This is a genomic window from Sporosarcina sp. GW1-11, assembly GCF_033088395.1.
In the GTDB taxonomy this organism is placed as follows: Bacteria; Bacillota; Bacilli; order Bacillales_A; family Planococcaceae; genus Sporosarcina.
In genome coordinates, this window is the sequence record NZ_JAPMIW010000004.1 from 1 (window position 1) to 57,671 (window position 57,671).

Here is a 57,671-nt window from a genome sequence, read left to right on the forward strand (position 1 = left end):
GTAATGAATGGGATGGGTGCGAATATTTATGTGATTTTGCCTGTCCATGACCAGGCGGAAATGAACAGCCCAGAGAAAGTAGATAAGCCTTGCGGTGACGCGGTTTCTGAAGTCGTTTTGCAGAAGGAAGCTTCTTTCTTTAAATCTAAAAACAGTACACAAAGACAAAAGACGTCTCATCTTGCAGATGAAAAGTTATCCACAACGTTATATTCGAAAATGAAGGACTTGCTTGCGTTAACTGGAGATACGTCGAAGGCAAGAGATCTATTTGCGATTTATCGTTCATTGTCGGGTCGTATGTTACGTTTTGAGATTCATCAAGGGAAAGAGAAGTTGTTTGAAGAATTGGCGTATCGTGCAGCGAAGATTAGTGTGATGGCGACGAAGACGAAGAAAATTCGTAATGTGGCGGGGTATTTTAGTGGTGTGTTGAGACAGTTAATTTCTGATGCATTGTTTGAAAATATTCATGAAGAGTATTCGGTGTCGGTGGATGATTTTTATTTACCGATTTATTAAGTTGAGAGATCACGCATGTTGAAAAATAAAGATAGTATGCAAGAAGCATATCGACGTTGTGCAAATTGATAACTTTCTCAAAGGATTCCCGAAAACTATTTTTAATTCAACTAAACTCCAATTCAACGTGCTATAGTATCTACATCATAAAATGAAGTGGAGTTGACTAGCTATGAAGAGAGTTTTCGCAATAATTTTAACACTTGCTTTATTAATATCTGCAGTACCACAAACAGAAGCCGCGTCTAAAGTATTTGCTGATGTTCCGAATAATCATCCGAACTATACGGCTATTATGTACTTGTTGGAGAATAAGGTGATTGAGCCGAGTGCACGTTTTGGTTTGAATGATAAGGTGACGCGTGAAGAAGTGGCGGTTATGGTAGCCAAGGCTACTGGGTTGAATGGAACGAAGACGAAGACGAAGTTTAAGGATGTGCCGGCAAGTAGATATTCTTCGGGCTATATTAATTCTGCGGTAAATGCGAAAATTATTAATGGCTATCCTGATGGAACGTTTAAACCGACGCAAAAGGTGACGAGAGGCCATATGGCTGCTTTTATTGCGAATGCTTTTAAATTGACGAAGGAGAAAGATATTCGATTTAAAGATGTTAAGAAGGGTTCGACTTCGTATCATGCGGTTCGTAAATTGGCATACGAAAATATAACGTCAGGTTATCCTGATGGTTCGTTCAGGCCGAATGAAACACTAACTCGTTCACATATTGCTGCATTTTTAGCTAGAGCGATGGATCCTGCGTTTAGACCTTCACAACCTGTTACAGTGACGAGAGGAATTCATTTTGGTATGAATCCTACACAAGTGAAAAGTATCGAATCTAAGTCTCCTGCAGTGCTAATTGTCGATGAAAAAGATGGAAATGCAACTATATTAATCTATAGCACAACGAAATATAATTACAGTACGGATTTAATTTATTACTTCGAAAATAATAAATTACAGTTTATTGGCTATGATTTTATGAGTGGTGAAGAGTTGTATCATGATTCAGATGAGTTATTTGCGATTTATAGTGAACTGAGTGAAAATGCGCAACGTGAATTTGGAACGGATTTTTATTATGAGTCGGATGGTGAGTATTCATTTAGTTCGGGATGGGATAAAACAGGCTATGTTGTATTGCTGACGGTACATGACGATGAGTTAAGTACAACTGCTAATTTACTATATTTACCGCATTCACTGTTGAAATAAAGTTGTTAAGAAAGAGGAATTGCAAAAGAGTAGTAGCTGATTTTATGAGCTACTACTCTTTTTATCTACAATAATTAAATAGATTTTACAGCTTTTTCAAGTATGCCGTTAAATTTATCGTCTGTCTGGTTTATATTCAAGCCTTGGCTTAATGCGCGGGAGAAACTAGCAATAAGTCCGTCGTTCGCTTTCAGTTTTACATTCGTGACATCTGTTGAATAGCTTCCAGAAAGCGCGACGACACGTACGACGCGGGGATGATCAATCCATTCTTTATATAGGTTCATTTCTGTTGGAATCGTCAATTTCAGCATGACATTTTCATTGTCTTGAAGCGGGTTAAGAGGCTTGTATAATTTCGCCTTCGTTCGAGTAGGACTCTTGTTGAACGCCATAAGCGAGTAAAGCTGTAGGTGTACTGCCCCCACTTTGGTCAAGAGCTACAATAAATCCTTCACCATTTTTTACTATGTCAAATTGCTTTTCATTCACATTCATTACTCCTCTTGTAATCGGTCTCTTCTGACATAGTAGCATGAATGTGATTTCATACGATAACAAAGTGAATAATCAAAAGGTCGCCTAATTTCGAATGAATTAGTTCTTATCTCACTGACATACTATTTTTATAAACTATAATTAGATACTTATAGTTAAAAAGTTATATTATATGATATAATTATTCATAGAATTCATCTAAACTTTATTATAGTAGTAAATATAAAGCGCGATCGCGAGGACGTCGCAGATTAGAGAGGAGTTGGAACATGAAGAAAATTTATGCAATCGTAGCGTTTTTACTAGCAATTCTTCTACTGCCAGTTGGCTCCTGGTTTATTGGAAAAAGCAACTCGCTACATGTTGCAATTATTAATAAAGTGGCAGTGGATGATTCGTATCAGGATCATTTAGGAATTACTTGGGTGCTGAACCACTTTAAAGTGAAAAAATCGACTCAACAAGTCTATGATCCGGCGCGTGATTTCTATGGTGCTTTTATAGGTGGAGATGACGATAATGACTTTTATCCATTGCCGAGCGATTATACGAAAACGGACGTTATCTATCTTGCGAATACAGTGAGGGATAATTCAAAGAATCTAGCGAATAATGTAAGCGGAGGTTTAGAAGAATTAGAATGGCAAAGAATTCATAGACGCTTAGAGATGAAAGAACCCTCTCTTTTCATAGCGGAAACGAATTCAATATCTTCACCAACAACGGAGAAAGTACGTACTCAAGTAACGAAGCAAGTAGGAGTTGAGTGGTCAGGTTGGAAAGGACGTTATTTTGATGTAGCAGATCCACTAACAAATAAGGAAATCCCTCAGTGGGTACGTGATAAGTTTCAAAATAAATGGACGTATAAAGGCGCAGGTTTTTTATTATTGAATGAAGCCAAAGGTTCTGTCGTGTTATTGGAAACAACTAAACACGTGTCTAATGCAGGAATAGATTTGACTTTTACAGAAGAAGGAAATAAAGTTTTCGGACTATCAGGCTCCCAACGATATGATTCTTGGTTCGATATGGTGACACCTGCTAAAGGCGCACAATCAATCGCTCGCTATGATTGGTCACTGACAGACGAAGGCGAGAAAGTTCTCAAGGACAAAGGAATTCCAACGCAATTTGATGCAGTCATTCGAAATACAAAAGGTGTTTCTGAAAATCTATATTTTGCAGGAAACTTTAATCGACTTAACGACCCGCCTAGTGTATATCAGATGAATGGAATTCAGCACCTATATAAACTAATCAAAGGCTCGTCTGATGAATCATTTTATTGGTCGACATATGTACCTATGATGAAAGCGGTTCTCGAACAATTCGGTGAAATTGAAGAAGCAGTAGCGATTGAAGAACCTATTCAAACTGGCATACAAATGAATTCCCGTATGAATGGGAGATATCTTGAAATTTTGCAAGATGGTGAATGGAAGCCGATGATTATTAAAGGCGTCAATATAGGGATGGGTAAGCCAGGTGCATTTCCTGGAGAAGCTGCTATTACAGAAGAGGAATACTATCGTTGGTTCCAACAAATCGGTGAGATGAATTCTAATACGATACGTGTCTACACATTGCATCCACCTGGTTTTTATCATGCATTAAAGAGGTATAATGAAGGGCATGATCAACCGCTCTATGTGATGCACGGAGTATGGATTAATGAAGAAAACCTGGAAGAGTCTTTGGATGCGTTTGAGGAAGAGAATTTGGAAGATTTCCGTAAAGAGATGAAACAACTTGTAGATGTCATCCATGGAAACGCAGATGTACCGCCACGTCCCGGTCACGCGTCTGGTGTTTATAATTCCGATATATCACAGTGGGTATCTGCTTGGATGATCGGTATTGAATGGTATCCGTTCATGGTAGAAAATACAAATAAAATTCATCCGGATCTTGGAGAGTATAAAGGTAAATATTTCGAGACAAAAGGTGCGCAAGCGTTCGAATATTGGCTAGCGGAACAGATGGATATTCTAGTCACGCATGAAGTGGAAAAGTATAATCAAATTCGACCAATGAGTTTCGTGAACTGGGTAACGACGGATCCCTTGACTCATCCGTCCGATGCAACGGGTCAAGAAGATATTGTTTCAGTTAATCCCAATTTGATATATACACTTGATGAAATGGAGAAGGCAGGACAGTTTGCTTCATATCACGTTTATCCGTATTACCCAGATTTCCTAAACTATGAAAAGGTGTATCGGGAATATATTGATTTTAGAGGGAAGAAGAATAACTACGCGGCTTATTTAAAAGATTTACATGAGGCGCATCGGATTCCAATCTTAATCGCTGAATTCGGTATTCCTGCCTCTCGCGGGAAAGCACATGAAAATCCTTCGGGTTGGAATCAAGGCTTCATGTCAGAAAAACAACAAGGGGAAGTGTTAACCCGTCTATTTGAAGATATTCTACATGAGCAGATGATGGGTGGACTTGTATTCTCTTGGCAGGATGAGTGGTTTAAGCGTACGTGGAATACGGCAGATTATGACAATTCTGATCGACGACCATATTGGTCGAATATCCAAACGAATGAGCAGAAATTTGGTTTAATGAGTTTCGAAGAGTTAAAAATTAAAATTGATGGAAAAAAAGATGAATGGCCAAAAACGCCGATGTACGAGAAGCAATCAGGTTTATTGGAAAAACTTTATGTCGATCATGACGAAACATATTTGTATGTTCGTCTAGATTATGATGAGAAAAGTCTTAGTGAAAATGATTTCCCGATTATTGTATTTGATACAATTCCCGGGATTGGTAATAAACAGATTGACCGAGTGAATGATATCCGTTTTACGAATGGTTTGGAGTTTGTTGCAAAGCTGACAGGAGAAAAATCTCGTATGCTCATCAACCCACATTATGATTTATTCCATTATGATTATGGAAAAGATGTAGGTTTCATTCCTGACTCTGCAAAGAAAGATATGACAGGCCAGTTCGTGCCGATGCATTATGCATTAAATAGAAGGTATTTAATAAAGAATGAAAATGTCATCATTCCTTTTAGTTCCTATGAAACAGGAAAGTTAAGAGAAGGTAATGGTAATCCGGATTCACCAGACTACGACTCTTTAACGGATTATCGTATGAAAGATGGTTTACTAGAGCTACGTATTCCATGGCTGCTACTGCAAGCAAAAGATCCTAGTATGAAAGAATTCACAGGTGATCTTGATAAAGGTGGTACCGGATCAAGCACTATCATTGAGGGAATTCAAATAGGTGCCTTACTTACTACGAAGGACGGGGAAGTGCTAGATTCATTTCCACAAGTAGAACAAAAGAAAATCGGTCCTTTGAAGAGTTATACATGGAATAATTGGCAGGAACCAATGTATGTGGAACGTTTGAAACAATCCTATTATTATTTGCAGAAGGCATTTGAAGATAATTAAATGAACGAAGACCACAGGTAAGCACCTTTATACGGGTGTCATTACCTGTGGTTTTTAAATACTGTAAACTGACTATAAAACTTTTCAGTTACCTCACAATCATTTCTAACTTACTTCACACTTAGCTGATAAGATAAGAATTATCAAAAAGGAACAGGGGGATTTTAAAGATGAAAAAGTTAGGATTATCTGTATTGATGATGGCAGCATTAGGGTTAGCAGCATGTGGAGCAGATGAAGAAAATGAACAGGCGGAACAGCCAGAGGAAGTGGAGGCGCCAGTTGCTGTAGTAGAATCACCAGAAGCAACTGAACCAACTGAAAAAACAGAACTTGAAGAAATGATGGCGAAGTTGGAAGAGCCTACGGAAGATACGAAGTGTGAAGTATGTGATATGGACGTCTATATGAAGGATCATGAAATGGGCATGTTTTCAGCTCAAGCGATTAAAGCAGATGGATCGAATGCGTTTTATGATGATATCGGTTGTCTGTTAAATGCAGAACTAATTAATGAAGAAGAAAATACGAAATTTGTTCGAGACTTCGATACAAAAGAATGGGTCAAAGTAGACGATGCAACGATCGTTAAGACAGATTTGAAATCACCAATGAATTGGGGGTATATCTCATATGTTGAATTAGCCGATGCGAAAGCTTATGTGGCGAAGCATGAAGGTGCAGCAATTACGGAATTGGCAGTAATTCAAAGTGAAGCAAAAGAACGTTACGAGCAGAAGCAAATGAAAATGAGCTCGGAAAGTAGCCATGATATGCACAGTGAGCATGACCATTAATCTAAAAGGGCAGACTAGGGGAAAACTCTAGTCTTTTTGCTATTTGAAGAGGTGATAAAGTGAAGAAACTCTTGTTTGTGGCTTTCTTTTGGTTCGCGCTTGCGATGCCGACAGAAGCTTCTACATTGCAGCAACAAATCGACGATGCTGCACCAGGTGCAACGATTACAGTAGAAGGTGAGCATACGGGGAATTTTATCATTACTAAGCCCTTGACGTTACTAGGTGAAAAAGGTGCGGTTATTCATGCGGAAGGGTCGAATCCAGCGCTAACGATTGAGCAAACACAAGATGTCGTAGTACGCGCACTTGCGTTTACCGCAAAACAGCGAGCGGTAGTCGTGAAAGATGCGGAACATATAGTTATTAAAGACGTGCGTGCAAAGGATATGAATATCGGTATTCAAGTGCATCGTACGAAACATGTGGAAATCGAAGGGGCAATTATTGAAGGACCCGAAGGACATTATGCGAAAAAAGGAAATGGACTGGCGCTATTTGAAAGTGAGGACTTGAAGATCCATCATAATTTTATCACCAATGTTCAGGATGGCTTGTATATTGAGGAGATCAAGGGAATCCATGTGTATGATAATACAGTATCGCATAGTCGCTATGGAACGCATTTTATGCATACCGATGATGGATTGATCGAAAATAATATGTTTGAACACAATGTGACTGGTTTGATGGTAATGATGGTGGATGGTTTTGAAGCGCGTCATAATGGTTTGCGCTATCATCATGCCCTTAATGGTAGCGGTATGTTGCTATATGATGTGAAAAATGCCAGTATTTCCGATAATCAGTTACTAGAAAATCGCGTCGGTTTAGTGATGCAGACTTGCGAAGCGATAGAAGTAGAAGGGAATTATTTTGAAGTGAATCAAACGGCTATCGAAGCGACGCGTATAGACGACGCAAGTATCGTTAGGAATAATACGTTCACAGGCAATATATTAACCGCGCGTTCGGATCAAAAAGGCTTGTCTTTACGAGCAAATACTTACGACGATTATGAGGGAATCGATGTCGATGAAGATGGCTATGGCGACACATCATATATGGCCTACTCAAGTTTCGGGCAATGGATGGTTCGACAACCCGCCTATCAATATTTCGTCGCGTCACCGAGTGTGGAATTATTAACAAAACTCGATAGCCAAACGAAAGTGGAACAGCAAGTACTAGTGGACGAAAAGCCAAGAATAATGACGCAAAGGCGTGAGACGTTACCGAGAAATTATAGACAAGTGATAGTCGGTGGGATGATCGTTTTTTTGATAGGTTTGCTATGGAAAAGGAGTGTGAGACAATGAAAAAGTGGTTGGTAGTAGGCGTATTGATGCTTGCGGGATGTGGCGAGAAAAGTTATGAGCCACATGCGATTAATGAAGAAACGGATATTTGTGATATATGCAATATGTCGATTGTCCATCAAGAATTCGCAGGACAAATTATCGAGAAAAATGGTGATTATGAGGTGTTTGATGATATTGGTTGCTTGGTTGAGAAATTAACGCGGAATGAGCAACGTGCAGAAGATATAGGTGCTGCATTCATTAAGGATGCTGATACGAATGAATGGATTAATGTATTTGAAGCAACCTATTTGTATGATAAAGAATTTTGGACACCGATGAATTATGGTGTGCTTGTTTTTGGAGATGCAGCAGACGCAAAAGCGTATCAAACAGAATCCGGTACAGGTGAATTATTTAGTTTTGCCGATTTACAAGACTTTAAATGGGGTATTCACCAATGATGTTGATCCAGCTAGAGTGGAAACAGATGCTCAGAAGTCGTTGGATGCAAATGGTCGGCTTACTCTTCACCTTTGTCTTCACGACGATTGTAGTTATTCAGCAAATTGCGTTGCCTGATGTGGAAGGATTTTCAAGGCAGACCGCTTCATTTTTAAATTTATTATTATTTTTATTGCCGTTATTTATTTTGGCGATTGGTAGTATGAGCGTGGCAGGGGATATGGAGTCGCGCTGGTTATCGCTTCTAAAAACATATCCGATTACGATTCGACAATACATACTAGGGAAATTCGCTGCTTTTGTATTAGCTTTTTTACTAATTGTCGTGTTGGCATTTGGTGTAGTACTCATGTTGGGTGGTTTTCTAGGTGGTGTCAGTTTGCCGCCAATATTCATTGTAATTACCGTGCTTAGCATCTTAATTTTTTCAGCGCTGGCGGTTTTGATTGGCGCGCTGGCAAAGACTCGTTTGTACGCGTTAGCTTTAGCACTTGTCGCCTGGTCATTTTTCTTATTGCTCGTGTCGTACGCATTGATGGCGCTAGGAACTGTCGTCGCAGGACATTTGCTACAAAAAATTACTGTTGTAGTGATTCATTTGAATCCAGTGGAGTGGCTACGCTTTGGTTATTTAGTATTTGCAGGACAGGCAAGTGTTCTCGGTCCATCTTTTTTTGAAATAGTGAAGTTTTATGAGTCCACTGCAGGTCATTTCGTTTATGTAGCAGGTACGCTTCTGTGGATCCTAGTACCGCTCACTCTAGCGGGGCTACTTCTAAATAGAAAGGGGAGAGTCGCATGATTTTGGAAGCGAAAGCACTTGCTAAACAATATAAAAATGGACGTGGCCTACATGAAGCGACCTTCACATTGCGTGAAGGTACAATCTTAGCGCTAGCCGGTGGAAATGGTGCAGGAAAAAGTACACTTATTCGTTTATTGACAGGGCAAGATAAAGTAACGGCAGGTGAATTGCTATGGCACGGGTCGAGCGAAGTGCGCTATATGCCAGATGATGTGGACTTTCCTTCAACATTAACAGCGGAAGAAATTTTACGATTGCTTGCCTCCCTAAAAAAAGTGGGTACAGAGCAACAACAACGCGTACTCGAGCGGGTGGGGCTATGGGACGTTCGTAAACAACGCGTGCAACAATTCTCAAAAGGTATGCGACAACGTCTAAACTTGGCGCAAAGTTTACTGGGGGAAGGCAAGTTACTAATTTTAGATGAACCGACAAACGGCCTCGATCCGTACTGGATTGCCGAGCTGAAAAAAATGATGACTGAAGAACGTAACAAAGGCTGTACTGTTCTTTTTTCAACGCATTTACTAAACTTTGCAGAACAATTGGCAGATGACGTCCTCATTTTACACGAAGGGACTGTGCTAGCAACTGGACCAATGGACGAAGTCTTACGAACAAACGGAGCCGCAGATCTTGAACAATTATGGCTAAAGAAAATAGCGGAATAAATAATTCGTAATGAAATGGGGATACTACATTATGTAGATCGAAACAAACGAAAGGAGGCTATACAATGGCTAAAAACTACCCCAAACCGAATGATCCCGCGGACAATAAAGAACGACTCAACAAAACGATCAGCAATATGGAGGCTGCTGAAGAAGCGATGAAGTTTGCGACAGGCGAGGAACGTAAAAAAATCAAACAGAGCAACGAGCGAAGAGAAGAAAGTATACAGGATTTAAAAGATGAAATTCACGAAGAAGACCAATCGAGGATTAATGGCTATATTTAAAGTGAAAAACCATCTTGCGTACACGCAAGATGGTTTTTTTACTCGTACTAAATTGGAAATTGCTAAAGAGTCATCGACTGTTAAAATTGAATGTTGCGTTTAGTAGGGTAATCAATCGCCGTTTAATTCAGCGAATACAATCCGACTCTTCATTCAGTAGGTGACAGTAAAAATTAGTTTTACCAATACTTAGCATAGCCTTAAATAAAATTGTATTATTTCAGACGTGCACCGCCGCCGACTTCCAATACTTCTCCTGTTATATAAGATGCGTATGAAGAAGTGAAGAATAGTACAGCTCCAGCTAGGTCTTCAGGTTTGCCGACGCGCTTTAAAGGGATTTCTTGTATTAAATGTGGATATCTCTCTTCTACATTTACTGCGTGGAAATTAGAATCTACTAGACCGGGAGAGACACCGTTAACACGGATATTATCAGCCGCTAATTCTTTAGCAAGTGCACGCGTCAATGCGTCCACGCCACCCTTTGCCGCTGTATAAGCACTTCCACCAATAATACCGCCATTGCGAATAACACTTGAACAAAGGTTAACGATTGAAGAATTTTCAGATAACTTTAAGAGTGGCAGCATTTCTTGTGTGACCAGGTAAACAGATTTCAAATTTACGTCACTATGCAAGTCCCACTCTTCATCCGAAATTTCTGCAAAAGGTTTCTTTATTAAAGAAGCCCCTACGTTGTTTACTAAAATATCCAGTTTACCATATGTTTTTTCAATATGTTCTTTCATTTTATGAACAGCATCTCTTTTAGAGACATCAGCAGCGACAAAACTAACATCCGTTCCTTGTCGCTTCAATTCTTCCGCGAATTCCAAAACATCAGGTGTTTCGACTAAATTGTTTAGAACGATCTTTGCCCCTAATTTAGCATATTCATTTGCTATTGCTTTTCCGATCCCACTTGCACTTCCTGTTACTAATACGACTTTATCTGTAAATGTATACATGTAACGACCTCCTATTTTGAAAAACAATTCCTTATATGAAATTTAGTTTAAGGTATAAAAATAGAGTTTGTCAACACAAGATTGAATTTTTACTCATTTTGATTTCACTTTCAATCTTTTAGAATCTACAATACTGACAACATACATCAATGAACTTCTATTGAAATATAAGGAGAGCCACAGTTTAGATATAAAGCGATACAAGTATTCGTAAAAATCATTTCATTTGAATTTTCAAAATAGGTATTGACGAAATGATTTTTGTTATGTATATTTCTAGTTAAGAGGTTGAAAACAATTTTCACAAGCGGAATATATTAGTTTTTAGAAGGTGTAAGAAATTTTGAAAACCTTTATGTAGAGGTACAATAATCTGCTGTTGCAAAAAAGACATGGACATGGCAGTAGTATATACCAGTTCAGGATTCGCAGTAGTTGTCTTTGAAGTACAAGCTATAGCGGTGGTCATGTTCAATTTATTGCGACAACGGATCATCGTGTGAAATGTGTTGTATTACAAGTACCTATCATTAGCGACACGCTAAGTTCGTTACGGAGGGTACCGCAAGTACACATTTCTACATTATTCAAGGTGTTCTCAAAAGATCGCATCGGACGAATGAAAGGTTATAAACCTTTCGTTAGAAAATTAGTATCTTTCAATAGTGAGGATCGACCCGTTTACAACTTAGATCAAGCGGTTACATGGTATTCTGAAGTGGGGGAGAGATTGCCCTACTAGAAAAATAGAGTAACTTTTCGTTCTGTTGAGTATACGAAATCGTATAATCCTAGTTTTTATTTTGCACTTGTTATACTGCTCTTAAATAGTAGGAACAACGATTATATAGACATCGACTCACTTAGCATTGCAGACTTTGCAAACGTATGCAAACGCTTTAGTGCCTGAAAAGTTGACGCTTCTTGATGTGGGGCATTTTGATCCATATATTAAATACTTTTCAACTTCGAGTAGTGAAGTAGCACAAAAATTTACCAAGCATTTAAAGGTAAATTCTAAAGACACTATTTCATAAAATATAAAAGGAGTGGACAAATTGATTAAAATACACCAAAAAGTGAATGTGACAGTTAGCCAGGACACAGATAACCCGTATTTGAAAGGTTTATTTGAACCAGTTGATACCGAATATATCGCAAATACAGACAGCTTGAAAGTTGTCGGAGAAATACCTAAAGACTTGAATGGTATGTATGTTAGAAACTCACATAACCAAGCACACGAACCACTAGGAACGTACCATCCATTTGATGGAGACGGCATGGTGCACTCCATTCGTTTTGAAAATGGAAAAGCTGAATATCGAAACCGTTTCATTGAAACAATTGGTTTCTTAGCTGAACAAGCTAAGGGTGGAAAATCATTATGGCCAGGTATGCTTGAGCCGCATTTGGAAACTTACCGCGGATGGGGCGCTATGGGCACGATGAAAGATAACGCAGGTGTGGATGTTATGGGGCATAACGGAAAAATCATTGCTTCGATGTCACAATGTGGAGAGCCATACCAATTAGACCCTTATACATTAGAAACTGTTGGAACAGCGAAGTGGGGCAGCAAGTTAATGCCTACTGGTATCTGTTCTCACTTTAAACTAGATGTAGACACGGGAGAATTAATGTTCTTTAACTTTAGTGAAAACTTCCCATTCATGAACTACGGTGTTGTCGATAAGAATGACCAGTTAGTTCACTATGAACCAATAGAATTGCCTGGACCAAGATGGCCACACGATATGGGGATTACGAAAAACTATACAATTCTTCATGATTTACCATACCATTTTGATCCGGAAGATTTAAAAGTGGGCGTGCGTAAGCTGAAGTTCTTCCCGAATCAGCCGAGCCGTTTCGGTGTTGTTCCAAGAAGAGGAAATAACTCACAAGTTAAGTGGTTTGAAGCTTCTCCTTGCTTTATCTTACACCTATCTAACTGTTATGAAGATGGTGACGAAGTGATCATGGATGGCTGTATCCAAGACAACCCTGGGAAACCAGCAGTAGGTGTTCAAGACGGTAATCCATACGATCGCATCCGTAAGCATTTGGACAAGCACCATACAAGAACACACATGTACAGATGGCGCTTCAATATGAAAACTGGTGAGACTAAAGAAGAAGTATTAGACGATGAAATTACAGAATTCCCGGTAGTTGCAAACCAAACAGTTGGTAAGCCATACCGCTATAGCTATAACGTATTGTTTAAAGCTGGAGATTGGCATATGATGGGCATTAAGAAGTTTGACTTGTTCACAGGCGGTCAGCAGCGTTATGAGTTTGGAGATAATCGCTTCGGTAGTGAACCAGTAATTGCACTTCGCAAAGATGCGAAGAGTGAAGATGATGGATACTTACTGACATTCGTCACAGATATGAATACACTTTCTTCTGAATGTATCATCTTGGATGCAAAAGACCTCGCTGCAGGCCCAGTAGCAATTGTTAGTCTACCGGCGCGTATTACAAACGGAACACACGCATGTTGGATTGAACAGGAACGTTTAGATGGTGAAACAGCTCATTCAAAATCCATAGCAAACGTTACACACTAAGTAATCGAAGACATCTATAAAACGAATGAAAGTCGGGTGAGGGAATGACTGCTTTACAATCTGAAAATACACTTTCGGTTCGTAATCCACGTACAGGTGAAAAAGACTTTACTATTGAAGCGATTACTGAACAAAAACTAGCGGAAGTTTGTACAAACATTCGTAAAGAACAAGTCGCTTGGAATGAACTAGGCGTTGATGGACGAATTAAAGTTCTCGAACAATGGAAACAAGTTTTGATTGAAAATAGAGAAGCGCTTTTGGACGCAGTTTCAATTGATACAGGACGTCGAAGAGAAAGTACGCGAGAAGTGGATAATATCGTGAAGTGGATCACTAAATGGAGCTTAGTTGCTGAGCAGCAACTAGCTCCCCTCACTACCGATACTTCACTACCTACTGTAAAATCGACAACAGATTATTCACCATATCCAGTGATCGGTATTATTAGTCCTTGGAACTTCCCACTATCCTTATCATTAATGGATGCAATTCCAGCACTATTAGCTGGTTGTGCAGTTGTTGTGAAGCCAAGTGAAGTCACACCGAGATTTATCGAACCGATGCTAGCGACAATTCAACAAGTTCCGGAGCTAGCTAAAGTTTTCACTTATGTAGTGGGAGCGGGCAACATTGGAGCTGCGATGATCCAGCATATCGACATGGTTTGTTTCACAGGTAGTACGGCTACAGGTAGAAAAGTAGGAATAGCAGCTGCTGAAAAATTCATTCCAGCATTTTTAGAGTTAGGTGGAAAAGACCCAGCGATTGTTACGGAAACAGCAGATTTGGAACGTGCGACTTCCGCTATTCTAGTAGGTTCTGTTCTCGGAGCTGGACATCAGTGCTATTCAATAGAAAGAATTTATGTAGCAGAGTCGATTTATCCTCAATTTGTTGAAATGTTAACTGAGAAAGCCAAACAGATTAACGTCAACTACCCTGAAATCGATAAAGGTGAAGTCGGCCCGTTGATTTTTGAAAAACAAGCTGACATCATTGCTGATCATATTGCAGATGCAAAAGAAAAAGGTGCGACAGTACAAACAGGTGGTAAAATCCAGAAGCTTGGCGGCGGACTTTGGTGTAAGCCGACAGTGATCTCAGATGTTGATCACTCCATGAAAATTATGAATGATGAAACATTTGGTCCTGTCATGCCAATCATGCCATTCAAAACGATTGAAGAAGCAATTGAGCTAGCGAATGAATCTCCTTATGGATTGAGTGGAGCAGTATTTGCCGGAACGAATGAAGAAGGCTTGGCGATTGCAAGAAAGCTAGACGCAGGCGGAATCAGTATTAACGATAGCGGATTAGCACCTTTCTTCATCGGGGATCGTGATGTGGCAGAAAAGAATGCCTTTAAATCATCTGGTTTGGGTGGATCAAGATTAGGTACAGACTCGATTAAACGATTCGTTCGGAAGAAAGCTCTTCTATGTAATCATTCAAATGAAGCTTCTGCATGGTGGTATACAAAGTAAGTAGAGGAAATGCAAGATTCACAACACCTTTAGATAGGTGTTGTGAATGTATTGCCTACTAGTTATATTCAAGTTTATTAGTAGAATGCTTTTACACAAAAATTGAATATCCAATTAATTTAAAATTACATACAAGAATAGGATGACAACGATGAAAAAGAACATAATCTTCATACTAGCAGCACTTATGCTGATCATCGCAGGTTGCTCTTCAGGCAAATCTACAGATGACGCTAAAGAATCGTCGGGAGGAAGTACTTCTGAGTATCCAAAAAAACCACTTGAATTAGTCGTACCATTTTCGCCAGGTGGTTCAACAGACGTATTTGCTCGTGCAGTTGCAAAAGAACTTCCCGCATATTTGCCGAATAAACAACAAGTTGCAGTAATTAACAAGCCCGGAGCGGGAACGACACTTGGTTTAACGGACGTAGCAAAATCTAAACCTGATGGGTATACAATTGGTTTTACAACAAGCTCTGGTCTTGATATTCAACCAGCTTACGGAAAAACTGCTTACAAACCCGAAGATTTCGCACCAATCATCAAAACTTATGAGTTAAACTCAGCAATCGTAGTAAAGAAAGATTCTCCATTAAATACGTATGAAGATTGGTTGGCATATGTTAAAGAAAATCCAGGTAAGTTCACGTATGGAACATCTGGTGGTACAGGTAGTGGTGGACATATCGCGATGGAAGATTTAAGTAAAGAATTGGGTGTTGAAACGAAGCACGTTCCATTTGAAGGTGTTGCAGACGTTATGAACGCAGTTATGAGTGGTCAAATCGAAGGTGGACAAATGCGTCCAGACACAGATGTGGGTGGAGACTTGAAGCCATTACTTTTCACAACAGATTCAAAAGGCGTAACTGATTTCTATAAAGACACACCGAATACAACAGAACTTGGTCTACATGCAAGAAGCGAATACTATGCAGGTTTCATAGCTCCTAAAGGTACACCGGAAGAAATTGTTACGATTTTACATGATGCGATTAAAGAAGTAATGGATCTACCACAAATCAAAGAATTGATGGAAAAACAGAACTTAGTAGTTTCTTACGGTAATCCGGAAGAATTCGCAACAACAATTAAAGATGCTGTAGAACGTAATACAGCAATCATGGAAGACTTGGGATTGATAAAGTAATCTTGAAAAAAAGTAACCATCACACCAGTCAGTATGTGATGGTTACTTCCTTTAGTAACTAGCTGTCTTATAAGGAGTGATCAAATGAGCAAGAAAAAATTAGATATTTCCATTCTCGTCGTAATCATCTTGATGGGGATTTATTATATCTTTACTGCTGTAAAAGCAAATGAAGGTACACCCGAGGGAGAACTCGGATCAGGATTTTTCCCTATCATTCTTGGAGTGGCCCTTATCGGTTTTTGTCTAGTTAGTATTTTGAAATGGCTTAAGAAAACAGATGAAATCATTCAATTCGATGGTATGAAAAAAATTCTACTAACGCTTGGGATCATTATTGTGTATTTTCTTGCATGGGAATATATCGGATACTTCTACATCTTAACGTTTTTCTTATTGTTCGTGTTATTCACATTTTACCGTTGGCCAATGGCAATGAAAAAATCTCGAATGATCACTGTCAATCTTCTTGTCTCACTAGCATTAATGGCATTTATTTATGTTTTGTTCAACAACTTAATGTATATCGACTTCTAAAATAAAGGTGGAATTACTATGGACATTTCAGTACTTATAGCCTGCGGGGTAGCCATCTTTGTTGGTCTTTTCGTTGGTATGCTTATGGGAGCGCTTCCAGGGCTAGGGTTAATGTTAGCGATTTCATTGCTTTTACCCCTTTCCTATAATATGGACGCGCTTAGCTCAATCCTTATGCTTCTTGCTGTTTATCAAGGAGCTGAGTATGGTGGTTCAATTTCCGCTATATTACTAGGGATCCCGGGTACGGCCATGGCCGCAGCGACCCAATTGGATGGACAACCGTATGCAAAAAATAAATCACCCGGTAAGGCATTGGCATTTTCACTAACAGCTTCAACGATTGGTGGACTTTTCGGTGGATTAGTTTTAATCTTCTTATCTAAACCATTGGCTGCATTTGCTTTGAAGTTAGGGGAACCAGAATACTTCATGCTAGGTGTCATTGGATTATTAGCGGTAGCAGCACTAGGATCATCCGATGCAATGAAAGCTTCTATCTCGATCGTTCTAGGCTTAATGGCGGCTACTATAGGAATTGATATGTTCACAGGGTTACCTCGTTTTACAGGGGATATGTTGGAACTTTCCGATGGCATGAACATTATTGCGCTAGTTGTAGCATTGTTCGCTTTCACTGAAATTTTCAAAATGATTTCAGGGAATCTAAATAAAAAGCGGGAACTACTAGCGAAAGATTTAAAAGTAAAGCTAACGTTCAAAGAATTTAGAGGCGTTTCTAAATCCATAGGAATTGGTGCGACAATTGGATCGGTCGTCGGGATTATCCCTGGACTTGGAGCTAACGCATCTAGCTGGTTTGCATATATGGCAGCTAAAAAAACAGCAAAAAACCCTGAAACATTTGGGAAAGGGAATCCAGATGGAATTGTGGCACCAGAAGCCGCGAACAATGCAACAGTTGGTGGCGCATTGCTTCCATTGTTAACACTCGGTATTCCAGGATCTGCTTCTATTGCGATCATTGCAGGAGCATTCATCATCCACGGAATTCAGCCTGGACCACAAGTATTAAAAAATAATCCAGAGTTGATCAACGCGATTTTTATAGGTTTCATGTTCACAACAATTGGTATGTATATCATGGGGAGATTCATGACAGGTATGTTTGCAAAAGTATTGGTTTTACGTGAATCATTCCTTGTTCCAGCAATTTTAGTGTTCTCACTTATTGGGGTATATACATCCCAGAATGCACACTTTGATTTATGGCTGGCATTAGGTCTTGGAGTTGTTGCATATATACTTCGCATGCTCGATTTCTCAGTAGCCTATTTCATTTTAGCATTTGTTTTATGTCCAATTATAGAAACAAGCTTACGTAGAATGGTCATCTTATCTCAAGGTGAAATCGGTTTCTACCTAAATCGTCCAATCTTTATGACATTAGCAATAATCTCTGTATTGATCCTGATCCAAAGCTTACGCAACACAATTATCGCCAATAAAAATAAAAAGGCGATGAAAGAGAATACAGCTAATTAAATACAATAGAAGAAATTCATTTTAACAAATCATGAGGAGTGAATGTGTTGGTACAGAAGTTAGTATTAATACCAGGATTAAATAACACAGCTGAAACGTGGGATGGCGTAAAGAAACACTTGCCATCTACAATTGAAGCAATAGCAGTGGATGTACCCGCATTACCAGTTATAAGTGATATTGCGGCTGAATTATTAAAAGAACTTCCTGAACAGTTTTATGTTTGTGGATTTTCATTTGGTGGCTATGTAGCATTAGAAATGCTTGCACAAGAACCAGAGCGTATTTTAGGAATCTCTTTAATGGGGTCATTAACAACAGCAGATAGTGATGTGCAAAAAGAAAATCGTGCGAAGTCTATAGAGCGTGCGGAAAATGGTGAATACTTCGAAATGACCGAAGCAAATGCACCGAAAACATTCCATCCAGACAGTCTAGAAAATGAAGAATTGCTTAAATTGCGCAAGAAAATCGTTGAAGATTACGGTGCAGAAACGTATATTCCGCATGTCAAAGCAATGATTAGTCGTCAGGATCGTACACAAGTGCTAAAAGATGCTGCGATTCCGAAGTTGTTGATTGCCGGAGAATCTGATAAAGTGATTACTGCTGAAAAGATCAAAGAGGTTGCGGATCAAGTGACGGATGCGGAGTACACTACAATCTCCCATACGGGTCACATGATACCACTCGAGCAACCGGTCGTATCAGCAGAAAAGCTAGCGAGCTGGATCGGAAAAGTAAGTCAGTAATTATGAAAAATAATGTAATGGGGGCACGATGACTATGTTGAAACCACTTGGAGATCGTATTGTGATCGAATTAATGGAAGTAGAAGAAAAGACAATTAGCGGGATCGTTTTACCCGATTCTGCACAAGAAAAGCCTCAGCAAGGTAAAGTCATTGCTGTTGGTAACGGCCGTGTTCTTGAAAACGGACAACGCAAAGAGGTAGAAGTTACAGAAGGCGATCAAATCATCTTCGCTAAATATGCAGGAACAGAAGTGAAGTTTGAAGGCAACGAATACTTGATCCTTAATGAAAACGATATTTTAGCGATTATTGGGTAACTAAATAGAAGTTAATTGGAGGGGACAGGAACGATGGCTAAAGAAATTAAGTTCAATGAAGATGCTCGAAACGCAATGTTGCGTGGTGTAGATACATTAGCAAATGCAGTAAAAGTAACACTTGGACCTAAAGGACGTAACGTAGTTTTAGAAAGAAAATTCGGCTCACCATTGATTACAAACGATGGAGTGACTATCGCAAAAGAAATCGAATTAGAAGACGCATTTGAAAATATGGGTGCAAAACTTGTAGCTGAAGTAGCTTCTAAAACAAATGAAATTGCTGGTGACGGTACAACGACTGCAACGGTTCTAGCTCAGGCAATGATTCGTGAAGGATTGAAAAACGTTACTGCTGGTGCAAATCCAGTAGGTATCCGTAAAGGAATCGAGAAGGCGGTTTCTGTGGCTGTAGAAGAACTACGAGTTATTTCTGACGTCATCGATAACAAGCAAGAGATTGCACAAGTAGCATCTATTTCTTCTGGCGACAGTGAAGTAGGCGACTTAATCGCAGAAGCAATGGAACGCGTAGGTAATGATGGTGTCATCACAATTGAAGAATCAAGAGGTTTCACAACAGAGCTTGAAGTAGTTGAGGGTATGCAGTTTGACCGCGGCTATGCTTCTGCGTATATGTCAACGGATATGGACAAGATGGAAGCGGTTCTAGAAAATCCTTATATTCTAATTACAGACAAGAAAATCACGACTCCACAAGATATCTTACCTGTGTTGGAACAAGTCGTTCAACAAGGTAAACCACTAGTGATCATTGCCGATGATATCGAAGGTGAAGCATTAGCTACATTAGTTGTAAATAAACTACGTGGTACATTTACTGCAGTAGCTGTAAAAGCACCTGGATTCGGTGACCGTCGTAAAGCAATGCTTGAAGATATCGCTATTTTAACTGGTGGTCAAGTCGTATCAGAAGATATTGGTTTGGATTTGAAAACTGCTACTATTACTCAATTGGGACGCGCAGCGAAAGTTGTTGTTACAAAAGATGGTACAACAATTGTTGAAGGCTTTGGAGAATCAGATGCGATCGCGAGTCGTGTAGGAGCTCTTCGTGCACAACTAGAAGATGCAACTTCAGAGTTTGATATTGAAAAGTTACAAGAACGCCTTGCGAAACTAGCTGGCGGTGTAGCAGTTATTAAAGTTGGGGCAGCTACTGAAACAGAACTGAATGAACTAAGATTGCGTATTGAAGATGCATTGAATGCTACACGTGCTGCTGTTGAAGAAGGAATCGTAGCAGGTGGAGGAACAGCGCTGGTCAACGTTTACAATAAAGTAGAAGCATGCTTAGAAGAGACAGAAGGCGATGTAGCAACAGGCGTGAGAATCGTTCTACGTTCATTGGAAGAGCCTGTACGTCAAATTGCCAACAACGCTGGTCTTGAAGGTTCAATCGTTGTCGATCGTCTAAAGCGTGAAGAACTTGGTATGGGCTTCAACGCTGCAGATAATAGCTGGGTGAACATGGTACAAGCAGGTATTATCGACCCGACAAAGGTGACTCGTTCTGCATTACAGAACGCAGCATCTGTTGCAGCGATGCTATTAACTACAGAAGCAGTAATAGCGGACGTAGGTGGCAAAGACCCTATGGAAGGCATGGATCTAGGTCACGGTCACATGCATTAATTTAAGAAAGAAAAATCCCCAACCTACATGGTTTCATGTGGGTTGGGAATTTTTGATTTGTAATTGAGCTCTGGATAAGCTGGTAGTTAGAGAATACAATAAGATTTAGAACAAAGATATGCTACCTGTTGCTCAAAGAACTAGCATGCTTGCTTAGAACGGACCCCCGCGCTCATAGAAGTAGCTGTCGCGCTCATAAAAGTAGCTGCCACGCTCATAGAAGTAGCTGCCGCGCTCATAGAAGTAGCTGTCGCGCTCATAGAAGCAGCTGTCGCGCTCATAGAAGCAGCTGTCGCGCTCATAGAAGCAGCTGTCGCGCTCATAGAAGCAGCTGTCGCGCTCATAGAAGTAGCTGTCGCGCTCATAGAAGTAGCTGTCGCGCTCATAGAAGTAGCTGTCGCGCTCATAGAAGTAGCTGTCGCGCTCATAGAGATAGCTCTCTCACGCTAATGAATTCACTCTTACGATATTCTCTCCTGAGAGAAGTTTAAATCCCGGAACACTTACTCACACACTAAACTCCAAACCTATTACTTTTCGAGTCGCTTTAATCCTGCACTTTAATAATAATTTTACCGATATTTCTATTCTCTTCCATATAGTCGTGGGCATCGTTAATTTTATCCAAGCCCCAAACAGAGTCGATTATTGGTTGTAGCTTACCGCTTTCGAATAAAGGCATTGCATAGTCACTGAATGCTTTTGTTAGCAAAATTTTATTCTCAAGAGGCTGCACGCGTAACATCGTCCCAATCAACTGAATCCGAGGAATCTTTAAATCCATTAAGTTAAGTTCTTGAACCACTCGTCCACCCAATACACCGACCAATATCAACTTTCCGTCTACCGCAAGTGATTGGATATTCTGTTCGAAATACGGAGCACCGATAAAGTCTAAAACCATGTTGACACCTTTTCCATCGGTAGCGTGTAGTACTTCCTCAACGAATGGACCTGCTTTATAATCAATGGCTTTGCTTGCACCTAGTTCCATGCAGAAAGCACGTTTCTCTTCCGTTCCAGCAGTGATAATCGAACGAGCGCCTGCTTCTCTAACTAACTGAATTGCAGCTGTTCCGACACCACTAGCGCCTGCATGGATCAATACATCATCGCCTGCTTGTAAATTACCTAACGTATATAAATTCAAGTAAGCCGTTAAAAATACTTCAGGAATCGCTGCACCTTGTTCGAATGAAAAGTTCTCTGGGATAGAAATCGCCATTGCTGCAGGAATGGTTACTTTTTCAGCATAGCCACCTGACGGTAAAATTGCACAGACGCGATCGCCTAATTTCCAATCTGTCACGCTTGAGCCAACTTCACTAACAACACCCGCCATTTCAATACCCATGATTGGAGATGTTCCTTCAGGTAGTGGATAGTTACCTTGTTTTTGCACAAGATCAGCCCGATTTAACGCAGTCGCTTTAATCTCAACTAATAACTCATCAGCCTTTGGAGTTGGTTCTGGAAATTTCTGTATCAGCAACTTTCCGTTCTCGGCTATTACTGCTCTCATCTGTTATCTCCTCACTTCTATGTTATTTTGTGAAATCAAATTCTCTATATGAAATTAATATAATAGAATCAATAGTGTGCGTCAATAAAAACAAGTAATACTATTAAGAATAGTAGGAATGAATAAAATACAAAGTTAAATTAAAATTTTCCGAAAGAAGTATTGACACCGCTTACAACTATCGTGTATTATCAATTTACACCTTGAAATAGAATTCCGCAAGTGGAATTCATCGCGTAATTGTGAAAGATAGTAGAAGGGGTGATAGTATTCAGTTCAGATGGTTAGTAAGGTTGACTAATAGTTAGTGTGTTATTCAAGAAAAACAGCTTTTAAACTGTTAATTTAGAAAAGAGGGTCAGAAGATGAAAAAGAATTTACTAGTAATACTTGCGGTACTTATGTTGGTTGTGGCAGGTTGTTCGTCAGGAAAATCAACTGGTGGAGAAAAGGAAGACAAAGATAATGGGAAAAAAGCAGAAGCGACTACAGATTTCCCTAAAAAACCAATTGAGTTCGTTGTACCTTTCAATCCAGGTGGCCCGACAGATGTATTTGCCCGTGCAATTGCGAAAGAGCTACCAGCTTACTTACCGAACAAGCAACAAGTAGCTGTGATTAACAAGCCAGGTGCAGGAACGACATTAGGTTTGACAGATGTTGCAACAGCTAAGCCAGATGGATACACGATTGGATTCACAACAAGTTCCGGTTTGGATATTCAACCACATTACGGCAAAACATCATACCAACTAGATAGCTTTGAACCTATCATTAAAACATATGTACTAAATTCAGCAATCGTTGTTAAAAAAGATTCAGAGTTGAACACATATGAAGATTGGTTAGCATATGTAAAAGAGAATCCAGGTAAATTTACTTATGGAACAACAGGCGGGACAGGCAGTGGTGGTCATATCGCAATGGAGAACCTAGGTAAGGAATTAGGCGTTACGATGAAGCACGTACCATTTGAAGGTGTAGCAGACGTTATGAACGCAGTTATGAGCGGCCAGATCGTCGCAGGACAATCAAGACCTGATACAGAAACAGGTGGCGATTTGAAGCCCCTGTTATTCGTTACAGACTCTAAAGGTGTAACTGATTACTACGATGATATACCTAATACAAAAGAGCTCGGTTTAAAAACTAGCACAGAGTTCTATTCAGGCTTTATAGCACCAGCAGGAACTCCTGAAGAAGTCGTAACGATTCTTCATGATGCGATTAAACAAGTTATGGAATTGGATTCAATAAAAGATTTGATGGTCACACAAAATCTAGTACCATCTTATGCGAATGGTGAAGACTTCAGAAAAACGATTCAAGAACATTCTGATGAAAACAAGAAGTCTATGGAAGAGTTAGGATTAATCAAGTAAGGATATGCGAAAAGTAAAAAAGCAGCGAGGGAAAAATCCTAGCTGCTTTTTTTGCTACCAGTGAAAAATCAGGGTCGAAATGGGAGGCTATATAATAGAAGGAACATGAATCATTCACTTGAATTTAAAGGGTGTCAGTATACGTTTAAATGGCTACGTGTACTAATTCAAACAACTAAACATGCCAAAACAAGATACTCCTCAGGAACGTAGTCCTGAGGAGTATCTTGTTATTTGTCAGCTGGGATCGGAATCAATTCGTGGTCACGTCTTCCATGTAATAGATAGTAAAGGAAAATGGAAATGATAATCATGGAGAATGCCGCTAAATAAATTCCGCGAAAGCCAAGATGTGGGATTAACAATCCATAAGTAAATGGACCCAATCCTAAACCTAACTCAAAAAGAATAAAGTATGTCGAAGTTGCGAGACCTAAACGATGCTTTGGGGTCACATTAATTGCGATCGTCTGGGCAATGGAGTTGAAACTTCCATAACCGAAACCTATTAGTATAGCGGCTAGGATAATCATATATCCATAGTGTGCTTGACTATAGACGAGCATACCTGCCGCAAATAACACAAGACAAGGATAGATGACAATATTCGCGCCTCGTTGATCCATCAAGCGACCTGTGAAGGGGCGTGAAATTAACACAACAGATGCATAAACTAGGAAGAAAAAGCTGCCTGCCTTTACTAGGCCAATCTCCTCCATATAGAAAGTAATAAAAGCCATAATCGAAGAATAAACGAAACCAAGTAACATTCCGACAATCGCAATAGGTAAAACTTTTTTTTCAATAAATTGCGAGATACTAAAACTTTTACTTTCTTTAGGTGCGATTTCCATTGCAGGTGCTTTGACAAGGAAATAGAGTCCTAAAATAATAATTGCCAATATAAAATTCAGGAGAAAGATTAAGAAGAAATTATTTGTCTGTGTAACGAACATAATTCCTAAAAACGGTCCGCTTGCTGTAGCCAATATTGTACTTAAACTGTAATAGCCAATTCCTTCACCACGACGAGATCGGGGAATGATTTGGGCGATGATTGTTCCTGAAGCAGTGCTTGCTATACCAAATGAGATACCGTGAAGCAGGCGGTTCATAAAGAACAGCGATAAGTTTGTAGCTAGCATATACCCCGCCGTTGTTATCAAAAAACTAAGTAAACCAATAAATAAAATTCTTTGGCTACCAACTTTATGAATGAACCGTCCTGAAACTAATCGTCCAAGTAGCGCACCGATGACAAATGTTCCCGATAATAGTCCAGCTATACTGGTGGACGTATTGAAGGTCTCAACGGAGAATACAGCAATAGTTGAAACGAGTAAGAAGAAAATTTGTGCAAGTATAAAGTTGATTATAAAAAGGACAATAAAGTTTTTCGTCCATAGTTTTTTAGATTGATCCATTGACTTCACTCTTTTCTTAAATACCGAAAATTTATCTATTCAGAAAAAGCATCTATGACTTGAAGGAGATACCTTCAAGTCATAGATGCATAGATTGTTATGCAATTGAAAAAGGACTGTCTTGAATAAGAATGGCTTCACTTGGACAGCCTTCGTATGCCTCTTCTAGATCGTCTTCCAGTTCTTCAGGAATGGGAACTTGTCCATTATTGTCCCCGAATTTTACAAATGAAATTCCATCTTGATGATAACCAAAAATTTCTTCTGCTACTGAGTTACAAGCACCGCAAGCGATGCAATTTTCTTGATCTACCATAGAATATTTAGCCATAGGAGCACTCCTTAATTATAAAGATTATACTGTAGTTTTTTCATTCTCTTTGTTTTCCATTAAACTAGTACTGTGCAACGCTTGAAGTTTAGCGGATGGATCGATATGTGTTTTGGCGTTAGAAACTGCGATTGGTGCTTCGCCGAAACCAGTAGCAATCAGCTTCACTTTACCTTCATACGTACAAATATCGCCAGCGGCATAGATGCCCTCAATATTCGTTTCCATTTTAGAATTGACAAGTATGCTATTCTTTTCAATCTCTAGACCCCATGATTTGATCGGACCTAGGGAAGAGGAAAATCCGTAATTGACGATGACATCATCTACAACAAACTGAATATCTTCTTCACCTTTTGTATGTTCGATAATGACTTCTTCAATCCGATCGCTACCGATGAAATCTTTAGGGTTAAAAGGTGTCAGTACTTCTACTTTAGAATTCATCATTTGAGTAACTGTGGACTCATGCGCACGGAACTTATCTCTACGGTGAACAATCGTTACTTTTTCAGCGATTGGCTCAAGCATCATAGCCCAATCGACCGCGGAGTCTCCACCACCGAATAAGCAAACTTTTTTATTGGCAAACTTCTGCAAGTCATCAATAAAGTAAGAAAGGTTTTTACCCTCGAATAGTCCTGCTTTTTCATGTGGAAGGCGCTTATAATCGAATGCACCGTTTCCAGCCGTAATAATAATCGTTTTTGTTAAGTATGAATCGCTTTCTGTGTGAACAAGGAACTCGCCGTTCGGCTGTTTCTCTACAACTTGAACGGTTTGCCCAAGATTAATTGTTTGTTCGAACATCGCCATTTGCTCCACTAGGTTATTGACGAGATCTTTCGCTTTGATCTTGGGGAACCCAGCAATATCGTAAATATATTTCTCTGGATAGAGAGCGGCGAGTTGGCCACCTAATTGTGGAAGGCTTTCAATAATGTTTACTGAAAGTTCTCTCATGCCTGCGTAGAATGCGGTGAACAATCCAACAGGACCGCCGCCAATCACTGTAATATCATATACCTTTTTTTCTTGAATCATTTAACTTTCATCCTTTCAAAAACAATAGTCTTTTACGCTTCTACGCTAATATTTAATTCCTCTAAACCGTTAGCCACCATACTGCGGATTGGCTTAAGTTGAGGATCAAGTTGTTTGATTGAGCTTAGGCTGTTGACGAATACTTCAATTGCAATATTCGCTTCCAAACGTGCCAAAGAAGAGCCTAGGCAGAAGTGAATTCCTTTCCCGAATGCTAAATGCTGATTTGGCTTACGATCGATAACGAAAGAATTCGGATCTTCGAAAACGTTTTCGTCGCGGTTGGCAGATGCTACCCAAATCTGAATTTCGTCGCCTTCCTTAATCGTTTGGTCACGCAATGTAAATGTTTCTTTTGCATAGCGCGTTGTACGATAGATAGAAGGATAGAGACGAAGGACTTCTTCAATCGAGCTACTAATCAGTGAATTATCATTTTTCAATTTCTCGAATAATCCTTGGTTTTCCAACATGCAACGAACGAAGTTGGAGATTAATCTTGCAGTTGTTCCGAAACCAGCTTGTAGTAGTATCCCTGCGAAATCTAAAATCTCTTCATCAGTTAAGTGCGTGCCATCGATTTCTGCTAGCGTCAACTCAGTGATTAAATCTTCTTTTGGTGATTCACGTCGTTCATTAATAATATTTAGTAAATAGGCATTTACTTTATCCATCGTTTCTTTGACGTGTGTAACAGATGAGTTATAAGCTTCATCTGAATCATCTGCAGGCGATGCAAGAAGATCAGCGGACCATGTTTTGAATAGCTCGCTATCTTTCTCTGGAACTCCAAGAAGGTTGACCAGCATATTGATCGTTAGAGAGTAAGCGTATTCGTTTACCACGTCAAGAGAGCCACGAGAAATTGCCTTTTGAATTAACTCGTTAGATAGTTCTTCGATACGAGGTCCAAGTTTAGCTAGAGCTCTTGGCGTGAATGCTTTACTCACTAGTTTTCTAAGTTTCGTATGTTCGGGTGGATCCATATTTAGAATGCTGCGTAATGGAGTAGGCGCATGGAATTTTCGGACGCTTGAAAAGTCTTTTGAGTTTCTAAAAATCGCATCAACATCTTCGTAAAGGAAAATATCCCAACACTCTCTACTTTCATCGTAACGTACAGGCGAGTTTTTTCGCATGTCTGCTAGCCAAGTATGTATGTTAAGGAAATCTTCCTCAGTACGTAGTTCTTTAATTGGAATTAGGTAAGTTACTTTCTTTTGGGAATATGGGCATCCGGTCATCTATTGTTCCTCCTCAAAAAATAAGTTAGTTTGTTTGACTAACTATAATTTACAACACGGTCTATATATAAGTCAATGGTAAATCTTCAGAAACTTAAAATAAAACAGCGCTTACATTTTCTTAGACGAAGAGAAGAAAAAGTTACTAAGAAAGATTGACAAGTCAGAAATCATTGATTAAGCTTGTATATATTCGATGCAATAAAAAAGTCGAATCATAAAGTAACATGATGATCGAATACGGTTTTATTGTGTTAAGAAGACAACCTCTTCTTATACCAACAATGCAACCAAGTGTTTGATAAGCAGATCTTGGACGATATTGTCGAGGTTTACTTATGAATGCTTGGTTTTTTACATTGAAGAAAGTGATCAGCAAGAAAAATACTAAACTATGAAAAGGCGGTTGAATGAATATGTATATTAATAATGAATGGATCGATACGAAAGAGACATTGGAAATTAAGAATCCAGCAAATGGAGAAGTAGTAGACACGGTAGGTTTAGTGGGTGCAGAAGAAACACAACAAGCGATTGACGCGGCTAAAGCTGCATTCCCAGTGTGGTCTGGTTTAACAGCAGAAGACAGAAGCGCATATTTGATGAAGATTGTTGAGAAGTTAGAAGAGAAGAAAGAGCATCTTGCAGAAGTTATTACGAAAGAGATGGGGAAATCTATCCATAACGCACGCTATGAAGTTGGAAGCACGATTTCATTCTTTAAATGGTATGCAGAGGAAGCACGCCGTATATACGGTGATGTGATGCCAATCGTAGGCGCAAACAAAAGAGGACATGTCATTAAACAACCTGTTGGTGTCGTAGCAGCAATCACTCCTTGGAACTTCCCATTATCGATGGGCGCTAGAAAACTAGCACCGGCGTTGGCTGTTGGATGTACTGTCGTATTGAAGCCATCTTCTGAAGCGCCACTATCGTCTTTAGAGTTATTCAAAATCTTTGATGAAGTTGGTTTGCCGGAAGGTGTTGTCAATTTAGTCATAGGTTCTTCTGAGCCGATTGCTAAAACATTAATGGATAGTAAAGATGTGAAGAAGATTTCATTTACAGGATCAACAGAAGTAGGTAAAAAATTGATTGGTCAATCTGCAGATACAGTAAAACGTGTATCAATGGAGTTAGGTGGACACGCACCATACATCGTATTCGAAGATGCAGACTTGGATCTTGCGGTTAAAGGGGTAATCGGTAGTAAATTTTCTTCATCAGGTCAGCAATGTGTGTGTACGAACCGTGTGTATATTCAAGACGCGATTTATGATGAGTTTTCAGAAAAATTGCAAGCGGCAGTGGAAAGTATGAAAGTAGGAAATGGTCTGGATGAATCGAACCAAATGGGTTCATTGATTAATGATAAAGCAATTGCAAGCGTCCACGACCAAGTAACAGATGCACTAGCAAAAGGCGCTGAATTACTCTGTGGCGGTGATCGTTTAACAGGTGAAGGATACGAGAATGGTAGCTTCTATGCACCAACAATTCTTGGTAACGTAACAGAAGATATGAAGATTACTCGTGAGGAAACATTTGGACCAGTAGCTCCTTTAATCCGCTTTACAACAGAAGAAGAAGCAATTGAAAAAGCGAATAATACTGAGTACGGACTCGCTTCATATTTCTATACAAAAGACCTTGGTCGTATGTACCGCGTTTCTGAGAAGTTGGAATATGGCATGGTCGGAGTGAATGATCCTGCACCATTCGCAATCCAAGCACCATTTGGCGGCGTTAAAGAAAGTGGACTTGGCCGTGAAAGTGGAAAGTACGGTGTAGAAGACTATTTAGATACGAAATCTGTTTCTGTTATGTTTTAACTAAAGCAGTACACGTATCGATTAGTAAGGAGGAAACCGTATGATTGATGCTCACGCACATTTCATTCCACCAGACGTCATGCAGTGGTTGAAAGACAATCAAAAGACTATTGATGCCAAATGGGAAGACCGTGGCGGAAAAGAACATCTCATTATCAATGGGAAATGGCCGTTTTCATTAAATGAGCCTTTTGTTAATAAAGAACTCTTTGAATCACAACAAGATCAAGCGAATGTTAGTCATTCGCTTGTATCACCATTACCGCAATTATTCTTGTATGATTTTCCTAGTGACATTACACTTGAACTAGCGACGGTTTATAATAATAGCTTGGCTGAACAAGTGAACCAAAATCATGAACGATATTCAGCTTTGGCAACGATTCCGATGAATGATCCTGAACAAGCGGCGATTGAGTTGGCACGCGCGATGAATTTAGGAATGAAAGGCGCAATTATTGGCGTAGGTTCATCTACTAAGCTATTGACAGATGAACGTTGCCAGCCGTTTTGGGAAGTAGCGGACCGTTTAGGTGCGATTCTATTTATTCATCCGTTATTGCATGGAGATGAACGAATGAATCAACGAAGAATGTCTACACTAAGTGGTGTTCTATGGGAGACGACGATTTGTGCTACCGATTTAGTGTTGAGCGGATTATTGGATCGCTATACACATGTAAAGATTTTGCTTGCACATGGTGGTGGATATTTTCCGTATCAAGTAGGTCGGTTGAATAGAGGATATGAAGTATGGGAGTCTATATCATCCGAATTGAACTCGCAACCAGGAGATTATGTCAACCGGTTTTGGTATGACTCTGTATTGTGGAGTGGCGATGCATTGGATTATTTAGTAAAGATTGTCGGCGAAGAACGTGTCGTTCCGGGATCTGATTTTCCATTCGAATTAAGCGAATGGCCGCCTAGACATCAAAATCTTACAGGTTGGGAAACACTCATTAGTAAAAATCGATTTCATTTCTGAAAATTCGGTATTGACTAACAAAAGATAGAATGCTAAGATTCTCTTACAACATAAGAGAAGGAGGCAGTTCAAGTTTGGTCAAGCTAGATACCGTTCTCGTAACTGGATATTCCAAAGCACCTCAAGGAACCGCAATGTATGAAGTTTATAAACATACAGGTATTGTTCTTGAAATCAATAAACATACACATATAATTGAAAATGTAGAGTTTGTTTTTATAACAGGATTAACAAATAGCTTTTTTGAAAAAATGATGATTGGTTACTGTCTCGATGATGGTTTAGAATCACTAATTGAACGAATCAAAAATCATTATATAGCTCCATCCCAACAATCAGTGATCGTTGCACTACAATCAGCAGTTCAACGATTTTGGGATAATTTAAAAACTGAAGAAGATACGGTTATATTGCGATAAGAAGACAACCTCTTCTTATACTAACGATAAAACCCAGTATTTGATGAAACCGACATGGATGGCTTATTCATGCGCGTACTCATCTTATGCTGGGTTTTTCTATTTGGAGGTGAGACGATGAAAAAACTAATAACTAAGGAACAAGTAATACCGTTAATTCAAAATGGTCATACCGTGATGGTTGGTGGGTTCGGTCTAACAGGTGCTCCCTTAACGTTAATCGAAATGTTAGGAGACTCACCGGTAAAAGATTTGACAGTGATTAGTAATAATCTTGGGGAACCTGGTAAAGGACTTGGTAAATTACTTGTCCAAAAGAAGATTAAAAAAGCAATCGGCTCATTTTTTACATCTAATATTGACGCGGTAAAGGCGAGTCAAGCTGGTGAGCTAGAAGTGGAACTTTTGCCACAAGGAACGATGGCTGAGGCCATTCGGGCAGGCGGAGCAGGAGTAGGAGCAATTTATATAAAAGCTAGTGTAGACACCCTGCTGAGTGAAGGAAAAGAAATGCGTGTTATTGACGATACGAAATACGTGTTCCAAGAAGCGTTAAAAGCAGATGTCGCAATTATTAAAGCGTATAAATGCGACACGTTAGGTAATTTAATCTATCGGAAATCTGCTAGAAATTTTAATCCTCCGATGGCAACCGCTGCAAAAGTCGTCATTGCTGAAGTAGAGGAAATTGTAGAAGTTGGACAGTTAACGCCTGACGAAATTGTAACACCTCATCTATATGTTAACTATGTTGTCCTAAATAGAAAGGAGGAGGCATGATGAATGTAAAACAAATCATAGCCTCAACTGTTGCGAAACATTTGAACGAAGGCGAAATAGTAAATCTTGGAATCGGAATTCCGACGCTCGTAACAGAGTATTTACCCGACGATTCATCGATCTATATACATTCGGAAAACGGAATTCTTGGTGTAGCCTCTGTCCCTGAAGACCAAGAACCCGACTTTGATCTCGTCAATGCAGGAAAGATTCCTGTTGGGATAAATGAAGGCGCTTCCTTTTTTGACAGTGCAGATTCTTTCGCAATGATTCGTGGCGGTCATGTTGATGTGGCTGTTATCGGTGCATTAGAAGTAGATCGAAAAGGTCGTATCGCAAACTGGAGTGTACCCGGCAAAAACGTTCTCGGTGTTGGAGGAGCGATGGATTTAGTGGAGGGTGTAGGTAGAGTTATTATTGCAACTACTCACACAACGAAAGATGGACTCCCAAAAATTGTGGAACAAGCGAACTATCCGTTAACATCACAGCGTTCTGTAGATTTAATTATTACTGAATTAGCTACATTTCGCGTGAAGGAACATCAGTTAATTCTTAGTGAACTAGCTGACGGTGTCACGATAAAAGAAGTTAAACGCAAGACGGCAGCGAAATTCACTATCGATCTTACTGAAAGCTCTAAAGAAATTAGTGTTTCATGAAATTACCTATAAAACTATAAAACAAGGAGTGTTGTAGAATGTTAGAAGTTCATGACAAGATTAATGTTACTGTGGCTAAGGATACTGATCACCCATATTTACAAGGTTTCTTTGCACCTATGGATACGGAATATACAGCGACTACGGATACGATGCAAGTAATTGGTGAAATTCCAAAGGATCTGCACGGAATATATATTCGTAATACACATAACCAAGTGCATGAACCACTAGGTATTTATCATCCGTTCGATGGTGACGGCATGCTACATGCCATTCATTTTGAAAATGGTAAAGCAGAATATCGTAACCGTTTCGTTCAAACAATCGGTTATTTAGCTGAAAAAGCAGCTGGTAAATCATTGTGGCCAGGGATGCTTGAACCACATCTAGCAACTGCACGTGGATGGGGAAGTATCGGGAAGATGAAAGACAATGCAGGGACAGATGTTATTGCACATTCAGGTAAATTGCTTGCTACGATGTCTCAAGGTAGTGAACCTTGGCGCTTAGATCCACTTACATTAGAAACATTAGGTGTCGATGCGGAGATTAACCAAAAAATCTTGCCTCGTGGAATTGCTTCACACTATAAAGTAGATGTCCACACAGGGGAGTTAATGTTCTTCAACTATGGTGAGCAACATCCGTACTTAAATTATGGTGTGCTGGATCGTAACGGAAATTTGGCACACTATGTCCCGGTAGAATTGCCAGGACCACGTTGGCCACATGATTTAGGAATTACAAAAAATTATACGATACTACATGATCTACCATTCATTTTAGATGAGGACCTATTGAAGAAAGATATTCGACGCGTTCGTTTCTATAATGATCGTCCAGCACGCTTCGGTGTTATCCCTCGTCACGGTGACAATTCTCAAATTAAATGGTTCGAAGCTAAGCCGTGCTTCATTTTACACTTAGCAAACTGTTACGAAGAGGGTGACTGGGTCATTCAAGATGGTTGTATCCAATTAACTACACCAGGGAAACCACCAATCGGTGTACAAGGAAACGATGCGTATGAAAAAATTAAATCCAATTTGAATAAGCATAAAGCGAAAACACAAATGTATCGTTGGAAATTCAATATGAGAACAGGTCAAACAGTTGAGGAACTAATTGACGATGAAGTGACAGAGTTCCCAGTAGTCAGTAATGAAAACATGGGCTATGACTACCGCTTCAGCTATAACACATTGTTCCATAAGGACGATTGGTTGAAAGTTGGATTAAAGCGCTATGATATGAAGAATGGCGACACAATGCGTTATGAATACGGCGATCAACGTTATGGAAGTGAGCCAGTTGTTGCCAAACGTGTAGGTGCAGTCGAAGAAGATGATGGTTATGTTCTAACGTTTATTACTGATATGATAGAAAATCGTTCAGAATGTTTAATCTTAGATGCGAAAGATATTTCAGCAGGACCGCTAGCACGCGTCATTTTACCAGCGCGAATTTCAAATGGTATTCATTCAACTTGGGTGGAAGGGGATAGAATTCATGCAGAGCGAAACTAAACAGAATTTGGTGATGATTCCAGGGTTAAATAACTCAAAACAAATTTTTGACGGGGTGAAAAAACATCTTAGTCCATCGATTTATAGTGTGGCAGTAGATGTACCTGCGCTAGAAGATGTAGGGAGCATTGCAGATCAGTTGCTTAAAGAATTACCAGCAGAATTTCATTTGTTCGGCTACTCATTTGGCGGCTATGTTGCACTAGCTATTTTGGATAAAGCACCTGAACGTGTAAAAAGCCTTGCATTAGTATCATCAGTAGCAAATGCAGATAATGACAAGATGAAGCAAGTGCGGGAAGCTGCGATTCAAAGAGTCGAAGCAGGAGAGTATGAAGAAATGGTTCGCGCAACAGCATCTAAAGGTGTTCATCCAGATCATGTTGATCGTCAAGATATTACAGCGATTCGTGAGCAGATGATGCAAGAGTACGGAGCTGATCGGTACCGTGCACACTTACGTGCAACTGCTTCTCGTCCAGATCGTGCAGAATTACTATCGACCATCGATTATCCTGTATTAATTGTAGGAAGTCCAAATGATCAGGTCGTACCTTTTGAAAGACAAAAAAATATGGTCGAGCACTTGCAACATCCAATCGTCAAAGAAATAGAAGACGCGGGTCACTTAATTCCTTTAGAGCAGCCAGAAAAACTAGCTAATCTTTTGGAAACCTATATCACCCGGGAAATAGTGACTGTTTAATATAGTGGGAAAATGCAGTGAAGAATAGAAGGATGCTTGGTGTGCGTCCTTCTTTTTCACAAGGTATAGTCAGAATATTACGTCAATTAAACCTGGATGCATAATTTGATAAGAAAAAGGAGATGTATTTTATGAAAAAAATCGTATATGTTATTGTCGCAGCACTATTAGTAATTATGGCAGGTTGCTCAAGTAAACAGACACAATCAGAAGCTAACACAACTAAGGTTGCAGCAGAAAAGCAAGATAACATCTCATCTTATCCAGAAAAGCCAATCGAACTTATTGTGCCATTTGCTCCTGGAGGTTCCACGGATGTCATGGCGAGAATGATTGCGAAGGAACTACCAAACTACTTGCCACACAAACAACAAGTGGCGGTTATTAATAAACCAGGTGCAGGAACGACACTCGGCTTAACCGAAGCAGCAACTTCCAAACCAGATGGCTATAGTATTGTAATGACAACAAGTTCGGGGTTAGATATTCAACCGCATTACGGAAAAACGGGTTATACAATTGCGGACTTAAAGCCTATTATTAAAGCTTATGAAATTACAACAGCTATATCAGTGAAAAATGATTCACCTTTGAAAACATATGAAGATTGGTTAGCTTTTGTACAAGAAAACCCAGGTAAATTTACGTACGGCGCTTCAGGTGGAACAGGTAGTGGCGGCCACATCTCAATGGAGAAAATTAGTAAAGAATTAGGAGTCGAGACAAAGCACGTACCTTTTGAAGGTGTAGCAGACGTGAAAAATGCGATTTTATCAGGTCAAATCATGGGTGGTCTTATTAGTCCAGATACAGAAACAGGTGGGGATATCCGTCCGTTAGTGTTCGATACAGCGTCTAAAGGGGCGACAGATTTTTACAAAGACATTCCAACAACGACTGAAGTAGGATTAAATACAGTAACTAGTTATTATGTTGGCTTACTTGCACCAAAAGATACACCCGATGAACTCGTAACAATTTTGCATGATGCGATTAAAGAAATTTTAGAAAAACCTGAAACACAAGAGGTTATGATGAATCAGCAACTAACATCAGCGTATGCGGATTCAAAAGGTTTTGCAGAAGTTATTGAAAACGCTTCCAAAAATAATAAAGAGATGATGGAAGTATTAGGTCTAATCAAATAAGTAAACATACCCCACAAAGTAGAGTGAAATATACTGCGTGGGGTATTTTTGCTAGGCAAAAAGTGAGCGCCACTTGAACGGTCTGTATAGAATAGAAAGTAGTGATGAATATGCTGTAGGTTAGGAGAGAGTAAATATGATACGTATTAAAAAGATAGAAGAGTGGCGGGCTCTGCTTGAGAAATCGGATGAACAACCGTTTTTATTAGTAAAATTAAGTATGACGTGTGTAGCAAGTATAACTGCAAAAAAGGAATTGCAAAAACTGCAAACAGATCTTCCGTTAGTTGTGGTGATTGTGCAATTCAGTAAAAGGTTATCGGAGACAATAGCATCCGATTTAGGCGTTAAACATGAGACACCCCAGTTATTGATCTTGAAAGACAAAAGGGGGATTTGGCAAGCGACGCATTATCATATTAAAGAGGCGACCGTGAAAGATGCGATTGAGACGTATGTTTAACTTTTTAAAAGGAATTTTAATGTAGTGTTATGGGCAGCTCCTGCTAATACTTCATTATAAACAGAAGAGTAAGGGTCACTGAATCCATGATGTGCATCATATACTCTTATACTGATAGATTCCTCTTTCAAAGTGGCAACTAAGTCAACGACAGAAAATGATTTTTCCGACGTTGGACATATTAAAAGTACAGGACAAACAGGTTCTAATTCTGTGTAGTCTCTAATTCGAGAGCCGTAGTAACAAACTACGCCATCGACGCTAAGTTCTTCACTACATAACCAAGCAATTGTAGCACCTACACTGAATCCTACAATGTAGATTTTTGAATAATTCTTTTGATTATCCCACAAAATCTTTTTTATGTGATTAACACCTTTAGTAAAGCCTATTTTTTCTATAAAATGATGATAGGCTTTTTTCTCTTCGGAATAATCAAAAGAAATCTCTTGTTCTAGTAAATTTGGACAGAGAATATCAAAACCCTTAGTAGCTAATTCGTTACAAATATCCGTAATATGTTGATTGATGCCGTAAATTTCATGTATTACAATTAGCAATCTATCAGAACCATTCTGTATTGTAAGCATGTGTTTCCCCCTGTTCATTCGTACAACGAGCGTACCATAAATTAAAAAATGTAAGCATTCAATGAAGTAAATGAGATATGATACTAGTAGAAAAGAAGGCGTGAATGATATGAACAGTTTATTTCCAAAGCTATATGATCTAGCGATGAAGCCGCTCGAAGCGACTCGATTTAAAAAAGTACGAACTGATTTGGTGCAAACGGCTACAGGGAATGTATTAGAGATAGGTTCAGGAACAGGAATTAACTTTCCTTATTATCGGGATGCCGATCAGGTGGTGGCGGTTGAACCGAATCCATCCATGAGTAAACGAGCTGTACATCGTGGAAAGAATGCATCCGTACGAATAATAGTACATGAAGCATCTGCAGAATCCTTACCGTTTGACGATAATACATTTGATACGGTAATCGCAACACTAGTGTTTTGTACGATTCCAGATCCTTACAAAGCTTTACAGGAAATTCAACGTGTGAGTAAAGTAAATGCAAGAATTTTATTTTTCGAACATGTTCGAATGGAGCAGCAGCTATTAGGAAAGACCCAAGATTTCTTAAATCCTATATGGCAAATGATTTGTGATGGTTGCCAATTAAATCGTGATACCTTGAATATGATTACGTATTCCGGCATAGAGATAACAAAAATTGAATCATTATATGCCAAATTATTCTTGACGATTGAATGTCTCAATGTGAAAAGCGAATGATATACAAGGATATTGTGACTGTAGGGAACCTATAGTTCATACAATCGTATGATAGTACTATCATACGATTGGTAAATAAAAGTAAATAGTCGCCATAATAAAGATTTTGGCTCTAACGAAAAAGGAGCAATGTGTAGTGATTCAATCGATCTTATCTAATTTAGCAGTAATTTTACTAAGCCATTTGGCTATTACTACATTGATCGGCTACCGTGAACGTTTTTCCAAGCTACTATTGCAAATAAGTATTGTTTTATTAATGTCGATTACAGTTATTTCGATGTTCTATTTGCCGATTGTAGTTGACAATTTTCGTTTTGATTTACGATTGATCCCTCTTATGACGCTAGCAATATTTAGCGGCTGGCGCATTACGCTCTCGACACTTTTCATAGCTTGTCTTTGGCGATTATTTATGGGGGGCGTCGGAGCGATTCCAGGTGTGTTGTATGGAATGGCGTTACCTACAGTTTTTGCATTACTTTATGCAAGAATAATCGGTAGAAAAGGACGCTTGTGGGATCGGTTTGTCATCGTGTCTATCTGTTGGGCTATTTCTGATATTCCACTCATGTTTTTTCTTACTGATGGATTCTCAATACTAAAGCAAATTGGACCTTGGCGTTATTCTTCATTTTTAACGGCTACAATGATTTATTATACAGTGATTCAAATTGAAAAAAATCGTTTTGCTATGAAAGAACGGTTGGAATTTCTTGCAACCCATGATCAATTGACGGAGTTGTTGAATAGACAAGAATGTATACGTCTTACGGAAGTGAAAGCAAAATCGACTAGTAAGAACGTAAAACATTTTATTGCGATGTTCGATATTGATAATTTTAAAAGTCTAAATGATCGATATGGTCATGTAGCGGGTGATGAAACACTCATTCAAATGGCGCAGATTTTCAAATCATTTGAAACGGATCAAGTAAACATTGCGCGATATGGTGGAGAGGAGTTCATGATGCATATATGTGCACAAAATCGGGAGGAAGCGATTACGTTACTAGAGAGTATTCAAGAATGTATTCGCCAAACAGCTTTCCGTGTAACGCAAAATCAGACGATTTCGGTCACCGTATCAATTGGCCTAGCCCATTGGGAAGAAAATTCATCCTTACAAGATACGATTATGGAAGCGGATCAGAAGCTATACGTTGCGAAAGATCGTGGGCGAGATCAAATGGTAGTGTAAGTATAATTGTGGGTGAAACAGAAATCATTTTTCGTTTTTTTCTAGTGAAAAGCTGTTCGTGGAATCAGAGACGAATGATTGCTGGTTCCAGAACGGCTTTTTAATCGAAAGAATGATCTGTTGTTATAATAGAAGTTAAGTGTACTTTGTTTACTGGAAAGAAAGGGTTGTCGTAATGTGAGGAGATTATTAGTGCTAGTGTTCGTTACAGCTATACTGTTGGTTGCTTGTAGCAGTAATAAAATCGACGATTCAACCACAAAGCTTTATATTAGCAAAGCCGAAAAAGTCGTTACGTTACTAAATCAAGAAAAGTTTGATGAATTGCGCACGCTGTTTGATGATACGATGAAAGACGCGTTGACAGTAGAACAATTGAAGGAAACAAATGACATTATTAAAGAATCCGGTAGGTTTGTCAGTTTCGAAAAATCTTCTGTTGTCCTACGAGAAGGCTATTTTATTACGTCGCTAACAACAAAGTACAGTAAAGATCAGCGTGTATATTCGATTACTTTTGATGATCAACGACGAATGGCTGGACTGTATGTAAAATAAAAACCGGCTGTAATTCGCAAAAGCGACTTACAACCGGTTTTTTTGTGACAATATTTATTTCTTGATTTTCTCTGTGTATCTAATCGTTCAGGCTCTATGTAGAATACCGCTATGATAGAAATTGCTTCGGCTAGTATGAAAAACTACTACGTAAGCAGAGCCACTGGCAATTTGGTAAAGTCAGAAGCCAATTTACTAGCAAGTAACTTTGTTTCGAAGCGCACCGAATAGGATGTTTTTGAGCATTTACTATACAGTATGCTGCTAATTAAAGAAGTGCCTATATTTCGCAATACTTTACAAGTGTAACGAATAGCAATAAAGGGTATTTCATTACAGAATAGAGAGTTAAATATGTATACATAGTGAAGGAGGAGAATAGCTATGATCAAAGAATATGATTTGATAGTCATTGGTACGGGTAGTGCAGGTTCTATTACAGCTATGAAATGTAAAAAGGAGGGTTGGCGTGTCGCAATTATTGATGATCGTCCATTTGGTGGGACTTGTTCGCAACGTGGCTGTGACCCAAAGAAAGTATTGGTAAAAGCTGCAGAATTGATTGATTGGAATAAGCGAATGCATGGAAAAGGAATTGTGGAAGATAGTAAGATTGATTGGCCAGAATTAATGGCATTCAAACGGTCATTTACGCAATCCATTCCTGAAGATACCGAAGAGAAGTTTGGAAAAGTGGGCATTGATCTATATCATGGAAAAGCTCTATTCCAAAGCGAAAATGAATTGAAAGTTTGTAACGATGTACTTAAAGGTAAGTTTATCTTAATCGCATCAGGAGCGAAGCCTATGAAGATGGGAATCGAAGGGGAAGAACATTTACGGACGAGTGATGATTTTCTTGAGTTGGATACATTACCGAAAAAGATTATCTTTGTTGGTGGCGGATTTATCTCATTTGAATTCGCGCATATTGCAGCTCGTGCCGGTTCAGAAGTGCATATTTTGCATAGAAGTGAACGGGCGTTAAAGCATTTTGATCCTGATTTAGTCGAGGCGCTTATAAACTATTCAAGAAAGCTAGGTATTCACATTCATTTAGAAGTGGCGGTTAATAGCATTGAGACATGTGGAGATTCCTATATCGTACAAGGAGAGCAAGAGGATAGAGGGGTAGATTGGAAGGCAGATTTGGTCGTCCATGGGGCTGGACGGGAGCCGGCGCTTGATATGGATTTAGAAAAGGGAAATGTAGAACGAGACAAGCATGGCGTTCGAGTCAATGAATATATGCAGAGTATTAGTAATCCTTATGTCTATGCTGCTGGTGATGCAGCATCTACCAATGCCCCTCCATTGACGCCAATCGCTGCTACAGAATCCCATGTAGTGGCATCTAATCTATTGAAAGGTAATCATAAAACAGCGGATTATCCAATTGTGCCTACGGTAGTCTACACTGTACCAAAGCTTGCTTCAGTAGGGATGAGTGAGATACAGGCTAAAGAATCTGGTAAGAAAATCTTTGTGAAAGCCCAAAATACGACGGAATGGTTTTCACACCTACTAACAAATGAAGGTGTGGCCGCTTTCAAAGTGATTATTGATCAAGAAGATGGCGTTGTGCTGGGTGCTCATTTACTTGGTGAAGATGCGGAAAATTTGATCAATCATTTTGCGCTAGCGATTCGTTTTCAAATTCCAGTAGAAGATTTGAAGAAAATGCCGTTTGCCTACCCGACAGCCGCTTCAGATATTTCGTATATGGTGTAAACGGGAGTTAATACATCGGGCTTTGTTAAAAATTATGTATTTGACTCTAACAGCATCCTCACGGTATCCTTTACCATGACGCAGTTCCTACTGTTTAATGAATTACGTACATAGAAGAAGGAGAAGTGGCGATGATTATACAACGCGCATTAACGATCGCGGGTTCCGCTGCACGTGGCGGGGCAGGGATTCAGGCAGATTTAAAAACATTCCAAGAGTTCGATGTGTTCGGTACAACAGCAGTCACTGCAATAGTTGCAAGAAATCCTAGAACAGGACAAGGTATATTTCCTCAATCTTGGGACGCGATTGAAGCGCAACTCGTAACGATTGAAGAAGATATTGGTGTCGATGCATTAAAGACAGGCATGTTGTTTACAAAAGACATCATTGGGCACGTTGCAGAGTGGATTAAGCAAACGACAATTCAGAATATCGTAGTGGATCCGGTAATGATCGGTAAAATGGGTTCAGCTTTATTAAAAGAAGATGCGATGGAAGCGATGAAAAATGAATTAATTCCGTTGGCAACAATTATTACACCAAATATGCCAGAAGCGTCTTATTTACTCGGTGGGATGGAATTACATTCAGTGGACGATTTGAAAGAAGCCGCTCGTCGTCTAATTGAATTAGGACCTAGATTTGTGCTAGTTAAAGGTGGACGTCTGGAAGGTCCAGCAATCGATGTATTATATGACGGGAAGCAATTTTACTTACTTAAAGCCCCTCGTATTCACACAATCAATACGAATGGAGCAGGTTGTAGTTATTTGGCAGCCATTACGGCAGGACTAGCAAAAGGTCAGACTGTTCAAGACGCGGTAATTGAAGCGAAGAAATTTATTACGGCAGCTATTCGTCACTCGCTGATGTTTAAGGCGGGTGTTGGACCAACGTATCATGCTGCCTATGGCAAGTATAGTGAGACAGGTTGTACTGTAACAATCGAACAGGCATAACGAATCACCATCTAACGCAAGAGTCGTGTTGGGTGGTGATTTTTCATTGAAACTATTCTTGCAACAAAAGCGTAGGTACTATAAGACTTTCATTCGAATAAAACAGAGAAGAAGGAGGGAAGTCAATGGACGACAATAAAGAAATCTTGCAGCGGGTATCAGACTTGGAATCGGAAGTGCATCTGCTCAGGCAAGAGTTGGATCATTTAAAAGAAGACCGGCAACGAGTAAAGGAAAGTCACGATGTAGTTCGTAAAAAGAAAGAGTTTGTAAAGCCTTCACCTATTTTGGAGGACGAACGATGGGTAACAGATCATACGGTTCCACGTAAAGAGAAAAAAGAAGTGGATTTTGAGAAACAACTACGTGTTTGGTTACCACGTGTGTTCATGTTTATCTTATTATTAGGTGTCCTTTGGGGTTTAAAAGTAGGTATGGAGTATGGTTTTATTACAGGAGTTGTACGAATTGTATTAGGTTTTGTCGCTTCAGCTGGGCTCTATTTCCTTGGTATGCGCTATATAAAGCGAGGGAAGAATGGCTTCGGACTGACATTACTAGGTGGATTTATCGCACTCGGGATTCTAACTACGTTTGCGGCGTATTATTTGTATGATTATTTCAACTTCTTCGTCGCATTCATTGTGGGGATTGGCTATATCGTAGCCGGCCTATATTTATCATTGAAAACAAAATCGGAGACATTGACGATATTCTCTGCGCTTGCCGGATTCTTACTACCATTCTTGTTGCAAGGGCAAGGCGCGACTGACATTCAATTTTGTCTGTATGTATTATTGTTATTCTCTTCGTTATTTTTCGTCTCGTTACGGAATCAGCATAAGTACTCATTTTATGTGACGTTTTTATTATTCCATTTGACGTTAGTTGCTTATGTTGTGCTTGGCGGATTTGAAGTCAATGAGAAAATAATGGTTGCAACAGCGTTACTTCAACATATAGTACTTCTCGCAGTCTATTTGAGAGGTTATATTGCAAGACAAGTATTTACAGAAACTCTGATTTATACAAACTTTGTATTTGCGTTAGGGTGGATTAAATTTTTAGAGTACCATCAGGAAATCATCCTGTTTGGTTTATTTGCGGCTCTGTATGTTACACTTGCGGTTTACGCATTTGTAAGAAAAAAGTCATTACTTCACGGTGTATTCTCTGCAGTTGCTATCTTGGCAATAAGTGCATTTATCTTGGCTTTCCAATCAGATGAAATGTATGTGAAAGTAATTTTATTACTACTAAATGGGGCAATCGGCGTGTGGATTGGGCTATATTATCAAACGATCCGATCAGTCGTAACAGGTGGAATTGTCTATTTGTTTGCAGCCTACGCTACAGTTATAGCAGTTGTTTTTACAAGTTTGTGGACTATTGAACATCTCGTGTGGTTCGTATTAATCGTTACTATGTGCGTGTTGTATTATTCGTTCTATAGATGGCGCCCATCGTTTATTAAGGACATATTTCATATAGACCAATCATTAGTCGTGGGTCAGCTTATTTTTCTAGTATATGTGTTTAAGATAGTAAAGCTATTCCTGGAAGACATGAATGGATCTTATCAAACCTTACTTCATATTCAGTTAGGAATTCTTGCGATTGTTCTAGGTATATTTTACACATTACGAAAATGGCAACATGGCCGTTATATCACACACGCAGTCACCATAGAGTTTCTTCTAGCTAGTTTTATTATACTAGGAACGAGTCTAGGCGGTAGCACGATAGGGAATGTGTTTTATTTCAACCTAGCCGTGCAGTTAGTCTATGTTGCCCTTTTGATGTTGTTGTTTTTATCGATTGTGACCAACAGCTTTTATCTCTCGCTGAGGATACAAACGAGTGCGCTTGCCGTGTGCATGCAAATCATTACCTTTATCTTTTTGAATAAATGGTATTTCGCGATTGTTTGGATGAATAATTGGTCAACGGAGTGGATTTTGCTCGTCCATACATCTTGGCTGTTTGGCTTCGCGTTTCTGTCGATAACGATCGGGAGAAAAATGCAATGGAAAGCGGTCAAAGTTCTAGGCGTTGTCCTTATAGGGGCTTGTATCGTCAAGTTATTCCTTGTAGATCTGTACAGTATTTCCATTATTATTCGATCCGTTCTCTTTATCGTCGTTGGTGTGGCGGGGTTGCTTTATACTCGTACGTTATGGAGAGAGTGAAGTGAGTAAAAATACTTGGACAGCGGGTCGGTATTTAGGCTTTAGAAAGTGACGCTTTCCTAAAGGGGAGCTGAGCCGCTTCTTCCTAGAATATAGGACAAATATATCATATCACTATCCTGATTTACGAGAGGGGACAGAGAATATACTCTCAGTCTTTTTCGATTCGATTGATTGTACATCCCGTAAATTAGTTGGTAAGGTTACTAATAGTAAGCTAGATAAGTACACGCCTTAAGGAGTGAATGAATTGATTAGAGAACAAGCGAAGAAATATAAAGGAATCCCTTTGTCGATACTAGATTTAGCGATGATTAATGAAGGTAGCGATGCGGGAGAGTCATTTAAGAATAGTGTAAGTCTTGCGCAACATGCAGAAGATTGGGGATTTAACCGCTATTGGCTGGCTGAACACCATAATATGCCGGGGGTTGCAAGTTCAGCGACATCAGTCATTATTGGACATGTAGCCGGCCAGACGAAAAGCATTCGAGTAGGATCAGGCGGTATTATGTTACCTAACCACGCACCGCTCGTCATTGCCGAACAGTTTGGTACGTTAGACGCAATGTATCCAGGACGTATTGACCTTGGTTTAGGTCGTGCGCCAGGAAGTGACCAAGCCACAGCCTATGCGCTGCGTCGCACATTGCATAGCGGAGGAGAGGACTTCCCGCAACAAGTGGATGAGCTGCGCACGTATTTCGCGGGAAATCCTACTGACCGCGTGCGTGCGTTTCCAGGAGCGGGTCAACAATTGCCGATTTGGTTATTAGGTTCAAGTGGTTTCAGCGCACAATTGGCTGCACAACTTGGTTTACCGTTTTCATTCGCTAGTCACTTTGCACCAGCTTATATGATGCAGGCATTACAACTGTATCACCAAAACTTCCGTCCTTCTAAGGATCTTGAAAAACCATATGCGATGATGGGTATCAACTTGATTGCAGCCGATACTGATGAAAAGGCACAGTATATAGCCACATCCATGCAACAGCAATTCTTAAATATCCGTCAAGGAAAAATGACACAGTTTACGCCGCCAATTGAAGATATTAATGCTACTTGGTCACCGTTTGAGCAAGAAGCCGTGGCACAACAGAGCGAAGCGCCATCCGTTATTATTGGTAGCCCTGAAACTGTGCGTCGCAAACTTGAGGAGTTCATTGATTTAACGAAAGCGAATGAACTGATTATTAGTTCAGGTATATTCAATCATGAAGACCGTCTACGTTCGTATGAAATTATTAGTGAAATAATGGATTGATCATGTGAGATTGAATATAAGTAGAAGTGGTAAATGGATAGTTGCTGAGTCGCCTAATTTTCCATTCTTTAATGTATAAACGTAAGCCTCCGCTATGCAAAAACTTTGCGTAGCGAAGGCTATTTGTATTTATTGTGCTTCGATTTCTTTTGTCAATTGCTCGATTTGTTCGATTAACCCACCAATATAGGCAACGGTGTCACGTAATGGTTTGTCGGTTGTGATATCGATACCTGCCATCTTCGCAAGTTCAGCAGGTTTTTTAGATCCACCTGCACGCAAGACGTTTAACCAGTCTTCAACTGCTGGTTTGCCTTCGTTTAGTACTCGTTTTGCCATTTCTGTTGAGATGGTCAACCCTGCGCTGTACGTATATGGATACAAGCCCATATAATAATGCGGTTGACGCATCCATGTCAGCTCTGCCCCTTCATTTAGCGTGATTGTATCACCCCAGAATTCTTCGAGTACTCCGCGTTTCAAGTCGTTTAAGATGGTCGCATTGACATTGCCGCCAGCATCAACAAGCTCATACACTTTACGCTGGAATGCAGCTTCTAGTAAATGCGTCACGAAGTTATGGTAGTATGTTCGTGCAACAATAGAAGAAAGTACCCAACGTTTGAACTTCGGGTCTTCAGAGTTCTTCAATAAATGATTGGCCATCAACATTTCATTCATCGTAGATGGTGCCTCGATGAAGTACAGTGATGACATAGAGTTAAATAAGTTTTGTGAACGATTGGCATGATAGAAGTGGCCAGCGTGACCTAGTTCGTGCGCCAATACAAAGACGTCTTCCATACTACCAGTCCAAGAAATCAGAATGAAGGAATCGCTACCATATGGACTAGCACAGAAAGCACCTGTTGATTTCCCTTCGTTTTGAGCAAAGTCAATCCAGCGCTCTGAATATGCACGGTTGACCATATCAAGATAATCGTCACCCATAATAGCAAGAGCATCATTCATATACGTTTTAGATTCTTCAACAGTAATAGACGGCTCATATAAAGGGTCAATAGGCATTTTCAGATCAGCAAATGTCATCTCATCTAAGCTGTAGATTTTTTGAAGTAGCTTTGCATACTTACGCATATGCGGTGCTAATTCCTCCATAATTACGTCAATTTGTCGATTGTACATTGCGCGGTCTGCGTCTTGTTCCATCAATAAATAATCGATAACGGAATCATAGCCACGAAGATTAGCAATCGTTTTCTCTGTTTGCACATGCATATCATACGTTTTCGCTGTAGTATGCTGATATTCTCTTAATTTGCTTGAAAACGTATGGAATGCCGCTCTTCGTTTAGCAGTATCCGGTTCAGATTCCCATGCGCCTTCAAATGATACATAGCTTAACGGATACTTCACACCATCTACAGTGAAGTCTGGAAAGTTGATATCAGCTAGTTTTGTCGTGTTATACAGAGAGTAGGGTGCTTGGAAAGTAGAAGATAGCGCTGCGAGCGATTTCTCTACCTCGGGATGTAACTGGTGAGGTTTCTCACGGATGATTTTCTCGAATAATACTGAATAGTCCTCGGATTGTTCGCTAGCTTGTTGTAAGATTTCTTCCGATAGCTCTGATAGCTCACTCATCACAAATGACGTTTGACTGCCGATTTTTGCAGCAAGAGAGCTGAATCGACTTTCTCTCATTTGGGCAGTGTCGTTTGTTAAGTCAACGCTTGCTGCCAATTCAGCATAACTTGCAATCGGTATGACTTTCTCTTGAAGGCTACGATAGACGTCTAGAGCTTTAATAGCGGATGCTGCATCAGTGATTGAGCCTTTATACTGTGTTGCAAATGAAGTAGCTTCCTTTTCAACCTCTTGAACCGCCTGTTGATACGCTTCTTCATTTGCAAATAAAGTTTGTAGATTCCATGTTTCTTGCTCTGCTACTTGTGCACGTTTAGGTAAGCTTTTGACCAATGTGAATCTCTCCTTCAAATCGATTATTCGGTTACCGAATTAATAAATAGTATAGTACAGAAATTGCTTTAGTACAAAATTACGGTTTATTAGAAAGAATGAATTCCATCAACCAATCAACTTGCAGTGGTCCATTGACAACTTCATAATACAGACGATCGTTTTGGATGAGAATACCTTCTTCTATTAAAATGGTCATCCGATTTCCTGAATCATCGCGAAGGTCAATTGTGAATAGCGGTTGATCATCAAAAAGTTCGAGTGTATTCGGATCGACTCGCTCGTAATCATATGCTTGTAGAAATTGCAGTAACCGATCTACTTCTTCTACCTGATCTACTTCCCACGTAGTAGCGGATTGTTCATGTAGGCTAGGTTGTCTAAAAGTAATTGTTGAAAAGGGTGTGTCTGTATGTTCCGCATATAACCAATCGAATGGATTGGATGAGGATTCATTAAGTGTTTGAATCATAACGTAGAAACCACTAGCGACTAACAAAGCTAGTAAAACACCACGTATTTTCATAGGGGTTCCCTCCTTTATCGTGTCTCTCTAGTATATGAGCGTAGTCGCAAAAATACGTACAGAAGCACAGTCTCTCTATCTTATGTTTTCATTTATGTCGATATTTCAATTTTCGGAATGTATAATAAAGAGAATTCATCTAAAAGGAGGTTTTTTTTTGAAAGAATATTTAACGAATGCGATTCAGGATCAGTATCCGGATGATTTTTCATGGTGTTATGGTTGCGGTCGTTTAAATGAAGAAGGAAATCATTTTAGAACCGGTTGGGAAGGTGACCAAACGGTGACATACACATTGCCACCCGAGAAATATACAGCGATTCCTGGATTTGTCTACGGAGGATTTTTAGCATCATTCCTGGATTGTCATGGTACAGGTTCTTGTGCATTAGCACTCCATCGGAAAAATGGTCACGAACCGGGTGATGATGCGGTTCCGCCACGCTTCGTAACGGCTTCATTGCAGATTACTTATAGCAAGCCCACTCCGCAAGGGCAAGTATTGAAAGCTGTCGGAAAGGTAACAGAAATTCATCCGAAGAAGTGGAAGGTAGATGTAGAAATTTTTGCGGGTGATGAATTATGCGCAGCAGGAGAAGTTGTCGGTGTAGTCATGCCTGCGACCTTCACAAATAAATTAGACAACTAGACAAGGTGTGAATAGATTACATGAACAAGTCTACACAAGCTAATAATCCCGTATTTCCTATTATGATAGCAATTGCGGTATGTCATTTATTTAATGACACGCTGCAATCTGTGATTCCGGCGATGTTGCCGATTCTTAAAGAAGAATATCAATTTAGTTATACCCAATTAGGTTTTATCGCGTTTTCATTGAACATTGTTGCTTCTTTATTACAGCCAGTCGTCGGTTATTTTAGTGATAGGAAGCCAAAACCTTTTGCGTTACCGATCGGCATGACATTTTCTCTTGTCGGGATGTTGGGTCTTGCCTTAGCTCCGAACTATTCGTTAATTATCATTTCTGTGCTGTTTCTTGGACTTGGTTCTGCTATATTTCATCCAGAAGGTTCACGAGTAGCATTTTTATCTGCGGGCAATAAACGAGGTCTTTCCCAGTCAATCTACCAGGTGGGGGGGAATTCAGGGCAAGCACTTGCTCCGTTAATTAGTGCATTTGTTCTCGTGCCAATGGGTCAGATTGGTGCAGCTTTTTTCGTATTAGTAGCAGCGGCGGGAATTGCTTTACTTTCAAAGATTTCATTTTGGTATAAAAAACAGTTAGAGGAAGAACGTCTAGGAAAACGCAAGAAAGTCTTGTTGACGACGATGGAAAATCTGACGAAGAATCAAGTCATCATTGCACTCATTCTATTAATGGCTATCATATTTGCACGGTCGTTCTATGTAACGAATATTACAAGTTTTTATGTCTTTCATTTGATAGAAAATTACGGGCTGACGATTACTAAAGGCCAATTATATATTTTCTTGTTTTTAGCACTTGGTGCAGTCGGGACATTCTTAGGTGGACCTATGGCCGATCGGATAGGACGAAAAAATGTGATTTTACTTTCGTTGATTGTGCCATTGCCTCTTTGTTTGTTGCTGCCATATGCACCATTATGGGCTGTGATCATTCTCCTTCTCGTCATTGGATTTTTCTTGATGCTCAGCTTCTCGGTAACGGTAATCTATGCTCAAGAACTTGTACCATCTAAAATTGGTACGATGGCTGGGTTAACTGTAGGACTAGCATTTGGTATGGGAGCAATCGGTGCAGTAGTGATTGGTCAATTGATAGACTCTGTAGGGATTTATCAAACGATGATTATTACATCCTTCTTACCGTTCATCGGCTTGGTCGGTTTGGGCTTACCACGCGATCAGAAAGTGAAAGCTGCGTAACAGTGTGATTGTATATGTACAAAAAGTAATTAATTGCGATACTAATTCCATTAATAAGAAGTAGGTGTGCACAATGAAGGTAGTAAACAATATGGCAGAGTTGATTGGCGATACACCGCTTGTAAAAGTTCGAACGCTTGGTGACACGAATGGTGCAGCTGTTTACGTCAAACTAGAATACTTTAATCCAAGTCGAAGTGTTAAAGACCGTGCGGCATATCAAATGCTTGCAGAAGCAGAAAAAAGCGGCGTCTTAACTCCGGGTGCTACGATTATCGAACCGACATCCGGTAATACGGGTATCGGCCTCGCCATGAATGCAGCAGCGAAAGGCTATCCTGCGATTTTTGTTATGCCGGATAATTCAACAATTGAACGTATTAACTTAATGAAAGCATACGGAGCCAAAGTTGTGCTGACACCAAGTGCCAATCGTATGCCGGGGGCTATTGCGAAAGCGAATGAGATTGCAGGGTCTATTGAAAACAGCTTCATCCCTATGCAGTTCGAAAACAAAGCAAACCCGGATAGTCACCGTCATACAACAGCGGTTGAGATTATCGAGTCGATAGCTTCGATTGATCGAAAACTAACGGCATTCGTCTGTACATCAGGCACGGGTGGAACGGTGACAGGGACGGGAGAGTCGCTTAAACAACATGACCCCAACATTACAGTACATGTAGTAGAACCTGCAGGATCGCCAGTACTATCCGGTGGTAAGCCCGGTAAACATAAACTAGTTGGCACAAGCCCTGGTTTCATTCCATCTGTGTTAAATACAGATATATATGATGAAATTTTCCGTATTGAAGATGAAGATGCGTACAGAACGGTTCGCCAATTTGCAAAACAAGAAGGCGTTTTATTAGGTCCTTCTGGCGGTGCATCACTCTACGCTGCATTACAGGTAGCGAAGCGTCTGACACCTGAAGATACAGTCGTTTGCATTGCGCCAGACTCGGGTGAAAGGTATTTATCTAGTGATTTATTTCAATGAATGAATAGAATGAACCTCTTCCATAATTTGTGGGAGAGGTTTTTTGATTTGAAAAGTCTCAATGGAAATCCTTATGCCTAAAGTGTTTTTTTATATTTTTAAGAAATAAAGCATGTGAAAAAAGAATTTTCGAAATAGAGTTGACAAAACCTACAGGAATGGTAGATTATATACATAGTAATACATATAAAGATACTAGGGATTAGATAAAGCGAATGCACAATTGAGAAAATGATAGGCGGGGGGAATCGTGATGTACTTATCAATTAAAGGAATAGAAAAGAGCTTTCCCCACAAAGAAAAGGGAACAGTCAAAGTGTTGGATCATATTGATCTAGAAGTAGAAAAGGGTCAGTTTGTTTCAATTGTAGGGCCTTCTGGCTGTGGGAAGTCCACGATGCTGTATTTGATAGCTGGACTTGAAAAAGCCGATTCAGGAACAATTAGCATTAATGGCAACGAAGTAACAGGCTCAGGTTCTGATCGTGTCGTGGTCTTTCAGGAAGCGGGATTATTTCCTTGGCTAACGGTACTCGATAATGTGACGTACGGTTTGCTACTAAAGAAGATGCCAAAAAAGGAAGCAGAACAGAAAGCGATTGAAATGCTGAAAATGGTTCACTTGGGAAATTATATAAATTCTTATCCACACCAGTTATCAGGCGGTATGAAACAGCGTGTCTCTATTGCGAGGGCGCTAGTTATGGAGCCGGATATTTTATTGATGGATGAACCATTCGCAGCACTGGATGAACAGACGCGCATGGTTTTGCATAAAGAGTTGTTGGAAATTTGGAGAAAAACGAAAGTGACAGTTTTCTTCATTACACATAATATTCGAGAAGCAGTACTACTTTCACAAAAGATTGTCGTGTTCGCTACTCGGCCTGGAAAAATTAAAGCAATTTTTAATTCGAAAGATTCGAAAGATGGCATCGAACCAAATGATGTAATGTTGCGACTAGAAAAACAGATTTTGGCTGAACTGCAAGATGAAATAGAGAAAGTGTTGAAGGAGGAGATGGGCGATGACTACAGCTTTAAGACGAATAGTGTTTCTCGGGATACTAGTGGCGATATGGGAAGTCACATCTAGACTATCAGAGTTACCAGACTTTATGTTTCCGAGTTTCACGCAAGTCATGTCTACTTTGTTTTCAGGACTTCTCTCCGGTCAGATTTTAACCGCGATTGGTGCCAGCCTAAGTCGCTTGCTTATCGGATTTACCATCGCCTCTGTACTCGGCCTCATCTTAGGTTACTTAATTTGGCGCTATAAGCTAATTGAAGATACACTTGGTTTTTTAGTCACTGCATTGCAGTCGATTCCAAGTATCGTATGGTTTCCACTGGCGATCATCTGGTTTGGCCTAAATGATTTTGCGATTTTATTCATTGTTACATTAGGGGCTACGTGGACGATGATTGTCAATGCGACAAGTGGATTCAAAAACGTACCCATACTTTACCAGCGTGTAGCGAAATCGCTTGGTTCAGGTGGGTTTCACTTCTTACGTACGGTAATCTTACCTGCATCTGTGCCACAATTAATATCAGGTTTACGTATAGCTTGGGCTTTCTCCTGGCGTGCACTCATGGCAGGGGAATTACTAGGCGCTAGTGTTGGGTTAGGTCAACTACTCGAAGCAGGTAGGGCACTCGGGCAAATGGATTTAGTTATTTCCGTTATGATCATCATCGGTGTGATCGGTACAATTATGGATAACGTATTATTCTTACGTTTGGAACGAAGTGTAGAAAGAAAATGGGGAATTCGAGCGTAACTCGCTGAATTAGAAAAGAGGAATGGAATATGAAAAAGAAATTACTAGGTGGATTACTTTCAGCAGTGGCGGTTGCTGGACTTTTAGCTGGATGTGGCAATAAAGACGCGGAGGATGCTGAAAAAAATGAAGTGAAGATCGGTTATTTTCCCAACTTAACACATATTGCTACAATTATTGGGTTAGAGAAGAACTATTTCGAAGAAGAATTCGGTGAAGACATCAAAATCTCAACGAAAACCGTAAGTAATGGTGGATTGTTCATGGAAGCAATGGCTTCAAACTCGATTGATATAGGTACAGTAGGACCAGGGCCCATCATTAACTATTTCGTCAAAGACCCGAAATACCATATCGTTTCTGGAGCAGTGAATGGTGGTGCGGTATTAGTTGCAGATGGTGACAGTGATATTAATGAATTAGCGGATTTAGATGGTAAGCGTATTGCGATTCCAGTAATCGGTAGTACACAGGATGTCATGTTACGTAAAGCGTTGAAAGACGTTGATTTGAAAGCAAAAGCTAATGGTGGATCGGTAGAATTCTTCGCAGCGGCTCCGGCTGATACAGCAACGTTGTTCATCCAAAACTCAGTAGATGGTGCAGCGACACAAGAACCTTGGGGCTATATTTTGCAAAACCAAGCGGGCGGAAAACTGTTATTGGATTGGGAAGACTTCGCATGGGGTAAAGAATCTACGAACACAGTTGTTGCAACGAGCGACAATTTCTTGAAGCATGATGATTTAGTAAAAGCTTATTTGTCAGCGCATGCGAAAGCTGTACAATTCGTGCGTGACGAGCCAGAAGAAGCACAAGCACTTGTCGTAAAACATATCAAGGACTTAACAGGTAAAGAGCTAGGAGCAGACGAACTAGAAGCTGCATTCAGCCGTATTGAAGTAACAACTGACGTTAACGAAGACGTGTTACAAGAAATGGCTGACATCAGTCAAGAAGCAGACTATATTAAAACGAACGACATTGACGGGTTGATTGATTTAAAAGTAATTAATGAGATGATATCTAAATAAAAGCGAACGAGTATCCTTTAGAGGGTGCTCGTTTTTTTGTTTGAAAGAATAGGGGAAGTAAAAGTAACGTGTTACACTGCGCGCAAGCCACACTCTTCAGAAAGCGCTCGCTTTTAAAGCGTAAATACCGAAGCGCTTATAACGTCACTTATTCTATATCCTTAAGTTATTGTCAATCCTGCTAAAAACAAAATATGCTACTATATATATAGAACGTAATTTCGTATAAACGGAAAGGATGAGAGATATGCTAGCTAATTTATTGAAGGAATCGAAGCGTACGATTGTCTACACAGGTGCAGGAATGTCAACAGAGAGTGGATTACCTGATTTCCGTTCCGCAAAGACGGGCATGTGGGAAATGGAAGATCCGTCAAAGGTGGCAAGCGTCACAGCGCTAAATCACCACGTCGAACAATTTTTCCAGTTCTATAAACACCGCGTAGTTGCTGCGAAAGAAACAGGTCCACATAAAGGACATGAAATCTTGGCGAAATGGGAACATCAAGGCTTAATCAACGGCATCATCACACAAAATGTCGATGGCTTTCACACGATGGCTGGATCGAATAACATCATGGAACTACATGGTACATTACGCAAAGTTCATTGCGAAAGTTGTGGGGAAGTCTACGGCAATGAGCGTTATGAACAAGATGACTTCTATTGTGATTGTGGTGGGAAGTTACGTCCGTCCGTTGTGTTATTCGGTGAAATGTTGCCGGAAGAGCCTTTTATCCAATCGATAGTTGAAAGCGAAAGAGCAGACTTATTCATCGTTCTCGGATCATCCTTAACTGTCACGCCGGCAAACCAATTCCCGATTATGGCGAAGCAAGCAGGTGCAAAACTCGTAATTATTAACATGGAACCGACCGAAATGGATCATCTAGCAGATTTAGTCATCCATGAACGGAAGATTGGCGAAGTGCTTAAAGAAGCGGATGATTCATTAACTAGCAAATTTTATTAAAAGAAGAGGTGGCTATATTGAAAATATTTCACACGGCTGACTGGCATCTTGGGAAACTAGTTCAAGGTGTCTACATGACAGAAGACCAACGCTACATCTTGCAGGCCTTTATTGAAGATATTAAGACAGAACGACCAGATGTCGTCATTATTGCAGGAGACTTGTACGACAGAGCAATCCCCCCAACAGAAGCTGTCGGACTGTTAAATGAAGTCTTACATGAAATAGTCATTGATCTAAAAACACCAGTGATAGCCATAGCAGGTAACCATGATAGCCCTAGCAGACTGCATTTTGGTAGTACATTCATGAAAGACCAAGGACTCTACATAACAGGTGAACTACGTGAAGATTTGCAACCTGTAATATTGCAAGATCCGTTTGGTGACGTAAATTTTCATCTTATCCCTTATGCGGATCCTTCAGTTGTCAGTCATTTGTTTAAAGATGATATAGTTACTAGCCATCAGCAAGCGATGAAGAAAATCATCGGGACTATTCAGCAATCAATGGATCAAGAGGCAAGACATGTCTTCATCGGTCACGCGTTTATCACGCCGCATGGTGAAAAGGAAGACAATACAAGTGATGCGGAACGGCCTTTATCCATCGGAGGAGCAGAATACGTCTCCTCTGATTTATTTGAGCCGTTCCATTATACGGCACTCGGCCATTTGCATAGAGCGCATTTTGTAGGCAATGAAACGATACGTTATTCGGGCTCTCCTTTAAAATATTCCATATCTGAAGAGAATCATCAAAAAGGTTATCTAATGGTCAACTTACAAGAAGATGGTCAAGTGGAGATTGAGAAAAGATTACTACATCCATTACATGATGTCCGTACAGTCGAAGGGACGATGGAGGAAGTGCTTGCAATGGATTCAAATGAAGATTACGTATTCGTTAAACTCCTTGATACCGTGCCAATCATACAACCGATGGAGAAAATTCGCTCCGTCTTTCCTAATGCAATGCATGTAGAGCGCAAACTATTCGCCTCTTCAACAGAAAGTCTTGGCAGCACAGTAGATGTAGAAAAACGACAAGATGACCGTGCGATGTTTTCTTCCTTCTATAAAGAATTACAGGGGGAAGAGGTCGACGCTGAAACAGCGCAGTTATTCGCTGAGGTTTTGTGGGAAGTGAATGAGGAGGAAAACGTATGAAGCCTATTCAATTGACTATGACAGCGTTCGGTCCGTATAAAGATACTGAAATAGTAGATTTCCGCGACTTAAAAGAGCACCGTCTATTTGTTATCTCCGGAAAGACGGGAGCCGGGAAAACAACGATATTCGATGGCATTTGTTTTGCGCTGTACGGACAAGCGAGTGGTGAAGATCGAACAGATACGAAAGCGTTGCGCAGTCAATTTGCGGATGATGCTGTTCAGACAACTGTAGAATTGATATTTGATATTCATCAACGTAGATTTCGTGTGTTACGCCAAATCCCTTATAGAAAACAAGGCAATAAATCGGATACGCTTGGACGTTGTGAATTATATGAAATAAAAGGAGAGCAATCGATTCCTGTAGTCGATAGGCAAATCGTGACGGAAGTAAATGAAAAAATCGAGCAATTACTCGGATTCACGCATGCACAATTTAGCCAAATCATGATGTTGCCACAAGGAGAATTTCGTAAATTCTTAACGTCTGATACAGGAAATAAAGAAGCGATAATGCGAAAAATCTTCAAAACCGAACCGTATCAAAAAATTGTCGATAAAGATGAAGCGCATGCAGCGTATTTACAGGAAAAACAGATGAGCGACACGATCCTTCATCAAATACCTGCAAAATTACCCTTGCGAGAATCTTTGTTATTCACAGAGCTAGCTTCAGAATATCCAAACTACCATCAATTGATCGTGGGTCTTCAAGAAGAAAACGTCTATTATAAAGAGAAATCTGCTGCACATAACGGTGACTATACAAATCTTTATAAAGCGCATGATGATAAGCAAAAAGAATTATACAATGCGCGTTCCATGAATGAACAATTTGACAAACTTCTAAAGCGTCAGCTAGAACTTGCGCAACTTGAAATGAAAACAGCAGAAATAACTAGCCTTAAGCAACAGCTCCAAGAAGCAGAACGTGCAGCAATGCTCGAAGACTTAGAGCAACAAGTGAAGGCGAACGAAATCGAATTACAAAAGAAGGAAGCTAGCTATCAAGAAGCTATAGCTTTACTTGCGACTGCTAATGAAAAACTAGTCCAAACAACAGCTAGTTATAGTGAGCAACAAGCAATGGAGCCTGAACGTATAGCTTTGAAAGAAGAGTTGCTCCAATTAAAAGGGCACTTGCCAACAGTATCAGGCCTTACTGCGCAGCTTCAACAGATTGAACAATTACAGAAAAATGTAGCGCAACTTGATAAACAATTACAGCAAAACCTTCAAGAAATCGAACAACAACAATTATCCATTAACGCGCAGAAGGATGAAATAAAAGCACTCGAATCTGCATTAGAAGACTATGAGCTACATGTGGACGAACTATCAAACGTTACAGATATTGCAAAGCTTTTAAAACACTATCAACAGCAAGTCCTTGCTTGTAAGTTACTTGATCAACAATACGAAGTTGCTAAAGTGGAAAATGAAACGAGTGCAGTTGCTTACCAGAAACTTGAAGGTCATTGGATTAGTAACCAGGCACTTTTATTAGCTACTTCATTGCACGATGGTGATGCCTGTCCAGTGTGCGGTAGTATCGATCATCCTGCAAAAGCGACAAGTATTGGGGAGCAGCAGGTGACTAAGCAACAAGTAGACGATGCGAAGAAAGAATTGCAGAAAAAAGATCAATTTTTCCATGCCAAGCAAGCAGAAAGACAGCAACTTCAGCAACAAATCGAAACAATCAAAGCTGAACTATCGGAACGGCAAGTCAATCT

The 57,671-nt window shown here is 39.8% G+C and carries 53 protein-coding genes and 2 pseudogenes (1 of these 55 running past the window's edge); 43 read left to right on the forward strand and 12 right to left on the reverse strand.

From position 1 onward, the window contains the following. Together ORD22_RS04065 and ORD22_RS04070 are read left to right on the forward strand one after the other, a co-directional pair. Nucleotides 1-522: pseudogene (locus tag ORD22_RS04065) on the forward strand (hypothetical protein); the annotation flags it as partial. Between the two features lie 172 nt (nucleotides 523-694). Then, nucleotides 695-1,741, forward strand: coding sequence for an S-layer homology domain-containing protein (locus ORD22_RS04070; protein ID WP_317644607.1), 1,047 nt, complete (start codon nucleotides 695-697; stop codon nucleotides 1,739-1,741). A gap of 74 nt (nucleotides 1,742-1,815) precedes the next feature. Here the strand turns inward: ORD22_RS04070 and ORD22_RS04075 are convergent. Both ORD22_RS04075 and ORD22_RS15150 read right to left on the reverse strand, forming a co-directional pair. Continuing rightward, nucleotides 1,816-2,091: pseudogene (locus ORD22_RS04075) on the reverse strand (fructose bisphosphate aldolase); the annotation flags it as partial. Then, complete coding sequence (locus tag ORD22_RS15150; protein WP_411567617.1) at nucleotides 2,081-2,233, reverse strand: hypothetical protein; 153 nt, start codon at nucleotides 2,231-2,233, stop codon at nucleotides 2,081-2,083. The pseudogene ORD22_RS04075 and the gene ORD22_RS15150, both read right to left, overlap by 11 nt. A 275-nt stretch (nucleotides 2,234-2,508) precedes the next feature. Between ORD22_RS15150 and ORD22_RS04080 the strand changes: the two genes are divergently transcribed. From ORD22_RS04080 to ORD22_RS04110, 7 genes are all read left to right on the forward strand, one after another. Next, nucleotides 2,509-5,664: a hypothetical protein gene (locus ORD22_RS04080; protein WP_317644608.1), complete on the forward strand. Its 3,156-nt coding sequence runs from the start codon at nucleotides 2,509-2,511 to the stop codon at nucleotides 5,662-5,664. Nucleotides 5,665-5,834: 170 nt separating this feature from the next. Further along, nucleotides 5,835-6,461, forward strand: coding sequence for a nitrous oxide reductase accessory protein NosL (locus ORD22_RS04085; RefSeq protein ID WP_317644609.1), 627 nt, complete (start codon nucleotides 5,835-5,837; stop codon nucleotides 6,459-6,461). 59 nt (nucleotides 6,462-6,520) lie between these two features. Continuing rightward, nucleotides 6,521-7,780, forward strand: coding sequence for a right-handed parallel beta-helix repeat-containing protein (locus ORD22_RS04090; protein WP_317644610.1), 1,260 nt, complete (start codon nucleotides 6,521-6,523; stop codon nucleotides 7,778-7,780). Next, a complete protein-coding gene (locus ORD22_RS04095; RefSeq protein ID WP_317644611.1) occupies nucleotides 7,777-8,226 on the forward strand; it encodes a nitrous oxide reductase accessory protein NosL in 450 nt (149 codons plus the stop codon). Before ORD22_RS04090 ends, ORD22_RS04095 begins: the two co-directional genes overlap by 4 nt. Beyond that, nucleotides 8,223-9,029: an ABC transporter permease gene (locus tag ORD22_RS04100; protein WP_317644612.1), complete on the forward strand. Its 807-nt coding sequence runs from the start codon at nucleotides 8,223-8,225 to the stop codon at nucleotides 9,027-9,029. Before ORD22_RS04095 ends, ORD22_RS04100 begins: the two co-directional genes overlap by 4 nt. Next, on the forward strand, nucleotides 9,026-9,703 hold the full coding sequence (locus ORD22_RS04105) for an ABC transporter ATP-binding protein (RefSeq protein ID WP_317644613.1): 678 nt from the start codon (nucleotides 9,026-9,028) through the stop codon (nucleotides 9,701-9,703). The genes ORD22_RS04100 and ORD22_RS04105 overlap by 4 nt, the downstream gene beginning before the upstream one ends. Before the next feature lie 65 nt (nucleotides 9,704-9,768). Further along, nucleotides 9,769-9,990 carry a small, acid-soluble spore protein tlp gene (locus tag ORD22_RS04110; protein WP_317644614.1) on the forward strand — a complete coding sequence of 74 codons (222 nt, stop codon included), beginning with the start codon at nucleotides 9,769-9,771 and terminating at the stop codon, nucleotides 9,988-9,990. A 215-nt stretch (nucleotides 9,991-10,205) separates the two neighbouring features. Here ORD22_RS04110 and ORD22_RS04115 read toward each other — a convergent pair whose 3' ends face one another. Beyond that, nucleotides 10,206-10,961: an SDR family NAD(P)-dependent oxidoreductase gene (locus tag ORD22_RS04115; protein WP_317644616.1), complete on the reverse strand. Its 756-nt coding sequence runs from the start codon at nucleotides 10,959-10,961 to the stop codon at nucleotides 10,206-10,208. 1,058 nt (nucleotides 10,962-12,019) lie between these two features. Between ORD22_RS04115 and ORD22_RS04120 the strand changes: the two genes are divergently transcribed. The 8 genes from ORD22_RS04120 (at nucleotide 12,020) to groL (ending at nucleotide 20,947) form a co-directional block, all read left to right on the forward strand. Beyond that, nucleotides 12,020-13,537: a carotenoid oxygenase family protein gene (locus ORD22_RS04120; RefSeq protein ID WP_317644617.1), complete on the forward strand. Its 1,518-nt coding sequence runs from the start codon at nucleotides 12,020-12,022 to the stop codon at nucleotides 13,535-13,537. Between the two features lie 44 nt (nucleotides 13,538-13,581). Continuing rightward, nucleotides 13,582-15,024 carry an aldehyde dehydrogenase family protein gene (locus tag ORD22_RS04125; RefSeq protein ID WP_317644618.1) on the forward strand — a complete coding sequence of 481 codons (1,443 nt, stop codon included), beginning with the start codon at nucleotides 13,582-13,584 and terminating at the stop codon, nucleotides 15,022-15,024. A 151-nt stretch (nucleotides 15,025-15,175) separates the two neighbouring features. After that, nucleotides 15,176-16,177, forward strand: coding sequence for a Bug family tripartite tricarboxylate transporter substrate binding protein (locus tag ORD22_RS04130; RefSeq protein WP_317644619.1), 1,002 nt, complete (start codon nucleotides 15,176-15,178; stop codon nucleotides 16,175-16,177). Between the two features lie 84 nt (nucleotides 16,178-16,261). Then, nucleotides 16,262-16,714, forward strand: coding sequence for a tripartite tricarboxylate transporter TctB family protein (locus ORD22_RS04135; RefSeq protein WP_317644620.1), 453 nt, complete (start codon nucleotides 16,262-16,264; stop codon nucleotides 16,712-16,714). Between the two features lie 18 nt (nucleotides 16,715-16,732). After that, nucleotides 16,733-18,220: a tripartite tricarboxylate transporter permease gene (locus ORD22_RS04140; protein WP_317644621.1), complete on the forward strand. Its 1,488-nt coding sequence runs from the start codon at nucleotides 16,733-16,735 to the stop codon at nucleotides 18,218-18,220. 47 nt (nucleotides 18,221-18,267) lie between these two features. Further along, complete coding sequence (locus ORD22_RS04145) at nucleotides 18,268-18,972, forward strand: alpha/beta fold hydrolase (RefSeq protein ID WP_317644622.1); 705 nt, start codon at nucleotides 18,268-18,270, stop codon at nucleotides 18,970-18,972. Nucleotides 18,973-19,006: 34 nt separating this feature from the next. Continuing rightward, on the forward strand, nucleotides 19,007-19,291 hold the full coding sequence (gene groES, locus ORD22_RS04150) for a co-chaperone GroES (RefSeq protein WP_317644623.1): 285 nt from the start codon (nucleotides 19,007-19,009) through the stop codon (nucleotides 19,289-19,291). Nucleotides 19,292-19,324: 33 nt separating this feature from the next. Continuing rightward, nucleotides 19,325-20,947: a chaperonin GroEL gene (gene groL, locus ORD22_RS04155; RefSeq protein ID WP_317644624.1), complete on the forward strand. Its 1,623-nt coding sequence runs from the start codon at nucleotides 19,325-19,327 to the stop codon at nucleotides 20,945-20,947. Between the two features lie 140 nt (nucleotides 20,948-21,087). On the opposite strand, the gene ORD22_RS04160 is transcribed toward groL, so the two are convergent. Together ORD22_RS04160 and ORD22_RS04165 are read right to left on the reverse strand one after the other, a co-directional pair. Further along, on the reverse strand, nucleotides 21,088-21,375 hold the full coding sequence (locus ORD22_RS04160) for a hypothetical protein (RefSeq protein ID WP_317644625.1): 288 nt from the start codon (nucleotides 21,373-21,375) through the stop codon (nucleotides 21,088-21,090). Between the two features lie 119 nt (nucleotides 21,376-21,494). Beyond that, the gene (locus ORD22_RS04165) at nucleotides 21,495-22,469 is read right to left on the reverse strand and encodes an NAD(P)H-quinone oxidoreductase (RefSeq protein WP_317644626.1); all 975 of its coding nucleotides are present in this window, start codon (nucleotides 22,467-22,469) and stop codon (nucleotides 21,495-21,497) included. 365 nt (nucleotides 22,470-22,834) lie between these two features. Here ORD22_RS04165 and ORD22_RS04170 point away from each other — a divergent pair, with 365 nt between their 5' ends. After that, entirely contained in the window at nucleotides 22,835-23,851 is a 1,017-nt protein-coding gene (locus tag ORD22_RS04170) for a Bug family tripartite tricarboxylate transporter substrate binding protein (protein WP_317644627.1), read from the forward strand. A 230-nt stretch (nucleotides 23,852-24,081) separates the two neighbouring features. Here the strand turns inward: ORD22_RS04170 and ORD22_RS04175 are convergent, their stop codons facing one another. The 4 genes from ORD22_RS04175 to ORD22_RS04190 all read right to left on the reverse strand — a co-directional run bounded on the left by ORD22_RS04175 (nucleotide 24,082) and on the right by ORD22_RS04190 (nucleotide 27,894). Continuing rightward, nucleotides 24,082-25,275, reverse strand: coding sequence for an MFS transporter (locus tag ORD22_RS04175; RefSeq protein WP_317644628.1), 1,194 nt, complete (start codon nucleotides 25,273-25,275; stop codon nucleotides 24,082-24,084). A 97-nt stretch (nucleotides 25,276-25,372) separates the two neighbouring features. Then, the gene (locus ORD22_RS04180) at nucleotides 25,373-25,606 is read right to left on the reverse strand and encodes a ferredoxin (RefSeq protein WP_317644630.1); all 234 of its coding nucleotides are present in this window, start codon (nucleotides 25,604-25,606) and stop codon (nucleotides 25,373-25,375) included. Nucleotides 25,607-25,630: 24 nt separating this feature from the next. Then, nucleotides 25,631-26,650, reverse strand: a complete 1,020-nt coding sequence (locus tag ORD22_RS04185; protein ID WP_317644631.1) for an NAD(P)/FAD-dependent oxidoreductase — start codon at nucleotides 26,648-26,650, stop codon at nucleotides 25,631-25,633. Nucleotides 26,651-26,682: 32 nt separating this feature from the next. Then, on the reverse strand, nucleotides 26,683-27,894 hold the full coding sequence (locus ORD22_RS04190; RefSeq protein WP_317644632.1) for a cytochrome P450: 1,212 nt from the start codon (nucleotides 27,892-27,894) through the stop codon (nucleotides 26,683-26,685). A gap of 416 nt (nucleotides 27,895-28,310) precedes the next feature. Between ORD22_RS04190 and ORD22_RS04195 the strand changes: the two genes are divergently transcribed. From ORD22_RS04195 to ytxJ, 9 genes are all read left to right on the forward strand, one after another. Next, nucleotides 28,311-29,729 carry an NAD-dependent succinate-semialdehyde dehydrogenase gene (locus ORD22_RS04195; protein ID WP_317644633.1) on the forward strand — a complete coding sequence of 473 codons (1,419 nt, stop codon included), beginning with the start codon at nucleotides 28,311-28,313 and terminating at the stop codon, nucleotides 29,727-29,729. Between the two features lie 40 nt (nucleotides 29,730-29,769). Further along, a complete protein-coding gene (locus ORD22_RS04200; RefSeq protein ID WP_317644634.1) occupies nucleotides 29,770-30,717 on the forward strand; it encodes an amidohydrolase family protein in 948 nt (315 codons plus the stop codon). A gap of 74 nt (nucleotides 30,718-30,791) precedes the next feature. Continuing rightward, nucleotides 30,792-31,136: a DUF3870 domain-containing protein gene (locus ORD22_RS04205; RefSeq protein WP_317644635.1), complete on the forward strand. Its 345-nt coding sequence runs from the start codon at nucleotides 30,792-30,794 to the stop codon at nucleotides 31,134-31,136. 117 nt (nucleotides 31,137-31,253) lie between these two features. Next, nucleotides 31,254-31,916 carry a CoA transferase subunit A gene (locus ORD22_RS04210; protein WP_317644636.1) on the forward strand — a complete coding sequence of 221 codons (663 nt, stop codon included), beginning with the start codon at nucleotides 31,254-31,256 and terminating at the stop codon, nucleotides 31,914-31,916. Continuing rightward, nucleotides 31,916-32,578, forward strand: coding sequence for a 3-oxoacid CoA-transferase subunit B (locus tag ORD22_RS04215; protein ID WP_317644637.1), 663 nt, complete (start codon nucleotides 31,916-31,918; stop codon nucleotides 32,576-32,578). Before ORD22_RS04210 ends, ORD22_RS04215 begins: the two co-directional genes overlap by 1 nt. A gap of 38 nt (nucleotides 32,579-32,616) precedes the next feature. Continuing rightward, on the forward strand, nucleotides 32,617-34,107 hold the full coding sequence (locus tag ORD22_RS04220) for a carotenoid oxygenase family protein (protein ID WP_317644638.1): 1,491 nt from the start codon (nucleotides 32,617-32,619) through the stop codon (nucleotides 34,105-34,107). Next, nucleotides 34,091-34,813, forward strand: a complete 723-nt coding sequence (locus ORD22_RS04225; RefSeq protein WP_317644639.1) for an alpha/beta fold hydrolase — start codon at nucleotides 34,091-34,093, stop codon at nucleotides 34,811-34,813. The genes ORD22_RS04220 and ORD22_RS04225 overlap by 17 nt, the downstream gene beginning before the upstream one ends. A 131-nt stretch (nucleotides 34,814-34,944) precedes the next feature. Further along, a complete protein-coding gene (locus ORD22_RS04230) occupies nucleotides 34,945-35,961 on the forward strand; it encodes a tripartite tricarboxylate transporter substrate binding protein (RefSeq protein ID WP_317644640.1) in 1,017 nt (338 codons plus the stop codon). 136 nt (nucleotides 35,962-36,097) lie between these two features. Beyond that, complete coding sequence (ytxJ, locus tag ORD22_RS04235) at nucleotides 36,098-36,424, forward strand: bacillithiol system redox-active protein YtxJ (protein WP_317644641.1); 327 nt, start codon at nucleotides 36,098-36,100, stop codon at nucleotides 36,422-36,424. Here the strand turns inward: ytxJ and ORD22_RS04240 are convergent. Next, complete coding sequence (locus ORD22_RS04240) at nucleotides 36,421-37,014, reverse strand: dienelactone hydrolase family protein (protein WP_317644642.1); 594 nt, start codon at nucleotides 37,012-37,014, stop codon at nucleotides 36,421-36,423. The genes ytxJ and ORD22_RS04240 overlap by 4 nt on opposite strands. A 109-nt stretch (nucleotides 37,015-37,123) precedes the next feature. Here ORD22_RS04240 and ORD22_RS04245 point away from each other — a divergent pair, with 109 nt between their 5' ends. The 7 genes from ORD22_RS04245 to ORD22_RS04275 all read left to right on the forward strand — a co-directional run bounded on the left by ORD22_RS04245 (nucleotide 37,124) and on the right by ORD22_RS04275 (nucleotide 45,631). Next, the gene (locus ORD22_RS04245) at nucleotides 37,124-37,723 is read left to right on the forward strand and encodes a class I SAM-dependent methyltransferase (RefSeq protein WP_317644643.1); all 600 of its coding nucleotides are present in this window, start codon (nucleotides 37,124-37,126) and stop codon (nucleotides 37,721-37,723) included. 136 nt (nucleotides 37,724-37,859) lie between these two features. After that, the gene (locus tag ORD22_RS04250; protein WP_317644644.1) at nucleotides 37,860-38,924 is read left to right on the forward strand and encodes a GGDEF domain-containing protein; all 1,065 of its coding nucleotides are present in this window, start codon (nucleotides 37,860-37,862) and stop codon (nucleotides 38,922-38,924) included. Nucleotides 38,925-39,101: 177 nt separating this feature from the next. Beyond that, nucleotides 39,102-39,482 carry a DUF3887 domain-containing protein gene (locus tag ORD22_RS04255; RefSeq protein ID WP_317644645.1) on the forward strand — a complete coding sequence of 127 codons (381 nt, stop codon included), beginning with the start codon at nucleotides 39,102-39,104 and terminating at the stop codon, nucleotides 39,480-39,482. Between the two features lie 384 nt (nucleotides 39,483-39,866). Then, nucleotides 39,867-41,213: a dihydrolipoyl dehydrogenase family protein gene (locus tag ORD22_RS04260; RefSeq protein WP_317644646.1), complete on the forward strand. Its 1,347-nt coding sequence runs from the start codon at nucleotides 39,867-39,869 to the stop codon at nucleotides 41,211-41,213. A gap of 131 nt (nucleotides 41,214-41,344) precedes the next feature. Beyond that, nucleotides 41,345-42,175, forward strand: a complete 831-nt coding sequence (gene thiD / locus ORD22_RS04265; RefSeq protein ID WP_317644647.1) for a bifunctional hydroxymethylpyrimidine kinase/phosphomethylpyrimidine kinase — start codon at nucleotides 41,345-41,347, stop codon at nucleotides 42,173-42,175. A 125-nt stretch (nucleotides 42,176-42,300) separates the two neighbouring features. After that, entirely contained in the window at nucleotides 42,301-44,364 is a 2,064-nt protein-coding gene (locus ORD22_RS04270) for a DUF2339 domain-containing protein (RefSeq protein WP_317644648.1), read from the forward strand. A 250-nt stretch (nucleotides 44,365-44,614) separates the two neighbouring features. Further along, on the forward strand, nucleotides 44,615-45,631 hold the full coding sequence (locus ORD22_RS04275; protein ID WP_317644649.1) for an LLM class flavin-dependent oxidoreductase: 1,017 nt from the start codon (nucleotides 44,615-44,617) through the stop codon (nucleotides 45,629-45,631). A gap of 129 nt (nucleotides 45,632-45,760) precedes the next feature. Here the strand turns inward: ORD22_RS04275 and pepF are convergent, their stop codons facing one another. Next, nucleotides 45,761-47,572: an oligoendopeptidase F gene (gene pepF / locus ORD22_RS04280; RefSeq protein WP_317644650.1), complete on the reverse strand. Its 1,812-nt coding sequence runs from the start codon at nucleotides 47,570-47,572 to the stop codon at nucleotides 45,761-45,763. Between the two features lie 79 nt (nucleotides 47,573-47,651). Beyond that, nucleotides 47,652-48,098 (reverse strand): hypothetical protein, encoded by a 447-nt coding sequence (locus ORD22_RS04285; RefSeq protein WP_317644651.1) that lies wholly within the window; start codon nucleotides 48,096-48,098, stop codon nucleotides 47,652-47,654. 157 nt (nucleotides 48,099-48,255) lie between these two features. Between ORD22_RS04285 and ORD22_RS04290 the strand changes: the two genes are divergently transcribed. The 9 genes from ORD22_RS04290 to ORD22_RS04330 all read left to right on the forward strand — a co-directional run. After that, nucleotides 48,256-48,747 (forward strand): PaaI family thioesterase, encoded by a 492-nt coding sequence (locus ORD22_RS04290; RefSeq protein ID WP_317644652.1) that lies wholly within the window; start codon nucleotides 48,256-48,258, stop codon nucleotides 48,745-48,747. A gap of 20 nt (nucleotides 48,748-48,767) precedes the next feature. Next, the gene (locus tag ORD22_RS04295; RefSeq protein WP_317644653.1) at nucleotides 48,768-49,970 is read left to right on the forward strand and encodes an MFS transporter; all 1,203 of its coding nucleotides are present in this window, start codon (nucleotides 48,768-48,770) and stop codon (nucleotides 49,968-49,970) included. A gap of 73 nt (nucleotides 49,971-50,043) precedes the next feature. Continuing rightward, entirely contained in the window at nucleotides 50,044-50,970 is a 927-nt protein-coding gene (cysK, locus tag ORD22_RS04300; protein ID WP_317644654.1) for a cysteine synthase A, read from the forward strand. Between the two features lie 253 nt (nucleotides 50,971-51,223). Beyond that, nucleotides 51,224-52,066: an ABC transporter ATP-binding protein gene (locus ORD22_RS04305; RefSeq protein WP_317644655.1), complete on the forward strand. Its 843-nt coding sequence runs from the start codon at nucleotides 51,224-51,226 to the stop codon at nucleotides 52,064-52,066. After that, the gene (locus tag ORD22_RS04310; protein ID WP_317644656.1) at nucleotides 51,999-52,754 is read left to right on the forward strand and encodes an ABC transporter permease; all 756 of its coding nucleotides are present in this window, start codon (nucleotides 51,999-52,001) and stop codon (nucleotides 52,752-52,754) included. Before ORD22_RS04305 ends, ORD22_RS04310 begins: the two co-directional genes overlap by 68 nt. A gap of 29 nt (nucleotides 52,755-52,783) precedes the next feature. Next, nucleotides 52,784-53,788: an aliphatic sulfonate ABC transporter substrate-binding protein gene (locus tag ORD22_RS04315; RefSeq protein ID WP_317644657.1), complete on the forward strand. Its 1,005-nt coding sequence runs from the start codon at nucleotides 52,784-52,786 to the stop codon at nucleotides 53,786-53,788. A 247-nt stretch (nucleotides 53,789-54,035) separates the two neighbouring features. Next, a complete protein-coding gene (locus ORD22_RS04320) occupies nucleotides 54,036-54,761 on the forward strand; it encodes an NAD-dependent deacylase (RefSeq protein ID WP_317644658.1) in 726 nt (241 codons plus the stop codon). 17 nt (nucleotides 54,762-54,778) lie between these two features. After that, nucleotides 54,779-55,930 (forward strand): exonuclease SbcCD subunit D, encoded by a 1,152-nt coding sequence (locus ORD22_RS04325; RefSeq protein ID WP_317644659.1) that lies wholly within the window; start codon nucleotides 54,779-54,781, stop codon nucleotides 55,928-55,930. After that, nucleotides 55,927-57,671: the 5' portion of an SMC family ATPase gene (locus ORD22_RS04330; protein WP_317644660.1), read on the forward strand. Its footprint extends 1,315 nt past the window's final position; 1,745 of the gene's 3,060 nt are visible here — the first part of the coding sequence; it begins with the start codon at nucleotides 55,927-55,929; the stop codon falls past the right edge of the window. Before ORD22_RS04325 ends, ORD22_RS04330 begins: the two co-directional genes overlap by 4 nt.

Bases quoted from the DNA above. Each gene is read 5' to 3' on its own strand.
- ORD22_RS04070 (WP_317644607.1), top strand. From the start codon at position 695: ATGAAGAGAGTTTTCGCAATAATTTTAACACTTGCTTTATTAATATCT.
- ORD22_RS04080 (WP_317644608.1), top strand. From the start codon at position 2,509: ATGAAGAAAATTTATGCAATCGTAGCGTTTTTACTAGCAATTCTTCTA.
- ORD22_RS04085 (WP_317644609.1), top strand. From the start codon at position 5,835: ATGAAAAAGTTAGGATTATCTGTATTGATGATGGCAGCATTAGGGTTA.
- ORD22_RS04095 (WP_317644611.1), top strand. From the start codon at position 7,777: ATGAAAAAGTGGTTGGTAGTAGGCGTATTGATGCTTGCGGGATGTGGC.
- ORD22_RS04100 (WP_317644612.1), top strand. From the start codon at position 8,223: ATGATGTTGATCCAGCTAGAGTGGAAACAGATGCTCAGAAGTCGTTGG.
- ORD22_RS04105 (WP_317644613.1), top strand. From the start codon at position 9,026: ATGATTTTGGAAGCGAAAGCACTTGCTAAACAATATAAAAATGGACGT.
- ORD22_RS04110 (WP_317644614.1), top strand. From the start codon at position 9,769: ATGGCTAAAAACTACCCCAAACCGAATGATCCCGCGGACAATAAAGAA.
- ORD22_RS04115 (WP_317644616.1), bottom strand. From the start codon at position 10,961: ATGTATACATTTACAGATAAAGTCGTATTAGTAACAGGAAGTGCAAGT.
- ORD22_RS04125 (WP_317644618.1), top strand. From the start codon at position 13,582: ATGACTGCTTTACAATCTGAAAATACACTTTCGGTTCGTAATCCACGT.
- ORD22_RS04130 (WP_317644619.1), top strand. From the start codon at position 15,176: ATGAAAAAGAACATAATCTTCATACTAGCAGCACTTATGCTGATCATC.
- ORD22_RS04135 (WP_317644620.1), top strand. From the start codon at position 16,262: ATGAGCAAGAAAAAATTAGATATTTCCATTCTCGTCGTAATCATCTTG.
- ORD22_RS04140 (WP_317644621.1), top strand. From the start codon at position 16,733: ATGGACATTTCAGTACTTATAGCCTGCGGGGTAGCCATCTTTGTTGGT.
- groES (WP_317644623.1), top strand. From the start codon at position 19,007: ATGTTGAAACCACTTGGAGATCGTATTGTGATCGAATTAATGGAAGTA.
- groL (WP_317644624.1), top strand. From the start codon at position 19,325: ATGGCTAAAGAAATTAAGTTCAATGAAGATGCTCGAAACGCAATGTTG.
- ORD22_RS04160 (WP_317644625.1), bottom strand. From the start codon at position 21,375: ATGAGCGCGACAGCTACTTCTATGAGCGCGACAGCTACTTCTATGAGC.
- ORD22_RS04165 (WP_317644626.1), bottom strand. From the start codon at position 22,469: ATGAGAGCAGTAATAGCCGAGAACGGAAAGTTGCTGATACAGAAATTT.
- ORD22_RS04170 (WP_317644627.1), top strand. From the start codon at position 22,835: ATGAAAAAGAATTTACTAGTAATACTTGCGGTACTTATGTTGGTTGTG.
- ORD22_RS04175 (WP_317644628.1), bottom strand. From the start codon at position 25,275: ATGGATCAATCTAAAAAACTATGGACGAAAAACTTTATTGTCCTTTTT.
- ORD22_RS04180 (WP_317644630.1), bottom strand. From the start codon at position 25,606: ATGGCTAAATATTCTATGGTAGATCAAGAAAATTGCATCGCTTGCGGT.
- ORD22_RS04185 (WP_317644631.1), bottom strand. From the start codon at position 26,650: ATGATTCAAGAAAAAAAGGTATATGATATTACAGTGATTGGCGGCGGT.
- ORD22_RS04190 (WP_317644632.1), bottom strand. From the start codon at position 27,894: ATGACCGGATGCCCATATTCCCAAAAGAAAGTAACTTACCTAATTCCA.
- ORD22_RS04195 (WP_317644633.1), top strand. From the start codon at position 28,311: ATGTATATTAATAATGAATGGATCGATACGAAAGAGACATTGGAAATT.
- ORD22_RS04200 (WP_317644634.1), top strand. From the start codon at position 29,770: ATGATTGATGCTCACGCACATTTCATTCCACCAGACGTCATGCAGTGG.
- ORD22_RS04210 (WP_317644636.1), top strand. From the start codon at position 31,254: ATGAAAAAACTAATAACTAAGGAACAAGTAATACCGTTAATTCAAAAT.
- ORD22_RS04215 (WP_317644637.1), top strand. From the start codon at position 31,916: ATGAATGTAAAACAAATCATAGCCTCAACTGTTGCGAAACATTTGAAC.
- ORD22_RS04220 (WP_317644638.1), top strand. From the start codon at position 32,617: ATGTTAGAAGTTCATGACAAGATTAATGTTACTGTGGCTAAGGATACT.
- ORD22_RS04225 (WP_317644639.1), top strand. From the start codon at position 34,091: ATGCAGAGCGAAACTAAACAGAATTTGGTGATGATTCCAGGGTTAAAT.
- ORD22_RS04230 (WP_317644640.1), top strand. From the start codon at position 34,945: ATGAAAAAAATCGTATATGTTATTGTCGCAGCACTATTAGTAATTATG.
- ytxJ (WP_317644641.1), top strand. From the start codon at position 36,098: ATGATACGTATTAAAAAGATAGAAGAGTGGCGGGCTCTGCTTGAGAAA.
- ORD22_RS04240 (WP_317644642.1), bottom strand. From the start codon at position 37,014: ATGCTTACAATACAGAATGGTTCTGATAGATTGCTAATTGTAATACAT.
- ORD22_RS04245 (WP_317644643.1), top strand. From the start codon at position 37,124: ATGAACAGTTTATTTCCAAAGCTATATGATCTAGCGATGAAGCCGCTC.
- ORD22_RS04260 (WP_317644646.1), top strand. From the start codon at position 39,867: ATGATCAAAGAATATGATTTGATAGTCATTGGTACGGGTAGTGCAGGT.
- thiD (WP_317644647.1), top strand. From the start codon at position 41,345: ATGATTATACAACGCGCATTAACGATCGCGGGTTCCGCTGCACGTGGC.
- ORD22_RS04270 (WP_317644648.1), top strand. From the start codon at position 42,301: ATGGACGACAATAAAGAAATCTTGCAGCGGGTATCAGACTTGGAATCG.
- ORD22_RS04285 (WP_317644651.1), bottom strand. From the start codon at position 48,098: ATGAAAATACGTGGTGTTTTACTAGCTTTGTTAGTCGCTAGTGGTTTC.
- ORD22_RS04295 (WP_317644653.1), top strand. From the start codon at position 48,768: ATGAACAAGTCTACACAAGCTAATAATCCCGTATTTCCTATTATGATA.
- cysK (WP_317644654.1), top strand. From the start codon at position 50,044: ATGAAGGTAGTAAACAATATGGCAGAGTTGATTGGCGATACACCGCTT.
- ORD22_RS04305 (WP_317644655.1), top strand. From the start codon at position 51,224: ATGTACTTATCAATTAAAGGAATAGAAAAGAGCTTTCCCCACAAAGAA.
- ORD22_RS04310 (WP_317644656.1), top strand. From the start codon at position 51,999: ATGACTACAGCTTTAAGACGAATAGTGTTTCTCGGGATACTAGTGGCG.
- ORD22_RS04315 (WP_317644657.1), top strand. From the start codon at position 52,784: ATGAAAAAGAAATTACTAGGTGGATTACTTTCAGCAGTGGCGGTTGCT.
- ORD22_RS04320 (WP_317644658.1), top strand. From the start codon at position 54,036: ATGCTAGCTAATTTATTGAAGGAATCGAAGCGTACGATTGTCTACACA.